This is a genomic window from Mucilaginibacter pocheonensis (assembly GCF_031456535.1).
GTDB lineage: Bacteria > Bacteroidota > Bacteroidia > Sphingobacteriales > Sphingobacteriaceae > Mucilaginibacter > Mucilaginibacter pocheonensis.
This window is the reverse complement of sequence record NZ_JAVDUU010000004.1, coordinates 1-57671: the sequence shown is the minus strand read 5'-3', so window position 1 is coordinate 57671 and position 57671 is coordinate 1. Positions and strand designations below refer to the sequence as shown.

General features: G+C 43.3%; 42 protein-coding genes and 1 pseudogene (1 of these 43 running past the window's edge). 26 read left to right on the top strand and 17 right to left on the bottom strand.

The window, feature by feature from the left end; genetic code table 11:
- The 4 genes in view from J2W55_RS18745 to J2W55_RS18730 are tightly spaced (at most 9 nt apart) and all read left to right on the top strand, a layout consistent with a single transcriptional unit that may run on beyond the window.
- Nucleotides 1-1748, top strand: partial view of an alpha-L-rhamnosidase-related protein gene (locus J2W55_RS18745; RefSeq protein WP_310099225.1) — the 3' portion only. Its footprint begins 451 nt before the window's first position; the window shows 1748 of its 2199 coding nt (coding positions 452-2199); the start codon falls outside the window, past its left edge; it ends in the stop codon at nt 1746-1748.
- Between the two features lie 3 nt (nt 1749-1751).
- The gene (locus tag J2W55_RS18740; protein WP_310099222.1) at nt 1752-5051 is read left to right on the top strand and encodes a glycoside hydrolase family 2 TIM barrel-domain containing protein; all 3300 of its coding nucleotides are present in this window, start codon (nt 1752-1754) and stop codon (nt 5049-5051) included.
- 4 nt (nt 5052-5055) lie between these two features.
- Entirely contained in the window at nt 5056-8451 is a 3396-nt protein-coding gene (locus J2W55_RS18735) for a glycosyl hydrolase (protein WP_310099219.1), read from the top strand.
- A gap of 9 nt (nt 8452-8460) precedes the next feature.
- Complete coding sequence (locus J2W55_RS18730; RefSeq protein ID WP_310099215.1) at nt 8461-10494, top strand: aceric acid hydrolase; 2034 nt, start codon at nt 8461-8463, stop codon at nt 10492-10494.
- A gap of 261 nt (nt 10495-10755) precedes the next feature.
- Here the strand turns inward: J2W55_RS18730 and J2W55_RS18725 are convergent, their stop codons facing one another.
- Nucleotides 10756-12108: a sensor histidine kinase gene (locus tag J2W55_RS18725; protein ID WP_310099212.1), complete on the bottom strand. Its 1353-nt coding sequence runs from the start codon at nt 12106-12108 to the stop codon at nt 10756-10758.
- A gap of 156 nt (nt 12109-12264) precedes the next feature.
- On the opposite strand from J2W55_RS18725, the gene clpB reads away from it, so the two are divergent.
- Nucleotides 12265-14886, top strand: coding sequence for an ATP-dependent chaperone ClpB (clpB, locus tag J2W55_RS18720; RefSeq protein ID WP_310099209.1), 2622 nt, complete (start codon nt 12265-12267; stop codon nt 14884-14886).
- A gap of 67 nt (nt 14887-14953) precedes the next feature.
- On the opposite strand, the gene J2W55_RS18715 is transcribed toward clpB, so the two are convergent.
- Nucleotides 14954-15133, bottom strand: coding sequence for a hypothetical protein (locus tag J2W55_RS18715; protein ID WP_310099207.1), 180 nt, complete (start codon nt 15131-15133; stop codon nt 14954-14956).
- A 668-nt stretch (nt 15134-15801) separates the two neighbouring features.
- Here J2W55_RS18715 and J2W55_RS18710 point away from each other — a divergent pair.
- Nucleotides 15802-17409: a hypothetical protein gene (locus J2W55_RS18710; protein ID WP_310099204.1), complete on the top strand. Its 1608-nt coding sequence runs from the start codon at nt 15802-15804 to the stop codon at nt 17407-17409.
- Nucleotides 17410-17547: 138 nt separating this feature from the next.
- Complete coding sequence (locus J2W55_RS18705; protein ID WP_310099202.1) at nt 17548-17895, top strand: phosphoribosylpyrophosphate synthetase; 348 nt, start codon at nt 17548-17550, stop codon at nt 17893-17895.
- A 150-nt stretch (nt 17896-18045) separates the two neighbouring features.
- Here the strand turns inward: J2W55_RS18705 and J2W55_RS18700 are convergent, their stop codons facing one another.
- Nucleotides 18046-18675, bottom strand: coding sequence for a HEAT-like fold family protein (locus J2W55_RS18700; RefSeq protein ID WP_310099199.1), 630 nt, complete (start codon nt 18673-18675; stop codon nt 18046-18048).
- 121 nt (nt 18676-18796) lie between these two features.
- On the opposite strand from J2W55_RS18700, the gene J2W55_RS18695 reads away from it, so the two are divergent.
- The 3 genes from J2W55_RS18695 (at nt 18797) to guaB (ending at nt 23747) form a co-directional block, all read left to right on the top strand.
- A complete protein-coding gene (locus J2W55_RS18695) occupies nt 18797-20053 on the top strand; it encodes a M16 family metallopeptidase (RefSeq protein WP_310099197.1) in 1257 nt (418 codons plus the stop codon).
- Nucleotides 20054-20078: 25 nt separating this feature from the next.
- Entirely contained in the window at nt 20079-21356 is a 1278-nt protein-coding gene (locus J2W55_RS18690; protein ID WP_310099195.1) for a M16 family metallopeptidase, read from the top strand.
- Nucleotides 21357-22274: 918 nt separating this feature from the next.
- Nucleotides 22275-23747 (top strand): IMP dehydrogenase, encoded by a 1473-nt coding sequence (guaB, locus tag J2W55_RS18685; RefSeq protein ID WP_310099192.1) that lies wholly within the window; start codon nt 22275-22277, stop codon nt 23745-23747.
- Nucleotides 23748-23834: 87 nt separating this feature from the next.
- On the opposite strand, the gene J2W55_RS18680 is transcribed toward guaB, so the two are convergent.
- Nucleotides 23835-24584, bottom strand: coding sequence for a hypothetical protein (locus J2W55_RS18680; RefSeq protein ID WP_310099189.1), 750 nt, complete (start codon nt 24582-24584; stop codon nt 23835-23837).
- A gap of 117 nt (nt 24585-24701) precedes the next feature.
- Here J2W55_RS18680 and J2W55_RS18675 point away from each other — a divergent pair, with 117 nt between their 5' ends.
- Nucleotides 24702-25286, top strand: a complete 585-nt coding sequence (locus J2W55_RS18675; protein WP_310099186.1) for an LOG family protein — start codon at nt 24702-24704, stop codon at nt 25284-25286.
- Nucleotides 25287-25321: 35 nt separating this feature from the next.
- Here the strand turns inward: J2W55_RS18675 and J2W55_RS18670 are convergent, their stop codons facing one another.
- Together J2W55_RS18670 and J2W55_RS18665 are read right to left on the bottom strand one after the other, a co-directional pair.
- A complete protein-coding gene (locus J2W55_RS18670; RefSeq protein WP_310099183.1) occupies nt 25322-25639 on the bottom strand; it encodes a cupin domain-containing protein in 318 nt (105 codons plus the stop codon).
- A gap of 108 nt (nt 25640-25747) precedes the next feature.
- A complete protein-coding gene (locus tag J2W55_RS18665; protein WP_310099178.1) occupies nt 25748-26482 on the bottom strand; it encodes a C1 family peptidase in 735 nt (244 codons plus the stop codon).
- A 215-nt stretch (nt 26483-26697) separates the two neighbouring features.
- Here J2W55_RS18665 and J2W55_RS18660 point away from each other — a divergent pair, with 215 nt between their 5' ends.
- The 6 genes and pseudogenes from J2W55_RS18660 to J2W55_RS18635 all read left to right on the top strand — a co-directional run bounded on the left by J2W55_RS18660 (nt 26698) and on the right by J2W55_RS18635 (nt 34969).
- Nucleotides 26698-28326, top strand: coding sequence for an acyl-CoA carboxylase subunit beta (locus J2W55_RS18660; RefSeq protein ID WP_310099175.1), 1629 nt, complete (start codon nt 26698-26700; stop codon nt 28324-28326).
- Between the two features lie 72 nt (nt 28327-28398).
- Entirely contained in the window at nt 28399-28812 is a 414-nt protein-coding gene (locus J2W55_RS18655; RefSeq protein ID WP_310099173.1) for a DUF3592 domain-containing protein, read from the top strand.
- Nucleotides 28809-29980: pseudogene (locus J2W55_RS18650) on the top strand (dipeptidase). The gene J2W55_RS18655 and the pseudogene J2W55_RS18650 overlap by 4 nt, the downstream one beginning before the upstream one ends.
- A 75-nt stretch (nt 29981-30055) precedes the next feature.
- Nucleotides 30056-31012, top strand: coding sequence for a thioredoxin-disulfide reductase (trxB, locus tag J2W55_RS18645; RefSeq protein ID WP_310099167.1), 957 nt, complete (start codon nt 30056-30058; stop codon nt 31010-31012).
- Nucleotides 31013-31908: 896 nt separating this feature from the next.
- Nucleotides 31909-34212 carry a family 20 glycosylhydrolase gene (locus J2W55_RS18640; RefSeq protein WP_310099165.1) on the top strand — a complete coding sequence of 768 codons (2304 nt, stop codon included), beginning with the start codon at nt 31909-31911 and terminating at the stop codon, nt 34210-34212.
- Between the two features lie 16 nt (nt 34213-34228).
- Nucleotides 34229-34969, top strand: coding sequence for a hypothetical protein (locus J2W55_RS18635; RefSeq protein WP_310099162.1), 741 nt, complete (start codon nt 34229-34231; stop codon nt 34967-34969).
- A gap of 97 nt (nt 34970-35066) precedes the next feature.
- Here J2W55_RS18635 and J2W55_RS18630 read toward each other — a convergent pair whose 3' ends face one another.
- The gene (locus J2W55_RS18630) at nt 35067-35447 is read right to left on the bottom strand and encodes a winged helix-turn-helix transcriptional regulator (protein WP_310099159.1); all 381 of its coding nucleotides are present in this window, start codon (nt 35445-35447) and stop codon (nt 35067-35069) included.
- Here J2W55_RS18630 and J2W55_RS18625 point away from each other — a divergent pair, their 5' ends adjacent.
- Together J2W55_RS18625 and J2W55_RS18620 are read left to right on the top strand one after the other, a co-directional pair.
- Nucleotides 35448-36413 carry an NAD(P)H-binding protein gene (locus J2W55_RS18625; protein WP_310101831.1) on the top strand — a complete coding sequence of 322 codons (966 nt, stop codon included), beginning with the start codon at nt 35448-35450 and terminating at the stop codon, nt 36411-36413.
- Nucleotides 36414-36694: 281 nt separating this feature from the next.
- Nucleotides 36695-37249, top strand: coding sequence for a hypothetical protein (locus tag J2W55_RS18620; protein ID WP_310099155.1), 555 nt, complete (start codon nt 36695-36697; stop codon nt 37247-37249).
- Between the two features lie 232 nt (nt 37250-37481).
- Here the strand turns inward: J2W55_RS18620 and J2W55_RS18615 are convergent, their stop codons facing one another.
- Together J2W55_RS18615 and J2W55_RS18610 are read right to left on the bottom strand one after the other, a co-directional pair.
- On the bottom strand, nt 37482-38477 hold the full coding sequence (locus tag J2W55_RS18615; RefSeq protein WP_310099152.1) for an aldo/keto reductase: 996 nt from the start codon (nt 38475-38477) through the stop codon (nt 37482-37484).
- Nucleotides 38478-38536: 59 nt separating this feature from the next.
- Nucleotides 38537-39256, bottom strand: a complete 720-nt coding sequence (locus tag J2W55_RS18610; RefSeq protein WP_310099149.1) for a DUF72 domain-containing protein — start codon at nt 39254-39256, stop codon at nt 38537-38539.
- Between the two features lie 299 nt (nt 39257-39555).
- Between J2W55_RS18610 and J2W55_RS18605 the strand changes: the two genes are divergently transcribed.
- From J2W55_RS18605 to J2W55_RS18585, 5 genes are all read left to right on the top strand, one after another.
- A complete protein-coding gene (locus J2W55_RS18605) occupies nt 39556-41622 on the top strand; it encodes a BatA domain-containing protein (RefSeq protein WP_310099146.1) in 2067 nt (688 codons plus the stop codon).
- Between the two features lie 10 nt (nt 41623-41632).
- Nucleotides 41633-42883: a dihydroorotase gene (locus tag J2W55_RS18600; protein WP_310099143.1), complete on the top strand. Its 1251-nt coding sequence runs from the start codon at nt 41633-41635 to the stop codon at nt 42881-42883.
- 6 nt (nt 42884-42889) lie between these two features.
- A complete protein-coding gene (locus J2W55_RS18595; protein ID WP_310099139.1) occupies nt 42890-43558 on the top strand; it encodes a hypothetical protein in 669 nt (222 codons plus the stop codon).
- Between the two features lie 10 nt (nt 43559-43568).
- Nucleotides 43569-44150, top strand: a complete 582-nt coding sequence (locus J2W55_RS18590) for a DUF4199 domain-containing protein (RefSeq protein ID WP_310099136.1) — start codon at nt 43569-43571, stop codon at nt 44148-44150.
- 154 nt (nt 44151-44304) lie between these two features.
- Nucleotides 44305-44862, top strand: a complete 558-nt coding sequence (locus tag J2W55_RS18585; RefSeq protein WP_310099133.1) for a DUF4199 domain-containing protein — start codon at nt 44305-44307, stop codon at nt 44860-44862.
- 14 nt (nt 44863-44876) lie between these two features.
- Here the strand turns inward: J2W55_RS18585 and J2W55_RS18580 are convergent, their stop codons facing one another.
- The 7 genes from J2W55_RS18580 to J2W55_RS18550 all read right to left on the bottom strand — a co-directional run bounded on the left by J2W55_RS18580 (nt 44877) and on the right by J2W55_RS18550 (nt 52299).
- Nucleotides 44877-45326 (bottom strand): KTSC domain-containing protein, encoded by a 450-nt coding sequence (locus J2W55_RS18580; RefSeq protein WP_310099130.1) that lies wholly within the window; start codon nt 45324-45326, stop codon nt 44877-44879.
- Between the two features lie 159 nt (nt 45327-45485).
- Entirely contained in the window at nt 45486-46820 is a 1335-nt protein-coding gene (rseP, locus tag J2W55_RS18575) for an RIP metalloprotease RseP (RefSeq protein WP_310099128.1), read from the bottom strand.
- A 17-nt stretch (nt 46821-46837) separates the two neighbouring features.
- The gene (locus J2W55_RS18570) at nt 46838-48025 is read right to left on the bottom strand and encodes a 1-deoxy-D-xylulose-5-phosphate reductoisomerase (RefSeq protein WP_310099125.1); all 1188 of its coding nucleotides are present in this window, start codon (nt 48023-48025) and stop codon (nt 46838-46840) included.
- A gap of 54 nt (nt 48026-48079) precedes the next feature.
- Entirely contained in the window at nt 48080-49579 is a 1500-nt protein-coding gene (locus tag J2W55_RS18565; protein ID WP_310099122.1) for a GH3 auxin-responsive promoter family protein, read from the bottom strand.
- 3 nt (nt 49580-49582) lie between these two features.
- On the bottom strand, nt 49583-50284 hold the full coding sequence (locus tag J2W55_RS18560) for a hypothetical protein (protein ID WP_310099120.1): 702 nt from the start codon (nt 50282-50284) through the stop codon (nt 49583-49585).
- A 6-nt stretch (nt 50285-50290) separates the two neighbouring features.
- Nucleotides 50291-51259: a glycosyltransferase family 2 protein gene (locus J2W55_RS18555; RefSeq protein WP_310099117.1), complete on the bottom strand. Its 969-nt coding sequence runs from the start codon at nt 51257-51259 to the stop codon at nt 50291-50293.
- Between the two features lie 89 nt (nt 51260-51348).
- Nucleotides 51349-52299 carry a glycosyltransferase family 2 protein gene (locus J2W55_RS18550; protein ID WP_310099114.1) on the bottom strand — a complete coding sequence of 317 codons (951 nt, stop codon included), beginning with the start codon at nt 52297-52299 and terminating at the stop codon, nt 51349-51351.
- Nucleotides 52300-52586: 287 nt separating this feature from the next.
- Between J2W55_RS18550 and J2W55_RS18545 the strand changes: the two genes are divergently transcribed.
- Entirely contained in the window at nt 52587-55190 is a 2604-nt protein-coding gene (locus tag J2W55_RS18545) for a M1 family metallopeptidase (RefSeq protein ID WP_310099109.1), read from the top strand.
- A gap of 49 nt (nt 55191-55239) precedes the next feature.
- Here the strand turns inward: J2W55_RS18545 and J2W55_RS18540 are convergent, their stop codons facing one another.
- A complete protein-coding gene (locus J2W55_RS18540; RefSeq protein ID WP_310099106.1) occupies nt 55240-56739 on the bottom strand; it encodes a malate:quinone oxidoreductase in 1500 nt (499 codons plus the stop codon).
- Nucleotides 56740-57046: 307 nt separating this feature from the next.
- Between J2W55_RS18540 and J2W55_RS18535 the strand changes: the two genes are divergently transcribed.
- Nucleotides 57047-57580: a hypothetical protein gene (locus J2W55_RS18535; protein ID WP_310099104.1), complete on the top strand. Its 534-nt coding sequence runs from the start codon at nt 57047-57049 to the stop codon at nt 57578-57580.
- The last annotated feature ends 91 nt before the right edge of the window (nt 57581-57671 follow it).

Below are 57671 nucleotides of genomic sequence, written 5' to 3'. Positions count from 1 at the left end.
TAACTTATGAAGACAAGGAATGGATTGACGCGTCGGGTAAAACATCCGATGTGTCGGCAACGCAGTATGTGCCCGCTGGTGCCTGGAACTTTGATTCGGCCGACAAAACACCGTCCACATTCCGTTTACCTACGGAGGAACATCGTCCTGAAAAAACCGAAAGGAAGGAGCATTCCATATTAGTTGATTTTGGTAAGGAAACTTTTGGCTATGCTAAGCTGAACGGCTTAAAAGGGAAAGGTAATGTTAAACTCTGCTATGGCGAGTCAAAAGAAGAGGCCCTGGCCACTGCCACTTGTGAACTGCTGGACAGTATACACATTGACCGGCCGCAAAAAGCTGACCTTACGATGGAAGGCTCGAGGGCATTCCGATACATTAATGTATTGTTTGATGACAACGTAAATGCCGATGATATATCCATGCTGTACGAATACTCGCCGGTGGAGCAGCGGGGTAGTTTCCATTGCTCTGATCAGGAAATCAATAAAATATGGGACATATCGGCTTATACACTGCACCTGAACACACGTGAATTTTTTATTGACGGTATAAAACGTGACCGCTGGGTATGGTCAGGCGATGCTTATCAAAGCTATTTGATGAACTATTACCTGTATTTTGACTTGCCGACCGTTACCCGCACGCTGTATGCATTACGGGGTAAAGATCCGGTAACCAGCCATATTAATACCATTATGGATTATACATTTTACTGGTTCATGGGTATTTATGATTATTACCAGTACACAGGCGACAAAAGCTTTATTAAACAGATGTACCCCCGCATGCAGAGCCTGATGAGCTATTGCCTGTCGCGAAGGGACAAGGATGGCCTGATGGAAGGCCTGCCCGGCGACTGGGTGTTTATTGACTGGGCCGACAAATTAAGCAAACAGGGTGAGGTAAGTTTTGAACAGTTGCTATTATGCCGCAGCCTTGAAACCATGGCCCTGTGTGCCAATATCATGCAGGACAAACCCGGTTCAGCCCGATACAACCAGCTTTCAACAGGCTTAAGGTCAAAAATATTCACTTATTACTGGAACAATCAAAAACATGCTTTGGTACATAGCCGCATTAATGGCAAACAAACAAACAATGTAACCCGCTATGCCAATATGTTCTCCATCTTCTTTAACTATTTTACCGAAGCACAAAAGCAGGAAGTTAAAAAATATGTACTGCTGAATGATAAGGTTCAAAAGATCACCACGCCCTATATGCGCTTTTATGAGTTGGAAGCCCTTTGCGCCATGGGCGAACAAAGCTATGTGCTTAAAGAAATGAAGGATTACTGGGGCGGTATGCTTAACCTGGGCGCTACCACTTTTTGGGAGGAGTATGATCCCAATAAAAGCGGCGCGGCGCATTATGCCATGTATGGGCGCCAATTTGGCAAAAGTCTTTGCCATGCCTGGGGTGCAAGCCCTATTTACCTGTTAGGTAAATACTATTTAGGTGTTAAGCCCACAGCGCCTGCATACAAGCAATATATGATAGAACCAAAGCTGGGCGGTTTGCAATGGATGGAAGGTAGTGTGCCTACTCCTAAAGGCGATATTAAAGTATATTGCAGTGCCAAACAAATAAAAGTAAGCGGTGATACAGGCATTGGAACTTTACTGTTTACCAGCAGCACCATGCCGGTTTGCAAGGAGGGAGCTATAAAAACAAAAGGTAAAAACACCTATGAATTAAGCATAACTAAAGGGACGAAATATACGGTTGATTATAGCGCGCTGTAAGTAATGATAAAGAAGAGATTAGTCTGCATTTTATTTGCTTTTGGGTTACCGGTAAGCGGGCTGTATGCGCAATTGGTTGATAAAACGCCGGCGCCCATACCCAATGTACCCGCTGTTTATGATACCGAACCCTGGGAAAACCCATTGGTTGATGGTATTAATCGCGATGCTGCACGGGCAACGGCTTATTCCTATGCCAGTGTGCAGGACGCATTGAACGGCGACCGCGAAAAATCAGACCGTATACTGTCATTAAATGGTTACTGGGATTTTAGTTATGCAAGCAAGCCTGCCGATGCGCCAAAGGATTTTTATAAAAGCAAGGTAAGCGGCTGGAAAAAGATCATCGTACCATCAAGCATCGAAATGCAGGGCTATGATAAGCCGATATATAAAAGCGCTGTATATCCTTTCAGGCCGGTTAACCCGCCGCATGTACCGCAGGATTATAATGGTGTAGGTAGTTATCAGCGAACTTTTACTTTGCCTGCACACTGGAAAGATATGAACATTACCCTGCATTTTGGAGGGGTGAGCTCAGGTTTTGAAGTTTGGCTGAACGGTAAGTTTTTAGGCTATGGTGAGGACAGCTTTTTATCGTCGGAATTTAACATTACCCCGTATTTACAGGCTGGCGAAAATGTAGTATCCGTACAGGTGATCCGCTGGAGCGATGGTTATTTTTTGGAAGACCAGGACCAGTGGCGGATGAGTGGCATCCACCGCGAGGTAATGCTGCTTGCCGAGCCTAAGCTCCGGATAGCTGACTTCCAGTGGCAAGCCAAACTGGATAAACAATATAAGGATGCGATATTCAGCATTCGGCCGCGTATAGAGAACCTGACAGGTAAAGCTGTTCCGGGTTACAGGATTGAAGCCCGGCTTTTTGACAAGAATAACAAAGAAGTGTTGCAAAAACCACTGGAGCGTAGTGTGGAAAGCATTATCAATGAAATATATCCCCGGCTTGACAATGTTAAATTCGGGTTGCTGGAAACCAAATTGAAAAATCCGGATAAGTGGAGCGACGAAGAACCAAATTTATATACACTCACTTTGTCTTTAGTTGACAGTACCGGGCATGTGCTTGAAGTGAAAAGTTGCAAAGCCGGTATCAGGAGTATTGAATTTGATAAAGATAACGGCAAGTTGCTCATCAATGGCAAGGTAACTTACCTGTATGGTGTGAACCGACCCGATCATGACCCGGTTAAGGGTAAAGCTTTATCCCGCGCTGATATTTTAAATGATGTGCGCACCATTAAGCGGTTCAACTTTAACTGTATCCGTACCAGCCATTACCCGATGGATCCATGTTTGTATGATCTGTGCGATCAGTATGGTATCCTGGTAATTGACGAAGCTAATTTGGAGACGCACGGACTTGGTTCAAAATTGAGTAATGACCCTATGTGGACGGGGGCCTATCTTGACCGTGCCACGCGCATGGTAATGCGCGATAAAAACCACCCAAGCATTATTATCTGGAGCTTAGGTAACGAGGCCGGACGCGGACCCAACCACGCCGCCATGGCAGGTTGGATCCATGATTTTGATATTACCCGTCCTGTACATTATGAACCCGCCCAGGGAACGCCTCAGGCCGAAGGTTACATCGATCCGACCGATCCGCGTTATCCAAAAACAAATGATCACTCGCATCGCTTGCAAAACCCGATCGACCAGCCTTATGTGGACATTGTAAGCCGTATGTACCCTGGTTTATACACGGCGCCGTTGCTGGCTAATCAGCAAAATGGCGACAACCGGCCCATATTTTTTGTGGAGTATTCACATGCTATGGGTAATTCTAACGGTAACCTTAAGGAGTTTTGGGATCAGTGGAGATCAACCAAACGTATTATCGGTGGGGCTATATGGGAATTTAAAGATCAGGGCTTGTTAAAAAAAGACTCGGCAGGAACGCCTTATTACGCTTACGGCGGCGATTATGGCGAACGTTATTTTGACAATTTTACCATCAAAGGGATCGTGGCCTCAGATGGGCGGCCAAAGCCCGCCATATATGAATGCAAGCATGTTTTTCAGCCCGCGGTTTGTGAACTGGCTGATGCTGCAAAGGCGCTTGTCAAAATTAAAAACTGGCACAGTGTGACTAATCTTAATGAGTATGACGTATACCTGCAAGTACGCGAAGATGGCAGGATCATTCTCAAAAAACAATTGCCGCGCATTAACCTTGCGGCCGGCAAGGATACGGTTATTAGTATAAAATCTTATCTGCCTGCAATAAAATCGGGCCATGAATATCTGGCTGATATTCATTTTACTTTGGCACAGGATAAACCCTGGGCGGCAAAAGGTTATGAAATTGCAGAAGATCAGTTCGCGTTAACAGGTTTGCAGGCTATAAAGTCAGGACCTTCCGACTATCCGGACGTAGCCATGGCAGACGACGCGATGGCATATAACATCACCGGCAATAACTTTAAAATTAAGATCAGTAAAGCTACAGGTGCGCTGAGTTCTTATTTATTGAACGGGCAGCAGCAGATATTTGCACCTTTACTGCCACACTTTACCCGTCCGGTTACAGATAATGACCATCGCGGTTGGAAAGCCGAAAAGAAATTAAAACCGTGGTTTAAGAACGAACCCAAATTAAAAGATATTACTACAGACCGATCTCAAAAAGGAATCGTAAGGATCAACAGTAATTATACATTGATTGGCGACAGTGCATTGGTTAAAGTAATTTATACGATAAACGGTAAAGGTTTTATCAAAGTTGATTACAACCTGCAAGCTGATAAAAGCCTGCCCGACCTACCCAAGGTAGGTATGCAAGCCGGCATTTTACAGGCTGACAGCAACATTACCTATTACGGCCGCGGTCCGTATGAAAATTATATCGACCGGCGTATGGGATCGGAAGCCGGAATTTACTCGAAATCCATTCAACAGTTTATGGAGCCGTATGTAGTGCCGCAGGAAAACGGCAACCGCACCGATGTGCGTTGGATGCTGCTGTCTGACAATAAAACACGGGGGCTGCTGGTGGTAGCCGATAGTCTGCTCAGTATGAGTGCCTGGCCTTACACGGAAGATAATATAGTTCATGCCAAACATACCAACAAGCTGAAGAATGCCGGCTACATCACGCTGAATATTGATCTGCTGCAGATGGGAGTGGGAGGCAATGACAGCTGGTCGGAAGTGGCCGAACCATTGGAGCTATACCGGATACCATCAAAAAATTATCATTATAGTTTTTATATCGCTCCTTACAATGGGCCTGCTGATAAAGCAGGTGAAATGGCCCGTAAAGTGAAATTTAAATAACAACATGAAGAAATTCATCTGTATACTTTTTGTTTGTATAAGCTGTTGGGTGTTGCAGACGGCGGCCCAGGTACGGAGCGGCCTATCAAAGGATGAACTTAAGCAAGCCTTTCTTCATCCGTCAGAGTCGGCCAGGCCCTGGGTGTTTTGGTACTGGATGCAGGCGGCTGTTACACGCGAGGGTATCACTGCCGATCTGCAGGCCATGAAACAGGCGGGTATAGGCGGCGCTTATCTTATGCCCATAAAAGGAGTAGCCAACCCGCTGTATTTAACTCCGGCGGTTGAACAGCTCACGCCACAATGGTGGGCCATGATCAAATTTGCCATGCAGGAGGCCGATAGGATAGGTGTTAAACTGGCTATGCATAATTGTGATGGTTTTGCACTGGCGGGCGGCCCCTGGATTACGCCTGAACTTTCTATGCAAAAAGTGGTATGGTCAAAAACGCGGGTTACCGGCGGTAAAAGCTTTCGGGATACATTGCTTAAACCGGCACATTACAAAAATTATTATAAAGATATTCAGGTGCTGGCCTATCCGTCATTGCCGGGCGAGGGTATAAACAGTTATGATGCAGCGCCTAAAGTAACCACGAGCATTTCAGGTACAGATCTGCAATATCTTGCCGAAAAAGGTAATAAGAAAAGTTTTGCTGCAAACGAGCCCTGCTGGATACAGCTTGAATTTAAAGAACCTTTTACTTGCCGTTCGCTGGTGATCCATACGTCGGCCAGTAATTACCAGTCGGAGCGCTTGTTGGTTGAAGTAAGCGACGATGGCAAAAACTTCCGCTCATTAGGCAGATTGCAACCACCCAGGCACGGCTGGCAGGACGGGGATGCGGAAATAACCAACGATATTACGCCAACTACAGCGAGCTATTTTAGGTTTGTTTATGATAAAACGGGTTCAGAACCCGGTGCCGAAGACCTGGATTTTGCCAAATGGAAGCCGTCGCTTAAACTTTCAGGTATCGAACTCTCTGCCGAACCTCGTATCCATCAGTACGAAAGTAAAAACGGTGAAGTTTGGCGCGTAAGTAAACGTACAACAACTACACAACTACCCAACGAGCTTTGCGTACCCAAAGATAAGATCATTGATTTAACTGCTAAGCTTGATGTTAATGGCCAGTTAAACTGGAATATCCCGCCCGGACACTGGACCATTTTACGCATAGGTCACACCTCTACAGGCCACACTAACGCCACTGGTGGTGCGGGCAGTGGTTTGGAATGTGATAAGTTTAATCCTGAGGCAGCCAAAACACAGTTTGACCATTGGTTTGCTGAGGCCATAAGGCAGGGCGGCCCTGAACTGGCAAAAAAAGTATTAAAGATATTTCATATTGACAGTTGGGAGTGCGGCAGCCAGAACTGGTCGCCGGTATTTGCGGCGGAGTTTAAGAAACGCAGGGGATATGACCTATTGCCGTACCTGCCTGTAATGGCGGGCGTTCCGGTACAAAGCGCTAATGAGTCTGAAAAAGTGTTGAGTGATATACGCGAAACCATAGCCGAACTGCTGGTTGATAATTTTTATGGCACCATGGCTAAGCTGGCACATGAAAAAGGCTGCACTTTTACTGCCGAAAGCGTGGCGCCAACAATGGTAAGCGATGGCATGCTGCATTATCAACTGGCCGATGTGCCAATGGGCGAATTCTGGTTTCGGAGCCCTACGCATGATAAGCCCAATGATATGCTTGATGCTATCTCGGGCGGGCACATCTATGGCAAAAAAATTATCCAGGCTGAGGCTTTTACCGAGTTACGGCTATTGTGGGACGAACATCCGGCTATGCTTAAAACCATGGCCGACAGAAATTTTGCGTTAGGTATAAACCGTTTGGTGTTCCATGTAAATGTGCATAATCCCTGGCTTAACCGTAAACCAGGCATGACACTGGACGGCATTGGCCTGTTTTTTCAGCGAGATCAAACCTGGTGGAAATCGGGTAGGGCATGGTTTGACTATATACAGCGATGCCAGGGTTTGTTGCAGCAGGGGCACCCGGTAACTGATATTGCCGTATTTACCGGCGAGGAAACACCACGCCGGGCTATATTACCCGACCGGCTTGTTAACACCCTCCCAGGCATATTTAGCTCCGAAAGGATGAAGCAAGAAGCTGAAAGACTGACCAATAAAGGCGAGCCCATAGTAAACAGCATTTCCGATGCAAGTCATTCTGCCAATATGGCTTTGCCCGAAAACTGGATAGATCCGCTGCGTGGATATACATATGATTCTTTTAACCGGGATGCCCTGTTGCGTTTGGCAACCGTAAAAAATGGCAGAATAACTTTGCCAGGCGGTGCCAGTTATGCCCTGTTGGTAATACCCGGCGCACACCCCATGTCACCAGATTCAGGGCTGATGTCGCCGGAGGTGGTGAAACGATTACAGTATTTGGCTCACGGTGGAGCTACCATACTGATAGGCAATGAGCCAATGCGGGCAGTAGGGATGACTAATGACGCAGCTGTTGCCAAAGCGGGCAAACAGTTATTTACAAGTACTGATAAAAAAGTTAAAGTAATTAGCGGGCCCTATCAAAAAGACACTTTTGATGAACTGGGTATACCACGTGATTTTATAGCGCTTGAAAATGGCCAGATGGCTAAAGACATAGCCTGGACACACAGGCGTTCGGTAGCTGGTGAACTGTACTTTATATCCAATCAGCAGGAAAAAGAACGTACCATCAGCTTATCGCTTAGATCGGCAGGGTATGCGCCTGAGCTTTGGGATCCGCTTACTGGCGAAATACGTAACGTAAATAATTGGAAAGTTGAGGCCGGGCGAACAGTATTGCCCGTAAGCCTTGCGCCCGATGGTTCCATGTTTGTTATTCTCCGAAAAAAAGCAACTGTTACCCAAGTTAAAGATAAAAACCAGCCTGTTCAAACGCAGGTGCAAACGCTTGCCCAAACCTGGAAAGTGCAATTTAATGCTCAATATGGCGGTCCTGAAAAACCGGTAACCTTCAATCATCTCGATGATTGGAGCAAGCGCGAAGAAGCCGGTATCAAATATTACTCAGGTACGGCCACGTATAGTCAATCATTTAACTGCAACACCGTTTTGGGTGAGGTATGGCTTGACCTGGGCAAAGTAGAAAACCTGGCCGAAGTATATGTAAATGGCGTTGATTGCGGCGTAGCCTGGACCTGGCCTTACAGGGTAAATATTTCCAAAGCGTTAAAAAAAGGAGTTAATCAACTAAAAATAGAGGTAAGCAACACCTGGGCCAACCGTTTGATGGGCGATCACGCCCTGCCTGAAAAAGAACGCTTTACCTGGACCAATGCGCCATACCGGTTGGATCGTAAATCCCTGTTACCTGCGGGCTTATTAGGTCCGGTAAAAATGATCAGATTAAATTATAAATAAGAAAAAGATATGTGGAGTAAAACGAAACTACTTATTGTTTGCTTGTCTTGGGTAACAGTTGGAGCCTATGCGCAAAACAAAGCGTTGGTTAATACGGATAAAAGTAAATATGCAAAATTAAGCAGCGTGGATATGGGCAACGTAACCTGGACCAATGGCTTTTGGGCCGACAGGTTTAAGGTTTGCCGCGATACGATGATCCCAAACTTGTGGCGAATTTATACCGATCCTAAAATAAGTCATGCCTATCGTAATTTTGAGATTGCCGCCGGGCTGGATACCGGATCGCATGAAGGGCCGCCTTTTCATGATGGTGATTTTTACAAACTGATAGAGGCCGTTGCCAGCATGTATGCTTCAACGCATGACCCCAAACTGGATGCGCTGATGGATAAAACCATTGCAGTAATAGCAAAAGTTCAAAGGCCCGATGGTTACATCCATACGCCTACCATTATTGAGGAGCGTAAAAATAGCGGAAAAGAGAAAGCGTTTAATGACCGCCTTAATTTTGAAACGTATAATCTGGGGCATTTAATGACGGCCGCCTGCGTACATTACCGGGCCACGGGTAAAACCAGCATGTTGAAACTGGCTGTTAAAGCAACAGATTACCTGTACAATTTTTATAAAAAAGCCTCGCCCGAACTGGCGCGAAACGCTATTTGTCCCTCGCACTATATGGGTGTGGTAGAAATGTACCGCACTACACATGACCCAAAATATCTTGAACTGGCTAAGAACCTGATCAACATACGCGGGCTGATGGAAAATGGAACGGACGATAATCAGGATCGAATACCTTTCAGGCAGCAAACCCAGGCTATGGGCCATGCGGTGCGGGCCAACTATCTTTTTGCCGGGACCGCCGATGTTTATGCTGAGACCGGCGATACTACCCTGATGCACACCCTTAACCTGATGTGGAACGATGTAGTAAACCGCAAGATGTACATAACCGGGGGCTGCGGCTCGCTTTATGACGGCGTTTCGCCCGACGGTACATCTTACAATCCCGTTGATGTACAAAAGGTACACCAGGCTTATGGCCGCGATTATCAGCTGCCTAATTTTACAGCACATAATGAAACCTGCGCCAATATTGGTAATGTACTGTGGAACTGGCGCATGCTGCAAGTTTCGGGCGATGCCAAATATGCCGATGTAATGGAGCTGGCTTTGTATAATAGTGTACTCTCCGGTATCAGTTTAAGCGGCCGCGATTTTCTGTACACCAATCCCCTGAGCTATTCAGACAGTTTGCCTTTTAAACAACGGTGGTCAAAGGACAGGGTAGGGTATATCAAACTGTCAAATTGCTGTCCGCCTAATGTGGTGCGCACCATAGCTGAGGTCAGTGATTATGCCTATAGCATATCAGATAAAGGTTTGTGGTTTAACCTGTATGGCGGCAATGTATTGGCTACCAAGCTGAAAGACGGTTCATCCATTAAGCTTACTCAAACAACCCAATATCCCTGGGATGGTAAGATCACTATACAAATAAACCAGGCGCCGGGAAAAGCTGCTTCTATGTTTTTCCGGATACCGGGATGGTGTAAAAATGCAACTTTAACAGTGAACAGTAAAGTAATTGATACCATGCTGTCGCCAGGCGAGTATGCGGAAGTTAAGCGCGATTGGAAAACCGGCGACGGGATAGAGCTAAACCTGCCTATGCCGGTAACCATGATGGAGGCGAATCCCCTTGTGGAAGAAACCCGTAACCAGGTAGCGGTAAAACGCGGCCCGGTGGTATATTGCCTGGAATCAGCTGATCTGGCCAAGGGGCAAAAGGTGTTTAATATTGCTTTATCGTCAAAAAATGAGTTAAAGCCCGAAATGATCAGCATAGATAACAGCAGTATCATGAGCCTTACCGGCAAAGCTGACCTGCGTGACGAGGCCGGGTGGAAAAATAAATTATACAAAGAAATATCCGCTCCCAAACAAAACGCGGTTGATGTTCGGCTAATCCCTTATTACGCCTGGGGGAACCGTGGGCATGTTGATATGGAAACCTGGATACCGCTCGATCTTTGATGTAAGATGTTAATTAGGACTTGGACTATTAACGTGGAGAAATGTATAGGGAGAAATGTATAGTTTGTCCGGCTTTTTCCCAACCTGATGATTCACTAAGTGAACTACCCGCAACATCTTTGCTTTTAAATCAGAAATCAGACTTACGAAGTAAAAAAAGCTTCGTAAGTCTTTAAATGAGCATGTCATTTTTACCTCAAAAGCCGCAATTTTTAAAAATCAGAATGAGAAATTTTTAACTCACTACTCACTACCCGCCATTCACTCACTTACCCCCATCAGCGATACAGCAGGCAATTTTATGGTAAAAACAGACCCGCGGCCAACAGTACTTTCAACCTCAACTATGCCATCGTGTTTTTCAATTATCTGGCGTACAATGGTAAGTCCCAGTCCGGTTGATTGTTCACCCCTTAATCCCGTTCTCCGCGCTTTTGAAAAACGTGTAAATATGTCAGGAAGTATATCGGCGGGTATGCCCAGGCCGTAATCCTGAACTTCAATGATCAACTGCTCGTCTTTTTTATGGAGCCTTACATCCACACGGCTGTTGTCTTTTGAAAACTTTATGGCATTGCTTATTAAATTATCGAGAGCTCTATGCAATTTTTCTTTATTTACGGTAGCATAAACCGGGTTAATGCTGCTGGTAAACAATACATCCGTTTTTAAGTCGGGTTGTATTTTCCAATCACTAACAATGCTTTTCAGCAGCTGGTTAAGCTCTGTTCTTTCCATTTCAAAGAAATCGCTGGTGTCATTGTGTGCGGCTTCCAGTAAGTCGTCAATAATGGTACGGGCTTTAATACATGAGGCCTTCATCATATTCAGGTTTTCCTGGACGTCATCACTTACATTATCGAGCTCCATCATCGTGGCAATTGACTCTACAGCGGCAATTGGATTGCGCAGGTCATGAGCCACCATCCCTAATACCTGGTTTTTAAACTCGCCCGCTTTTTCAATCTCTACATTTTTTTCCCTGATCTCAATCACTTGCTGATAATAGCTAACTTTATAGGAAAAAAAGTATCTGGAGATCAGATAAAAGGTTGAAAGTAAAATAGCCGAAATTAGCTGATTATATACCATTTGGGTGGCATTGGTTTGGCTGTAAAACAAAAGAGCGGTAAAAAGTATTTCAACTGTAATTATTAATATTATTGTTTCATAATACTCAAACACACAAACAACACTTATGAGGCCTAACGCTATGAGATATAAGGTTAAAGCGTTGCTTGGATCAGATGTGGCAATAAAACTTGAATACATGCCACATGAAATAATATATACCGAAAAGGAAAATACAAGCAAGGCCATTGATGCGGTGCCTTTTTTGTGATTTTTAAAGTTGGCAATAAGTAAATTGCTTACAATTAGAAAAATAGGGGTGACAATTATAAATACCCAGTTACTAAAATTAAACTCCGGAAAGTTTTGCGCCTTGGTAAGGCTTGCCGGAAATACAAAATATAAAATCCTTATAATAACATTTAATAACAGGAATATGATGCTCCCTGCCCTTACAGCAACCAGGTTTTGATAAGTATAATAATCGCGATATGACGCTCTGTATTTTACAGGTAGGCTATTAAAATAAAAGTTAGTATTCAATATTTATTAGTTATAGGTTGTACAGCAAAAATATCAAAATTTAATAAGAGTTTTTTCCTAAATAATAATAAGTCAAAATGTCGTACAGGTTTATATTTACCTGACTTTTTTTCATTATAAGCTAAATGGCAAGTGTTTTGATTAATACCCATTGATATGAATTTTAACAACTTTACAATAAAAGCCCAGGAAGCCGTACAAAAGGCTTCGGAAATTGCCACTGGTAATCAGCAACAGGCAATAGAACCCGCACACCTGTTAAAAGGCTTGTTGCTGGTTGATGAAAACGTTATAACCTATTTATTAAAAAAATTAAACGTTAACCTTAACAGGCTTAATGAAACGCTTGATGCGCAGATAAGCTCTTACCCAAAGGTGAGCGGCAGTAATATTTATTTGTCGTCAGATACCAACTCATCCCTTCAAAAAGCGCAGGGATATTTAAAAGAATTTAAAGATGAGTTTGTATCGGTTGAACATATATTATTAGGCATACTTGCAGCCGGCGGTACCGTAAGCTCCATTTTAAAAGATTTTGGAGTAAACGAAAAAGACCTTAAAAAAGCCATTGTGAGTTTGCGTGGCGATAGTAAGGTTACCGATCAAAACGCCGAGGCTACATACAACGCTTTAAATAAATACGCCCGTAACCTTAATGAGTATGCTGAGTCGGGCAAGTTAGATCCCGTTATCGGGCGTGATGACGAGATCCGCCGGGTAATTCAGATCTTATCGCGCCGTACCAAAAACAATCCCATTTTGGTAGGTGAGCCGGGCGTTGGTAAAACAGCCATTGCCGAGGGTATTGCCTTTAGAATAATTAAAGGCGACGTGCCCGAAAGCTTAAAAACCAAGGTAGTTTACTCGTTGGATATGGGAGCTTTGATTGCCGGTGCTAAATACAAAGGCGAATTTGAAGAACGCCTTAAAGCGGTGGTGAAAGAAGTAACTCAAAGCGATGGTGAGATCATCCTGTTTATTGATGAGATCCATACATTGGTTGGAGCTGGCGGTGGCGAGGGAGCAATGGATGCTGCCAATATATTAAAGCCCGCGTTGGCCCGTGGTGAGCTGCGGTCAATTGGTGCAACTACGCTCAATGAGTACCAAAAATATCTTGAAAAAGATAAAGCGCTTGAACGCCGTTTCCAAAAAGTAATGGTTGAAGAGCCGGATGCAGCGGATGCCATATCAATTTTGCGCGGACTGAAGGAACGCTATGAAACACACCACAAGGTGCGTATAAAAGATGAAGCCATTATTGCCGCGGTAGAAATGTCGCAACGTTATATATCTGACAGGTTTTTGCCCGATAAGGCTATTGACCTGATGGACGAAGCAGCTTCAAAACTACGGTTGGAAATGGATTCGGTACCCGAAGTGGTTGACGAACTGGAACGCCGCATTATGCAGCTGGAGATTGAGCGCGAGGCTATAAAACGTGAGAAAGACGAGCGCAAGGTGTCAGAACTGAGCGAAGAGATAGCAAACCTGTCGGCCCAGCGCGATTCATTGCGTGCCAAATGGAAAGGCGAAAAGGACCTGGTTGACGGTATTAACCAAAAGGTTGAGCTTATTGAAAACTATAAACTGGAAGCTGAACAGGCTGAACGTGCCGGCGATTATGGAAAGGTGGCGGAGTTGCGCTATGGTACCATAGTACAGGCACAAACCGAGGTTGAAAAACTGAAAGCCGCCCTGCTGGAGAACCAGAGCGACAGCCGGATGCTGAAAGAGGAAGTTACTGCCGATGACATTGCAGGCGTGGTTTCCCGCTGGACAGGTATCCCGGTTTCAAAAATGATACAAAGCGAGCGTGAAAAGTTGCTGCACCTGGAAGAGGAGTTGCACAAACGTGTAGCCGGACAGGAAGAAGCCATTGAAGCTATAAGTGATGCCATACGCCGTAGCCGGGCCGGTTTGCAGGATAAACGCAGGCCTATCGGATCGTTCATATTTTTGGGTACAACCGGCGTGGGTAAAACCGAATTGGCTAAGGCTTTGGCCGAGTACCTGTTTAATGACGAAGGCGCCCTGGTACGTATTGATATGAGCGAATACCAGGAACGCCATGCCGTATCAAGGCTTATTGGCGCGCCTCCGGGTTATGTGGGTTATGATGAAGGTGGGCAGCTGACTGAAGCCGTACGCCGTAAGCCTTATAGTGTGATACTGCTTGACGAAATTGAAAAAGCGCATCCCGATGTATTCAATATATTGCTGCAGGTGCTTGATGATGGCCGCTTAACCGATAACAAGGGCCGTGTGGTGAACTTTAAGAATACCATCATCATCATGACCTCTAACATCGGATCAAACATTATACAGGAAAATTTCCAGGATCTGCAGGATGCCAACCGTGACGAGCTGATAGCTAAGACAAAGAATGAGCTGTTCATACTGCTGAGGGCAACCATACGGCCGGAGTTCCTGAACCGTATTGATGAGATCATTATGTTTACCCCATTAAACCGCGAAGAGATACACAGCATTGTGAAACTGCAGTTTAACCAGGTAAAACAAACCCTTGCTGATATGGGCATCAGTATAGAAGCCTCGGATGAGGCGCTCGATTGGCTGGCCCAGCTCGGGTACGATCCGCAGTTTGGGGCCCGTCCGCTTAAACGTGTTATTCAGAAAAAGATCCTGAACGAATTATCGAAGCAGATATTGGCCGGCACCGTTGATAAGGACAGCACCATAAAAATAGATATGTTTGATAACAACTTTGTTTTCCTGAACACCCCCAAAGTGGTTGGTGAAGAAACAATAAAATAATATATTTAACTCCATCATATAGAAAAGAGCCGCCTTGTTGGGCGGCTCTTTTCGTTTGTTAAGGTTTTTAGTCGTCTTCTTCGTCTTCCTTTTTTTCAACCAGTTCTGTCAATGTTTGGTTGTCATTAATTCTTTCCCGGTTCTTTGCCTGGGTTGGTGCAGCACCGGTTATTGCAATACCGGTTACTGCCAGTAATAAAAGCACAGCAAGGCAAAATAAGCGTGTTGCTTTTTTTAGTTTTTTCATGCGGATCGCAATAGGGATTTAATATGCTTTAAAGCACAGCAAATCGTTTGATAAAATTTTACCTGGGCCAATAAGGCGACACACCGATCAGCAGAGTGGGGAAGGGGGGATATCCTGATCGGTGTTATCAGAGAGGTTCCACACCTGATAGGTAACGAAACGCTTGGTAAATAAGAAAATACCTTTCAGGTGTTGATATCGTTGAAAGGCAAGCTTGTTATAGACTGAAATACCCCAGTTAAAATTTGTTTTAAGTGCAAAGCGGGAAGGTTTGCCTTTATAAAAAGACAACGTGGCCCTTTTATAACTGATACCGCTTTTTAAGGTGAAATGGCTACTGTTGTATAGTTCGGTGTAAGCGGCTTGAGTATTTGGCCCGCTATTATTTACATAACCGGATAGCACAAAGAAGCTTACCAAAAAGGTAACCGTGAGAAAGCCCTTTTTTACTGCCTCTTTTAAATAAGTTATTGTATTGCTGCTTGCCACATGTAAATATAGCTAAATCTGTTAAATCCTTTAAAATGTCAGGTTGAGCTGTTGTATTAACCTATCAAATAATATTTAATGATAAGTTAATATATGGACAATATGTAGCTATAAACTTTTGCGGAAGTTTACCGTATAATTATAAATATCAACTTATACATAAACTCACCAAAGTCACTATGCTTAAATTTACAAATTCAAGGCTATTATTAGTAGCCACAGTTGCTTTTGGCCTGTTAACAAGCAGTTGCCAAAAAAACAACACTCCGGCAGCTCAAACCAACGGATCACAACTTGAGTCAGCCAAAACCATCAAAACGCTTGCAGTATCGCTTACGCAAGGTTTTGAGGTAGGGTCAACCAGCCCTAAAACAGCTTATGATGTTTCGCCTACAGGTTCAAGCAGTGGCGACAATGTTACGCTTTCAGGCAATTCATGGAACATGTACGATGCCCTGATAGGAAACTTAAGCGCTGACCTTAAAGCGGGCTCATGGAGCGGCCGTATACGCAATACCGGCAAAATTACCATGTTGTTTGACGTAACAACCGGCATTAGCACCGTAACCATAAAGCATGGTACCTATGGCAGCGACACACCAAGCCAGTGGGGTTTGTTTTATTCTGTAAACGGTGGCAGTACATGGACGCAATCCGGCTCAAACATTACAACAGGTTCAACATTGGCTACCCAAACCTTTACCATTAATGTAACCGGCACAGCCCGTTTAGAGATACGTAAACTAAGCGGCGGTACCAACCGCATCAATATTGATGACATTACTATAAATGATAACGGTGGCACCGGCGGTGGTACTGTTATCACCGGTAAAAAATTCCTGTTTGACGCAAGCCACCTGGAAAATGCAGGCAGTGCCGACTGGCAGATAGACGCTGATGGCACCGAAAGCGTACCCTTATATACCGGTGGTACTACAACCGAAACCAAAGCACAGCGCATCCCAACACCATCATACACAGGTATTACAGCAAGCACATCAGAAACTTACTGGAAGGGTGGTATATCATCATGGGCCGTTTCATTGGTTAAACTTGGCGAGTTGGTTGAAACCTTGCCAGTTGGTACAAGTCTTACTTATGGCAATGCTTCAAACCCACAGGATTTGAGCAATTATGATGTATTTGTGGTAGTTGAGCCTAACCGATTATTTACTGCTGCTGAGAAAACCGCCTTGATGAACTTTGTTTCAAATGGTGGCGGTTTAATGATGATTGCTGATCATACTGCTGCTACCACTGCCGGCACTGATGCCAATGGCTACAACCCGTCAGACAGGGATGGCGATGGTTATGACTCACCACGCGTTTGGAACGATCTGATGACCAACAACGGCATCAACAACAGTAATCCTTTTGGTTTTGTGATCAATTATGTTGATATCAGCGAGGGGCCGTCAACCAACGTTTATACCGGTACAAATGCCAATGCGCAAAAAGTACTGAACGGTGCTGCCGGCACGGCTTCAAAACTCGCGTTTTATAACGGATCAACTGCAAACTTGTTCCCTGCAAACAATTCAAGTGTACAAGGCTTGTTCTGGCGCAACTCAGCTACCAATGGCGGTACATCCAACGCAATGGCTTTATTGGCTACTTATGGTACCGGTCGTGTGGTATGGATTGGCGACAGCTCACCTGCTGATGATGGCACCGGCGATACCGGCGACAACCTGTTCAATGGTTGGTCCGGCGATTCGCCTTCAGGCTTCACTTCGCACCCTGCTTTACACCTTAATGCTTCGTTGTGGCTGGCAAAAGCACAATAAGCAGCCTTTAAAAATATGGAACTTACGAAGTTTTTAAAAGCTTCGTAAGTTTTTCTGTTTTATACGGTATCAGGTTCAAACAACAACACTCGTTTTATGGTTATAATGTACAAAGAAATTAACCAAAACATCACCAATATGAAAAATTACGATAGTTTATTGGATGCAACCAATGATCTTTTAAAAAGAGGATATACTGCCAACCTAAGCCTGGACGGCGATACCATAGACGATAATGCGCAAAATATACATATGACTGCTGACGACTTTGAAATTGATGAATTTTATAGGTTTGAGGGCGCAAGCAACCCGGATGATATGTCAATTGTTTATGCCGTGTCATCACCCAGGTACAACCTTAAAGGTGTGCTGATAAATGCTTACGGAACTTATGCCGACGACAGCTCATCGGCCATTGCGGCAAAGCTGCACCATCACCAGGTAAGCCATAACCTGCACGGCGAAGACAGGCCGAGCGCGCAGTAAGATATAACAGGTAGAAAACATTCACGCGTCATTGCTGTAAGTTAATCGCTTCCCAAGCGCTCTCTGAAATAGAGGGCTTAAAGAAAAAGCACCCTCTATCAGGGGAGATTTAGAAGGGGGGCAGTATAGCAGTGACGCGTTTTAACGAACTCATTTCTTTATCTCTTTCAATATCTTTTTTCCTCCGGCTTGCATCCCCGCGCTCCCATCGCGCATTAAAAACTCAAGCTGGCTGGCAAGTTCTTCTTCTATCCACGGAAATTTATCCTTTAAATTAAACAACGCCTTACCGGCAAAGCTTTTAACTGCTACCTTAACCTTAGGATCAATCATCCAATCAAATAATTGTTCAACAACCGGCTCCATGTCAATAGATTGCAGCTTTATCCGTATGGATTCCGGCGCATGGGCATCAGTCATGTGCATTATTATTTTGGTGTAATGCCTCATACAACTGGGGTTGTTAACCTCCTTAAAACGTGATATCAGGTACTCCAGTTCGTCGGGATAGCTTTCGGGGTCTTGTATCAGTATGGTTTCCAGCATCCAGGCCGCTCTAAAGGCAATCACCTTGTCGGTATGAAAAGTAATATCAATAATATCCCGCAAGGAAAAGTGCTGTTCCTTTAATATACGGCACATTTTGAGCACTTTAGTTTTGCCCAGTGTTTGCGAAATTTCTTTAATAAGCTGATCCTTGCTTAACATGGTTGTAGCAAATTTATGAATATGCATTAAATCGTCATTCTGAAAGTTACGGCTGTATAGAATTAAATACAAGTTTTTGATTATGAGTTTGTTACGATGGTGTTTTTAAGCTTTTTGTAATTTATACCCTGCAATTACATACACGCAAACGTAAAAATTATACCTTTACCCGTTTTAAAATTGGAAACTGTACATGGTAAAGTTTAATAAATTCACACTGGATAATGGTCTTCGGGTTATTGTTCACGAAGATAATACCACACCGATGGCGGTGCTTAACATATTATACGATGTTGGCGCGCGCGACGAAGACCCCGATCAAACCGGCTTTGCACACTTATTTGAACACCTGATGTTTGGCGGATCGGTAAATATACCCAGCTATGACGAACCGCTGCAAAGGGTAGGCGGCGAAAATAATGCCTTCACCAGCAACGATATTACCAACTATTATATCACCCTGCCTTCGGCCAACATTGAAACAGCTTTTTGGCTGGAGAGCGATCGCATGCTTAGTCTTGCCTTTAGCGAGAAAAGCCTGGAGGTGCAGCGTAATGTGGTAATTGAGGAATTTAAACAACGCTATTTAAATCAGCCTTATGGTGATGTTTGGCTAAAACTGCGCCCGCTGGTGTATAAGCAGCACGCGTACCGCTGGGCAACCATCGGGAAAACCATAAAACATATTGAAGATGCCCGCATTGAAGATGTAAAGGCATTTTTTAAAAAACACTATACCCCGCAAAACGCCATTATGGTTGTTGGCGGCGATGTGAAGCTGGAGCAGGTTAAACAACTTGCCGAAAAATGGTTCGGGCCAATTCCGGCGGGCCAAAAATATCATCGCAACCTGCCGCAGGAACCTGAGCAGCACGAAGAACGCCGCGAAACGGTTACAGCAAAAGTGCCGCTTAATGATGTGTACATTGCTTTCCAGATGGGAGCCAGGCTTGATGATGATTATTATCCTACCGAACTGTTGTCAGATGTGCTGTCGCGCGGCAATTCGTCGCGGTTATATCGTAGTCTGGTACAGGACAAACAAATATTTAGCGAAGTACATGCCTATATAACCAGCAGCCTTGACAAAGGCATGTTTGTGCTTGAAGGTAAGCCGCTCGAAAACATTAGTATTGAACAGGCAGAAGCCGCCATTTGGGAAGAGTTGGAGAAGGTAAAAGCTGAAGAAATACCGGCCGACGAGCTAACCAAAGTGCAGAACAAAACCGAATCGACCATGGTATTTGCCGAAATGTCATTACTGGATAAAGCCATGAACCTGGCGTCATTTGAGCTTTTAGGCGATGCTGAGATGCTGAACCAGGAAACTGACAGATACCTGGCGGTAACCGCAAGCCAGATAAAAGACGTTGCCAACAAAATATTCAGGAAAGATAATTCATCAACCCTTGTTTACCTGGCCGAGAAAAATGAATTAAGTGCTGTCTGAAAAGACAAACTAAACGAACAAGAACATGATCGACAGAAAATTAGCCCCCGAATTTAAGGCTATTGATAATATAAACCTCATTAAACCTGAACATACAAAGCTGGATAACGGCTGTAATGTTTTTTGCTTTAACTCCGGCGACCAGGAACTGGTGCGTATTGAATGGATATTTAATAATCTGCGCTTTGACCCGGCACGGCCCTTGCTCAATATGGCAGTTAATACCATGCTTACCGAGGGTACCGCCAACTTAACCGCCGCGCAAATTGCCGATAAAATTGATTTTTACGGCGCATTTTTACAGGTAGACTATGCTTATGAAAATTCGCAGGTTACGTTGTACAGCTTAAATAAGCATTTACACCATACGCTGCCGGTTATTATGGATCTCCTTACCAATTCGGTATTCCCTGAAAAGGAACTGGAAACCTTTAAGCGCAACCAACAACAAAAATTGCAGGTGAGCCTGCAAAAAAATGATATACTTGCCCGCCGCGATTTTAATAAAGCGGTATATGGCGATACCATTTATGGCCTGGGTGCAAGTTTTGATAACTATAAAAGCCTGCAGCGCGATGATATGCTTGCGCATTTTAAACAAATGTACCAGCCATCAAACTGCACGCTGATAGTGGCGGGTAAAATTGAGCCCGATACTTTAACGCTTATCAAAGATAGTTTTGATAAAAGCTGGACAAACGGTACAACTCCTGCCGATATAACCCAGCCCGAAATTCAGCCGGCTACTGAACTATTTTATTTTACAGAGAAACCGGATGCCCTGCAATCGGCTATCAGGATAGGTCTGCCGGTAATAAATCGCAACCATCCCGATTTTCAGCCCTTACAGGTATTGAATACGGTTTTGGGCGGATACTTTGGGTCAAGGCTTATGGCAAATATCCGTGAGGATAAAGGTTATACCTATGGCATAGGCTCGGGCCTTAGCTCATTTAAGCAGGGCGGCGCGTTCTTTATCGCTACAGAAGTTGGCGCTGATGTTTGCAGGGCAGCTATGAACGAAATTGAAAAGGAGATAGGTATACTGAAAACCCAACTTGTACCCGATGATGAATTGTCGCTGGTGCGCAATTTTATGCTGGGCTCATTATTAGGTAGCCTGGAGAACGTTTTTTCACACGCCGATAAATTTAAAAGTATATATTTTGCAGGCCTTGATTACGATTATTATGACCGCTACGCGCTAACCGTAAAGAATATTACCTCGGCAAAACTACAGGAACTGGCCAATAAATACCTGAATTTCGATCAGTTTTACAAAGTGATCGTAGGGAAATATTAGGAAATTTCGGATTTGGGAAGTTCGATCTTTTTTTACCATTCCCCGTTGTCATTTCGATAAGCAAGCATTGGGTTGGGCGGGGGTGCGAAGAGAAATCTTGTACGGTTTGACACCTCAGGTATAAGATTTCTCACCCTTGCCTTTCACCGTCCCCCCTTCAAGGGTTCGAAATGACATCGTTTTTTTACCATTCCCCCGTTGTCATTTCGATGAGCAAGCGCTGGGGTTGAGCGGGGTGCGAAGAGAAATCTTGTACGGTTTGACACCTCAGGTATAAGATTTCTTACCCTTGCCTTTCATCGTCCCCCCTTAAAGGGTTCGAAATGGCATCGTTTTTTTACCATTCCCCCGTTGTCATTTCGATGAGCAAGCGCTGGGATTGAATGGGGTGCGAAGAGAAATCTTGTACAGCTTGACTTCCACAGGTATAAGATTTCTCACCCTTGCCCTTCACCACCCTCCTTCAAGGGTTCGAAATGACATCGTTTTTTTACTACCCCCCCCCGTTGTCATTTCGATGAGCAAGCATTGGGTTGGGCGAGGGCGCGAAGAGAAATCTTGTACAGCTTGACTTCCACAGGTATAAGATTTCTCATCCTTGCCTTTCACCGTCCCCCCTTCAAGGGTTCGAAATGACATCGTTTTTTTTTACCATTCCCCCGTTGTCATTTCGATGAACGAGCATTGGGTTGGGCGGGGTGCGAAGAGAAATCTTGTACAGCTTGACTTCCACAGGTATAAGATTTCTCACCGTTGCCTTTCACCGTCCCCTCCTTTAAGGTTCGATGCCAATCAGGAAATATCATACAAAGGCAATTTTCTGCCGGTTGTTAAATAAATCCTAAATCGAGCTTCCGAAATCCGAAATAAAAAATTACCTTTGCCCGGCAAATAATAACTCCAAAATAATTATTTGCTATGCAGTTAGACCCATCAAAATTTGTTGCCGAAGGATTAACTTACGACGACGTTTTACTACTCCCGGCTTATTCAGAAGTTTTACCGCGCGAGGTTAACACCAGTACGTTTTTAACAAAAAACATACGGTTAAACATCCCTATCATATCTGCGGCTATGGATACCGTAACCGAAGCTGGTTTGGCTATTGCCATTGCCCAGGCCGGTGGTATAGGCATGCTGCACAAAAACATGACCATACAGGCCCAGGCCGATGAAGTGCGCAAGGTTAAGCGTTCTGAAAGTGGTATGATACAGGACCCTGTAACATTGCTGGAGGATGCATTGCTTGCAGATGCCCAGCAGATCATGAAGGAGTTTGGCATCGGCGGTATCCCCGTAATTGATGCGGACCATAACCTGAAAGGCATCATTACCAACCGCGACCTGCGTTTTCAAAAAGATATGACTGTACCGGTGAGCGAGGTGATGACTAAAACCGGCCTGGTTACAGCTCCCGAAGGAACTACCCTCACAGAAGCCGCCGCCATATTGCAGGCCAATAAGATTGAAAAACTGCCTGTTGTAAATAAAAATGGCAAACTGGTGGGGCTTATCACTTATAAAGACATACAAAAAGTAAAAAACTTTCCTAACGCCTGTAAAGATGAGTTTGGCCGCCTGCGTGTAGGTGCTGCCGTTGGCGTTGCTGCCGATAATATTGACCGTGTTACTGCATTGGTTAACGCGGGTGTTGACGTGGTTACCGTTGATACTGCCCATGGCCATTCAAAAGGAGTTATTGACATGGTTAAGGCGGTTAAGAAATTATATCCCAGTCTGCAGGTTATAGCCGGTAATATTGCCACCGGCGATGCTGCTATTGCCTTGGCTGATGCAGGTGCCGATGCTGTAAAAGTGGGTATAGGCCCTGGTTCTATCTGTACCACCCGTATTATTGCAGGTGTTGGCGTTCCGCAGCTGTATGCTGTTTATGAATGTGCCAAGGCATTGGAAGGCCGGGGCATCCCGGTAATTGCTGATGGTGGTATTAAACAAACCGGCGATATTGTTAAAGCTATAGCAGCCGGTGCAAGTTCTATCATGGCAGGTTCGTTATTTGCAGGTGTTGAAGAGTCGCCGGGCGAAACCATTATATACGAAGGCCGTAAATTCAAATCATACCGGGGAATGGGCTCGGTTGAGGCCATGGCCAAAGGCTCAAAAGACCGTTATTTCCAGGACGAAACCGATGTGGTAACCAAGCTGGTTCCAGAAGGTATTGTAGGCCGCGTGCCATTTAAAGGCAACATGGCCGAAGTGATATTTCAATATATCGGCGGCTTGCGTGCAGGTATGCACTACTGTGGCGCGGCAAATATTGAGGATCTGCAAAGAGCCAAATTTGTAAGGATAACAGCTGCAGGTATGCGCGAAAGCCATCCCCACGATATTACCATCACTAAGGAAGCTCCTAACTATGCAAGCAGGTAAGCTTTAGCCTGAAAAATAAAACAGAAAGCCTGTAAGCCCAATATAATTTTATTTAAAGGCTTACAGGCTTTCTGTTTTTTATGCTTTTTACTGCCCGTTTATTGATGATAATTTGGAGAGCAAGCTATTGGAAGTTGTTATTTTTAATGCCTGATCACTGGTAAACCCTTCTTTTATCAATGCGTCAAAGTATTGTTTGTTCAGGTTGGCTATTTCAGCTATTTTTCCGGGCTGCTTAAAATAGTCAAATTGCGCATTCATCATTGAACTTACCATAGTTTTGTACATTGGCACCATTGAATTCATCGCATTGTTCATGTTATCCTGTTCTCCGGGTGCAGGTATAGGCGGTGGCGTCAATACCACATCGGTTATTTTAATTTTGGTCCCGGCAGGGTATGGTTCGGTAAGGCTTACATTATAAAAATTAAAGAAAGAAATTCCAGCTTTCCTCTGTCCGGCCCTTTCAATAATATCAATAGATTTAGCGGCAGCAGGTATCTTTTTAAAATACACTTTAAATTCAAGTTTATCGCCTTCATGAGCAAAAGTATGTTTGGCAGGGGCTATGGGTATATTATCAGATTTTACGTAGTTATAATGCTCATTGTTTACATCGGTTTGAATAAAAATTTCTTTATTTAACTGAACCCATGCGTTATTGCCATTGGCTGTATATTCTATAGTTACAATGGTGAATTGCTTATCGGTTTCTATTTTGGTTATTCTGGAGTTCCAGTCGTCCCATGTTTCAACTTTAGGGTTTGCAATGGTTTGTGCAAATGATGATAGGCAGGTTATCAGCAATAAAGCTGACAGGGTTAGGATTTTTTTCATGTGAATAATTTAGGCTATAGTTTTTATAAATATATTAATAAGCTTTTAATGTATGCATGACAATAATCAATAATAATTAAACAAATTTGAGACGCCAATAACTGATATATTTGCCGGATGAAATCTATCTGTGTATTCTGCGGTGCTAATTTTAATGGCGACCCTGCATTGAAACAGGCTGTTGTACAACTGGCCCGGGTGTTTGTGAGCCGGGACATAACCCTGGTATATGGCGGCGGCAAAGTAGGGTTAATGGGCCTGCTGGCCGATGCCGTTTTGCAAAACGGGGGTAAAGCAGTTGGGGTTATCCCGCGGTTTTTGATGGAAAAAGAAGTTGGCCATACAGGTTTAACCGAATTGCATATAGTTGAAAACATGCACCAGCGCAAACAAATGATGAGTGATCTTTGCGATGGCATTATTACCCTGCCGGGTGGTTTGGGCACGCTCGAAGAGTTTTTTGAGGTACTTACATGGCTGCAGCTTGGCCTGCATACGCACCCCGTTGGTTTGCTTAATGTGAATGGCTTTTACGATTTTTTGTTGAAACAGCTGGATGTAATGGTAGAACAAAAAATGCTGAAACCGGTTAACCGGGGCCTTGTTATCACCTCCGGTGATCCTATTGAACTTGTTAGCCTGTTAGCCAATTTCAAAGCAACACCAGACGAGGTTTGGTTCAGAGACAGAAACCTGACCTGAAAGGTTACAGGGTTTAAATGATACTTTACCAATATCTATTCTCCGCCCTCAGGGCCGTAAAAAATAACCCAGGTGGCAAAATCATCAGTAAAGTTTTCAAAACGGTGTTCAACGCCGGCTTTTACAAACAGTACATCGCCTTGCTGAAAAGTGGTGCGTACGCCATCATTTAAGAACTCACCATAGCCGCTGATAATAACATATAGCTCATCCTGCAGGTGAGGGGTTTGCGGGTCTATATTAACGGGCCGGTATATTTCAACCGACATGCTGCCGTGTTGTATAACTTTTACAAATAAATTTCCGGGCTTATCACTCAAATGTTGCAGCGCCTTTATTACTGATGATTTCATTTTATAATATGATACTTTTTTATTTAATATGATGGCTGTGCAGATTTGAAACGCATCACGTAATACTTATAGCAAAAAACCTATTCAACCTGGGTAATGGTCCAGAAATCATCTGCCAGATCTGTGCTGGTAATAGGGCATGAAAAAGTAACCCTTAAGCCCCCAGCCATCGCCCCAACTGTTGCGCACAATAAAAGCTTTCTTTTTGTCATTATATCCAACAGCCATTACAGCATGGCCGCCCAACACGCTTTCGCTTTTCTTAGGCATGGGCAGTATCCCGGTTTTGGCTACTTTATCCCCTTGAAAGCTTTCATATACGGTAAAGCCAAAAACAAAAGGGTTGCCGCTTGCAAGGCATGTTTTCAACTCGTTAACAGCAGTATTATTGAGGCGGGTGTATTGCAGCGCCTGATTTTTTTTGGCTTTGGTATATAATGATTTCTTGGGCTTCTTGCTAAATTTACTGACCTCATAAGGCCAAAGGGTTTCGTCACAAACACCCTGTGTGGCTACGGATTTGATGCCATCACGTAGCTGCGCCCCGCTATCTTCGTCAATATGGCCTTCCATCACGCGTTCGTTGTAATAAATAAACAACCTGGAGGGGTTAAATACCTGTTGTTTTTGCCTCATCAGTTCAAACTGAAAGGCCCCGGCAATGGCATTTGCGGTGCAGGAGCCCAGCGCACCCTGATCATAAACTTCGGGGCATTGCGCCCGCAGATCGATCATCGGCGGAACAGCTTTGGTTAGTATTGCATGACGTACAACGGCATACCTTAAGTCTCTGTGATCTGGCAGGTCGGGCACCCAGCCATAATGTTTGGTTTGTTGTATCATGATGAAGGGAATTTAGTTGTACAATAAAGGTAGGCTGTTTAGTATTGATTTGTAAACGTGTTTTTACGCAACCTCATACGTGCTGATACCTGATATTTAAAAGTATAAGGTATTGATTAGCAACTGTATCGTACATCGGTGCAAAACAAAACAGTAATTCAGTAGCTTTTCATCCTGTAATTTTTCCTATTTTACATTTCCTATCAAAACCAATTATGGATATCGGGTTCAATATAAATGAAGATATAAATAAACAGCTTGTTTATGAGCTGAATGCCAGGCTAAAAAAAGTACAGGAGGGCGGCGGCGAAAAAGCGGCAGCCAAACAAAAGGAAAAAGGAAAAATGCTCGCCCGGGAGCGTATAGCTTACCTGATAGACAATGACAGGCCCTGGCTCGAATTTGGCGCTTTTACCGCCGATGGCATGTATGCCGAACATGGCGGCTGTCCTTCGGGGGGCGTTATATGCGGCATTGGCTATGTATCGGGCAGGCAATGTGTGGTGGTTGCCAACGATGCCACGGTAAAGGCGGGTGCCTGGTTCCCCATAACGGCTAAAAAGAATCTGCGTGCTCAGGAAATAGCCATGGAGAACCGCCTGCCTATTATTTACCTTGTTGACTCGGCGGGGGTATACTTGCCTTTACAGGACGAGATATTCCCGGACAAGGAGCATTTTGGTCGTATTTTCCGTAATAATGCCATCATGAGCAGCATGGGCATCATCCAGATATCGGCCATTATGGGCTCGTGTGTTGCCGGTGGTGCTTACCTGCCCATCATGAGCGATGAAGCGATGATCGTAGAAGGTACGGGCTCGGTTTTTTTAGCGGGTTCATATCTTGTAAAATCGGCCATCGGGGAGGACGTTGATAATGAAACACTCGGCGGGGCAACAACCCATTGCGAAATATCCGGCGTTACCGATTATAAGCAACCCGATGATAAAACCTGCCTTGATTCTATCCGCAACATCATGAGCATGACCGGCGATTACAATAAAGCCGGGTTTGACCGCATCCAGCCATCCCCGCCTAAACTGAACGAAAAAGAAATTTACGGCATATTACCCGATAACCGGGAAAAGGCTTATGATATGCATGAGATCATCCTGCGCCTGCTTGATGATTCGGCATTTGAGGAATATAAGGAAGGTTATGGCAAATCAATCATTTGCGGCCTGGGCCGTATTGACGGCTGGGCCGTGGGTATTGTGGCCAACCAGCGCAAGGTGATCAAATCAAAAAAAGGCGAAATGCAGTTTGGCGGCGTTATTTATTCTGACTCGGCCGATAAGGCCACCCGCTTTATCATGAACTGCAACCAGAAAAAGATACCGCTGGTGTTTTTGCAGGATGTTACCGGGTTTATGGTGGGCAGCCGGTCTGAGCAGGGCGGCATTATTAAGGATGGCGCTAAAATGGTGAATGCCGTGGCTAATTCTGTTGTGCCCAAGTTTACTATTGTGATAGGCAATTCATACGGTGCCGGTAATTACGCCATGTGCGGCAAGGCTTATGATCCCCGACTGATCTATGCTTGGCCATCGGCCAAAATAGCCGTAATGGGTGGCGGGCAAGCCGCAAAAACGCTGCTGCAGATACAGGCTGCCGGACTGAAAGCCCGCGGTGAAGTAGTTGACGAAGTAAAAGAACAGGAATTACTAAAACAAATAACAGACCGCTATAACGCCCAAACTACGCCATATTACGCAGCCGCTAGGCTTTGGGTGGACGGTATTATTGATCCGCTGGAAACCCGTATGGTGATATCTATGGGCATTGAGGCCGCCAATCACGCGCCTATTGAAAAAGCTTTTAATGTTGGTGTGATACAAACGTAAGGCGGATAGACAAAAGAGTAAGGATAATTAAATAAAAGAATCCTATAAAGGTTCAGACAAAAATTAGCGGTCATGAATGTCACGATTGACGAATTAATATCGCTCACAGGAGGAGCTTTCTTTTTAACGCTGGGTATCGGTAAGTTAAATGAGCGCCGTAAACTTTTAAAGACAGGAGTTAAAGCTGAAGGTGTGGTTTTTAGCGTTGAATATGAAAGATCTTCTGATAATAGCAGGGGGATCTATTACCCAGTCGTCAGATATAAAACTACAGAGAACGAGTGGGTAACTAAACAATATGGAATCGGTAGTTCGCCCTCAGCATATACAGAAGGTGACGAGGTTAATATTGTCTATGATATAACAGATAGCAAACATTTTATAATTGATAACTGGCAGACCAAATTATTTGGCCCGTTAATGATGATCATTGGTATATTATTAATTGTTGGCGTGTTTATTTATCACATTTTATATCAATTATGAAAAAACTTCTGCTGCCTTTACTGCTGTTTTCTTTAAAACTTTCTGCGCAAAACGCGCAGCAGGTCCATCAGAAAGCAATTTTAATTGATACCCATAATGATGTGTTTTCAAACCAGCTTATCAACAGATTTGATCTGGCTAAACGGCAAACAGAAGGTAACTTTGATCTTGTAAGAGCCCGGGAAGGCGGATTGGATGCACAGATCTTTTCTATCTGGTGTGGTGAAAAATATGGTAAAGGAACAGCTTTTGCCATGGCCAACCGAGAGATAGATTCGTTATACGCCCTTATTGGCCGCAATCCGAATAAAATAGCTCTGGTACGCAATAGTGCTGAACTAAAAGAAGCTGTTAAGCAAAAAAAGCTGGCAGCCCTGATAGGTGTTGAAGGCGGCCACATGATTGAAGACCGTATGGATTACATTGACAGCCTGGCCAAACGCGGTATGCGTTATTTAACCCTTACCTGGAACAACAGCACCTCCTGGGCCACATCAGCGCGTGACGAGGTAACCAAAAAAGATAGTCTGCCGCATTTGGGTTTAACCGATTATGGCAGGCAGATAGTACATCATTTAAATGAGCTGGGCGTAATGGTTGATGTATCGCACGTTGGCGAACGTACTTTTTATGATGTGCTGGCCGCCACCAGCAAACCGGTTATCGCGTCGCACAGTTGTGCTTACACACTTGATCCGTTCCGGCGTAATTTAAAGGACGATCAGCTCAAAGCCCTGGCAAAAAACGGGGGAGTAGTGTGCGTGAATTTTTATAGCGGTTTTGTCGACAGTACTTATACGGCAAAAGTGCTGGCGTTTTTGCAGCAGCATAAAACCGAGGTGGATTCGCTTGTAAAAATATATCATGACAACGACCTGGCCAATATCAGGTTGAACGCTATCTACAAAACGGAATCGGATAAACTAAGGCCGCCTTTAAGTATGCTCATACACCATATTGATTATATAGTCAAATTGATTGGCGTTGATCATGTAGGCATTGGCTCTGATTTTGACGGTTCCGAATCGTTCCCTTTAGGAATGGATAGCGTGTCTGACTACCTAAAATAACCGAAGAGCTATTAAAATTGCATTACAGCGAAAAGGATATCGATAAAATTTTAGGCGGGAATGTGATGAGGGTGCTTAAAGCAAACACGGGTAAATGATGGCATATAACTGACTGTTACCCCTTGCCTGATACACAGATAAACCTTAAATTCGCATACATTTTTTTATAATCAATGTCTCAAGAAACTGAACACATAAAATGCCTTATCATAGGCTCCGGGCCTGCCGGTTATACCGCGGCTATATATGCTTCAAGGGCTGATCTTAAGCCCGTTATGTACACCGGTTTATTAGCCGGCGGACAGCTAACACAAACCACCGAAGTAGAGAATTTTCCAGGATACCCTGAAGGGATCATGGGTCCCGAAATGATGGAAGATCTGCGTAAACAGGCCGAGCGCCTGGGTACCGAGATCCGTTTTGGCTATGCAAGTTCGGTTGATTTTTCAAGCCTGCCACATAAAGTGGTTATTGATGATATCAAAACCATTACCGCCGATACCGTGATCATCGCGACAGGGGCATCAGCCAAATGGCTTGGGTTGGAATCTGAACAAAAATATAGTGGCTTTGGTGTTTCGGCCTGCGCCGTGTGCGACGGTTTCTTTTTCAAAGGACAGGATGTTGCTATAGTAGGTGCCGGTGATACCGCTGCCGAAGAAGCTACATATCTGGCTAAATTGGCCCGTAAGGTATATATGATCGTTCGTCGTGATGAGTTTCGTGCCTCCAAAGCCATGGTACACCGCGTGTTGAACACCCCTAATATCGAGATACTTTATAATACTGAAACCAAAGAAATTTTGGGCGACGGACAAAGTGTAACCGGGGTTAAGGTAGTGAACAATGTAACCAATACCGATACTGACCTTGATGTTACCGGTTTTTTTGTCGCCATAGGCCATCACCCCAATACCGATATTTTTAAAGGCTGGTTAAACATGGACGAAACGGGCTATATCATCACCCGTCCCGGCTCAACCGAAACCAATGTTGAAGGCGTATTTTGCTGCGGCGATGCCCAGGATCACATTTACCGCCAGGCTGTTACCGCCGCCGGTACAGGCTGTATGGCAGCTATTGATGCCGAACGTTACCTTGCAGCAAAAGAGCACGTTGTAACGGCCTAAGCTCAAGAGTTTTATATAAATCTTCTCTAAAGAAGATCTTAATAAATAATTGAAAGCCAACTATGTATAGTTGGCTTTTTCTTTTGATCATCGGTTTACCTGACAAATGTTCGAACGCGGGGTAGACTCACCCCGGCACCGCTGCGCTGGCCGACCCTCTCTATGGCTTCGCCATAAAGAGGGTTACGAATAATTGTTGTTGCATTTGATTTTTAGTTCCCTCATTGCGCCGCAGGCGGAGAGAGGGATGTCGGGCGGAGCGACGACAGGGTGAGTCTAAAACGCGGGGCAGACTCACTCCGGCTACGCTGCGCTGGCCGAGCCTCTCTATGGCTTCGCCATAAAGGGGGTTGCAAATAATTGTTTTCTGCATTTGATTTTTTCCCGTTCCCTCTTTGCGCCGGAGGCGGAGAGAGGGATGTCGAGCGGAGCGACGACAGGGTGAGTCAAAACGCGGTGGACTCACCCCGGCACCGCTACGCTGGCCGACCCTCTCTATAGCTTCGCCATAAAGAGGGTTGCGAATAATCGTTGTTGCATTTGATTTTTCCGTTCCCTCTTTGCGCCGCAGGCGAAGAGAGGGATGTCGAGCGGAGCGATGACAGGGTGAGTCAAAACGCGGGTAGACTCACCCGATCTGCGCTGCGCTGGCCGACCCTCTCTATGGCTTCGCCATAAAGAGGGTCGCGAATAATTATTTTTTGCATTGATTTTTTCCTGTTCCCTCTTTGCGCCGCAGGCGGAGAGAGGGTGATCCAGCGAAGCGCAGATCGGGTGAGTCTCCCGCGTTCCCCCCCCCGCTTCCAGCTGTTAACATATTTTTTACATACCAAACTTCTTATATTTTTTTAAAAAGTTCTATATTCACGGCTTACCACCAACCTGATTAAATAATTATGTATAGAAAATTATCCTTAATGCTGTTTGCCCTGCTTACAGTATCTGCCACTATGGTGAACGCGCAGGACAATGATCCTAACCTTGGCATCATCCCGGTTCCTGTATCTTTAAAAAAGGCTCCCGGACAGTTTGTATTGAGCCAGGAAACTACCGTTCAGGCCGATTCACCATCAAACAAAGCCGTATTATTTTTTAAAGATTATTTAGCGGGTAATTTAGCTTATCACAAAGCAATAACGGCTAAAGGCGGCAACGCATCAAACGTGATCACGCTTACATCTGCAGGTACAGATAATTTACCGGCCGAAGGGTACCGTTTAAACATCACGCCGCAACAGATCATTGTTGCCGGTAAAGGTGCAGGCCTTTTTTATGGTATACAAACATTGTTACAGTTAATGCCATTAGACAGGGCTGCCACAACCAGGATCCCCTGCGTGCAGATTGAGGATTATCCCCGTTTTGGCTATCGTGGCGCCATGCTTGACGTTGGCCGTCACTTTTTCTCGGTAGAAATGGTTAAAAAATATATCGACCTTTTGGCTGCTTATAAGCTAAATACCTTTCACTGGCACCTCACCGAAGATCAGGGCTGGCGTATCGAAATAAAGAAATATCCAAAACTTACACAAATAAGCAGCATGAGGGCGCAAACCCTTATTGGCGGCTATCGCGACCGTACACCTCAGCAATTTGATAACACCCCGTATGGTGGTTTTTATACGCAGGACCAGATACGCGATGTGGTAAAATATGCGTCGGACAGATATGTAACCATTGTGCCTGAAATTGAAATGCCCGGTCACTCGTCGGCAGCGCTGGCCGCTTATCCCGAATTAGGCTGCGAGCCTGGCAAACCTTATAAAGTGGCCGAAACATGGGGGGTATTTAACGATATTTATTGCCCGTCCGAAAAAACATTCAGCTTTTTGCAGGATGTTTTAACCGAAGTGATGGAATTGTTCCCAAGCAAATATATTCACATTGGTGGTGATGAAGCACCTAAGGATGCCTGGAAAAATTCGGCATTTTGCCAGCAACTGATCAAAAAGCTAAAGCTGAAAGACGAGCATGGTTTGCAAAGCTACTTTATACAGCGCATGGAGAAATTTTTAAACTCCAAAGGCCGCAGTATTATTGGCTGGGACGAGATATTGGAAGGCGGCCTTGCCCCAAATGCCACGGTAATGAGCTGGCGCGGCGAAGAAGGTGGTATTGCCGCAGCGCAGCAAATGCATAATGTGATCATGACCCCCGGCAGCGCTGGTTTATATATTGATCACGGACAGGGCAAACCATCGCAGGAGCCGTTAAGTATTGGCGGTAACGAACCGTTGTCAAAAATATATAGCTACAACCCAACCCCTGCTGTTTTAACACCCGAGCAACAAAAGTATATTGAGGGCGTACAGGCAAACTTATGGACGGAGTACGTGGCTACTGATGCCAAAGTTGAATATATGTTGCTGCCGCGATTAATGGCACTGTCAGAAGTAGCGTGGTCGCCATTGGCTAACAAAAACTTTAAAGATTTTTCAGAAACGCGCCTGCCTGGTCATTTAGCCTGGTTGGATAAAAACAATATCAACTACCGCGTGCCCGTTGCCATTGGCGCTAAAGATACCGTAATGATAGGTTCACAGTTAAACGTTACCCTAAAGCCGTCGGTTGAAGGAGCAAAAATTTACTATACCATTGATGGCTATACCCCGCGCGAAACCGACCTGGTTTATAACATACCATTGAGCTTTCAGGTCCCGTTGAATCAATACCGCGAACTGCAAACTATAGTAATAACCCCATCAGGAAAAAGGAGCGCCGTAACACGCACGGTTGTGTATAATAAAGCACCTTTAGCACCCGTTAGTTATACAGGATCAACCCCGGGATTAAAATACCAGTTATTTACAGGGACATATACAACCACCAGTCAGCTCGATAATTTGACAGTAGCTGATAGTGGCGTAGTTAAAACCTTTAGTACCCTTGATTTCAGGAAAAATAAAGGTAAATTCGGTGTTGTTTATTCGGGATACATTAACATTGATGCCGACGGAAATTATGGGTTTTCAACGCTTTCGGGCAATGGCTCTGTTTTATTGATAGATGACCAGCCGGTGGTTGATAATGACGGTAAACATGCAGTGACCGAGCAGGAGGGCGCGGTGCCTTTGTTAAAGGGCTATCACCGGTTTACATTAAAATATGTAGATGCCGGCGGCCCTAATACGCTTAAAGTATTTATAAATGCACCCGGCAGGCAAAAAGCCGAGCTAACGGCCGATTCGTTATATAACTAATACAATACAACATATAATGACTTACAGATCTTATCTTTTCGTGTTATTAATAGGTACTGTAATTGCCGGTTGCGGTAGTAATGAAACAAAAACGGCTGCAGTAGCACCGGTAGCTAAAAAGCCTGCGCTGATGGCCCCCTTTAGGTTTCATAAACTAATAGAGGTATCGCCGGGGCAAAGTTATGATGTATTGAGCTGGGGGCGCGGATCGGTTGATGCAGGGGCTTTCATGATATTGCACTCCGATTCATCTGCCATAAAATATACCACAACCACCGGTGACCTGGACGGTTCAATTGTTGATGTGTATAATGCCGACATGGATGTGGATGGCAACCCGGAGATACTGATACAGGCAAAATCAACCGATACTACCAGTTACACCCGTTTGTATGCATTTGAGTTTAATAACAGTCAGGCCAATAAGCTCGATTTTCCACGGTTAAACAGTTCACAGCGCAAAGGCTATCGCGGTAATGATAACTTTTACATACGCGATGGCAAATTGATACGGGAGTTCCCGGTTTATGAGGGAAGCGGTAAGGATGCCAAACCAACCGGGGCAAAACGCCAGCTGGAATATGGTTTACGGGGTAACGAATTTACTGTAAAGCAACTGAGTAAAGATTCCACCGACGTAGCCAGTAAACAACAGGCTACACAAAACGAAGAAAAGAAAAGTACGGTTCAAAAATCAGAAAAGAAAAGCAGTTCTTCCGGTTCAGGAAAAAAGAAACGCAGAAAACACAGAGGATAAAAAAAAGGCCGTCTCATAAGTCAGTTATGAGGCGGCTTTTTTATCTAGCCAGTCTTTTTAATGCTACTTAATTGTGATGATTATTAGGTCAATGATATTAACCCATTGTATTTTCTTTGTCATTTTGCCGTTTGCTTTCTCTACGGCCCCAAGCAGCCATTACATCCAACACTTCAGTCAATTCTTTACCCGAATCACTGAGTTCATAACTCACCTCAGGGGGTATTACCTCCACAGCACGCCTGATCACAATTTCATCCGTCTGTAATTGTTTTAATTGCTGTATTAACACCTTCTCGCTAATGTCAGGTATGCTTTTCCTTAACTCATAGTAACGTAGCGGGCCGCCTCTTAACTCTTTAATAATGATTAATTTCCAATGGCCTGCAATCTTATTAACGGCATAGGTAAGTGGACAGGTAATCTTTCTTTTCGCCTTGTTATGGTGACGTGTCGAGGTTTCTTTTACTTGGGTCATATGGGCATACCTTGGGGTAAGTTCTTGTGCAACATTAGCTACAAATATAGATTTGCTGCCAATAAAAATCATATCATCATGAAAATCGTAATTACAGGATCATTAGGGAATATCGGCCGGTCACTAACTGAGCGGCTTGTAAAAGCTGGGCATAACATAACGGTTATAAGCAGCAGTGAAAATAAAAAAGAAGCAATCCAAACTATCGGCGCAAATGCCGCTATAGGTTCAATAATGGATGAAGCATTTTTAGCAGAAACTTTTAAAGGAGCTGATGTGGTATATACCATGATACCCGATAACCTTCAGGTATCAGATTATACAAATTACATAACACAAATTGCCCAAACATATGCAAATGCACTTACTATTGCAGGCGTATCACAACTTGTTAATCTAAGTAGTAACGGTGCTCACCTGAAAGAAGGTGCCGGCCCGATTTCATCAATGTTCCATGACGAGGCTATTTTTAATAACATTGACGGTTTAGTAGTAAAGCATCTTCGTCCTGCCTCATTTTACATCAACTATTATAACAGTATACCCCTGATCAGGAATACAGGAATGATGGGCTCTAATTATCCAGGCACAACAAAGTTGTTATTAACACATCCGCTGGATATTGCTGATGCGGCATTTGAAGAAATTACAGGCCCTTTTTCCAGTAACAAAATTCGTTTCATTGCCAGCGACGAAAAAACCGGAACAGAAGTTGCCCACATTTTAGGAAATGCTATTGGCAAACCAGATTTGAAATGGGTTGAATTTACCAATGAGCAATTTATTGGAGGCTTGCTACAGAGCGGGCATCTTTCGAAGCATGCGGCGGAAGGTTTAGCAGAAATGGGAATAGCCTTAGGAAACGGGAGGATTACAGAAGAGTTTTATAAGAATAAACCAGTTTTAAGCAAAAGAAAATTTGAAGAGTTTGCCATAGAATTTGCAAAAGTATATAATCAAGCGTAACCTAAATTAGGTTTATACTTGTGATAATTACTTACTTATGCGGTATAAATTAGTACACAAAAAACAGCTCAAACTAAACGAGGCTGTCTCAAAATACACTGCACCAAAAAGTTAGACACTATTTGGGACAGTGTAAAAAGGACAGCCGCTTTTTTGCCAAAAATTGAATTAAGCTGAACGAAAGCTTATTTAACATTTATTAACAGGACCCCATTATACAATCGGTGTTTTTTAGTCGTTAAACTACATTCAATTAATCTATATCACAAAATCTAAACATTATGAAAATTAAAACACCAAAACTGTTTTTTACCATTTTAACCGCCCTGATTTTATTTGTGGGTAGGAATGCCAATGCGCAATCTGTAACGCCAAATAATCTTCGATTCGGAATCGGCGTAGACGGCCTGTTGCCTGTCGGAAATTCTACCGAAACCTTAAATTTTGGATTGGGCATTACTCCAAGGCTACAATATAGCTTGTCTGATAAAGTGGCCTTAACTTTTACAAGCGGTATTTATCATTTTTTTCCAAAAACGGTGACTTATCCGGCTACGGGAGTTTATCCCGGTTTTACAATTAAATACAAATCGGATATAATCCCCGTGAAAGCGGGTGCCAAGTTTTTTATAAACTCGAATTTCTACGTGGCAGGAGAAGTTGGTGCAGCGTTTGAAGTGGCTGATGGTGGCGGACCTGTTCACTTTTTAGTTTCGCCAGGCATCGGGTACGCCACAAAAAAATGGGATATTGCGGCCCGCTATGAAAACTTTAGCGGCAATGGTTATAGCGACGGCATAATAGGCATGCGTATAGCGTATGGTTTTGGATTATAAAGATGCTGCTTTTCTAATACGAGGTTCTCAAAATAAAAATACAAACGAAGCTCAAATATTTTAATTTGGTCGTCTGCTAACAGCACAGACCTCAAACAAGAAAAAGGGCAATTTTCCTATGGTGATTGCCCTTTTTTACTCAGATTAAATCTCTAAGGCGACTTTATGGCTGTTTCAAAATCGACCTTTGAGATGCTCTTTTGCTTTAAAAATCGCACAAACAAGTCCGGATTTACCCAACTATCTCCAGATCGCTCAGTTGATTGTTTATAAATTCCATTTCTTCGCCGTTAATGTGTATCTCAATGGCTTTGGCATTTTGTTTGGCCTGTTCAGCGTTGCGGGCGCCAACCAGCGCAACGGTTATACCCGGATGGTTAATTGTCCAGCGGATAACCAATTGACCCAATGTGGCATTTTTTTCATCAGCCAATGGCTTTATTTTGGCCAGGAATTCATTGGTGCGTTTTATATTTTCTTCCTTAAAATACTTGTTGCCGGCACGGTGGTCGCCCTCGCCAAATTGATGACCGGGTTTTATTTTTCCGGTAAGCAAGCCGCGCTCAAGCGGACTATAAGCCAGTATAGATTTTTTATTTTCAATACAATAAGGGATCAGCTCATCCTCAATATCTCGGTTCACCATACTAAATGGTACCTGATTTGAGGCCAGTTTGATGGTTTTTTCGGCAATGGCCATTTTTTTTACATCATAGTTGCTCACCCCGGCTTCGCGTATCTTCCCCTGTTCTTTAAGCCTGATTATGGCTTCCATGGTCTCTTCAATAGGAGTGGTAGCATCGGGCCAGTGTATCTGGTACAGATCAATATAATCAGTCCCCAGGCGTTTAAGGCTGTTTTCGCATTCCAGGATGATGCTTTCCTTAGCCGCGTATTTATAAATATCAATATCCTTGCCGTCGTTATCCTGGCTTTTAAAAAAGAATTCGCCTTTGGCCAAATCCCAGCGCAAGCCATATTTGGTTAATATCTGCACCTTGTCGCGCGGTAAGCCTTTAATAGCGGCGCCAACCAGTTCTTCGCTTTTGCCCTGGCCGTAAATAGGCGCGGTATCAATTGACGTGATACCAAGATCATATGATGCGCGCATCGCTTTAATAGCATCGTTATCATCATTGCCGCCCCACATCCAGCCGCCGGCTGCCCAGGCCCCGAAAGTTATAGCCGAAACGGCCAGCTTCGTTTCTCCTAATCGTCTAAATTCCATAGTTAAATAAGTGGTTTAAAATCGGAAGCAAAATGTAGTTAATTGTTGGAATTATGAAATTATTTGATGAGCAATATCATATCTTTTGCATTAGCAACGCCAACAGCATCAAAGTCGTTATTAAAATAAAACCAGCCTTCGCGGGTATTGGGGTTTTGTTTTACCGCATTGATCACTTTTTGAAGAAAGTCTTTTGAGTAAGGCGACCGGTACAACACCGGCACACCATGAAAGCGGTAATAAACAACAGGGGTATTCTGTATCACCTCATCGGGCAGGGTAGGATGGCTCATGCCGCAAAAAGTGATGTTATGTTGAGCCAGTTTTTCATAAACGGCAGTGTTCCACCAGCTTACATGCCTTAGTTCAAGTACGTTTTTAAAGGATGGGTTCAGGCTGTTAATAATACGGTCAAGTTTTTCATCATCATAGATATAGCTGGGCGGCAACTGGAATAATACCGGCCCCAGTTTTTCCTGCAGGCCATTGTTAATGGTATCATAAAAACTGGTGATCAGCTCGGTAGTATCATTAAACTTTTTATAGTGGGTTATAGCTCTCGGCGCCTTCACCGCGAAACGAAAATCTGCCGGACTTTTATTATACCAGGTCTGTAAAAATGAAAGCTGCGGAAAACGGTAAAAAGTAACATTTAGTTCCAGCGTTTTAAAATGTTCGCAGTAGTAATCAAACCATTTGCGCTGTGGCAAATTATCAGGGTAAAAACGCCCTTTCCAATCCTTATAATGAAAGCCCGAGCAGCCGATATTCCAATTCATTGATGTGTATTTATAGATGAAGGCGGCGGTGCTGGTTTTTGTTTTGAAAACCCGCTGATTTATGTTAAAACTGTAGCGAATACTTCACATAAACTAACAAATAATAAAAAAGACGTGTCAAAAACAGATACTTTTACCCCTCAAAAGGCTCTGACATCATCATGTCAGTGATCGTGCTTGTTCATGGTGTTCGTAGTGCTCAGCCTCCGCTAAACCGAACACCCTAACATTGAATGTGCGCATCTGAAATCTGCACATTTATTCGCACATTTGTATATCTGCCAATTGCCATGTAAAATATGCACTTTATATATCCCGTATTTTTATTTGCATTACTCACTTTAGCTATTCCGGTTATTATCCACTTGTTCAACTTTCGCAAATTTCAGAAAGTGAACTTCAGTAACGTGCAGTTTTTAAAGGAGATACAGGAACAGCAGGCATCCCGACGAAATTTAAAAGAGCGGCTTATCCTTACATCGCGCTTGCTGGCTTTATTTTTCCTGGTGTTAGCATTTGCCCGCCCTTATCTGGCAACTCAGGATACAAGCAATACGGGCAGGCAAAACGCGGTGAGTATTTTTGTAGATAATTCATACAGCATGCAAACCCTTAACCGCGAGGGGTCCTTATTGGATGATGCCAGGCAAAAAGCAAAGGAAATTGCATCGGCCTATAATATAAACGATCGGTTTCAGCTGCTTACACAGGATTTTGAGGGGAAACACCAGCGCCTGCTGAACCGCGATGAATTTAATGACGCTGTTGACCAAGTAAAGATCAGTCCTCAAAGCCGTAGCCTGCAGCAAATCATCAATAGACAGCAAAATTTGTTATTATCACAGCCAGGAGCCATACGGTCGGCATATATCATTTCTGATTTCCAGAGGAGTATGGCCGCTAAGTCATTAAAAACCGATAGCAGCGTTGCCATTAGCTTAATTCAACTCAAAGCAGGCAATCTGCCCAATGTTGCAGTTGATTCGGTATGGTTGTTAAGCGCGGTACACCGCCCCGGCGAAAGCGAAAAACTGGTAGTACGCCTGCACAACTATGCCGGTGAAAAAGCTGATAAAATACCGCTTAAAGTAATTATAAATGGCGCTCAAAAAGCCCTGGGGAGCTACACAATCCCCGCGCGCGCGGTACAGATCGACACGCTGGCCTTTATGGGGCTGCAAGCGGGCTGGCAACAGGGGCAAATAGAACTGCAGGACAATCCCGTTACGTTTGATAATAAATTTTATTTCAGCTTTAACGTAAGCAAGCAAATACCTGTATTGCTTATTGATGGCGGTTTACCCAATCAGTATTTGAAGGCAGCTTTTGCCGCTGATCCGTTCTTTGCGGTCAGGCATGTGTCTGACGGTAACGTGGATTATGCTGGCCTGGGTAGTTTGCCCTTAGTGATAATGAGCGATGTGAAAGTAATATCCTCAGGCCTGGCACAGCAATTAAAAGCCTATGTTGACAAGGGAGGCACGCTGGTTGTATTTCCGGCAGTTGATGCTGATATGGCAAGTTATCGCACGTTTCTGCAACCAATGAACGCTGCCTGGCCCGTAAAATTGATAACCGAAAGTGCTAAAGTATCGGTATTGAACAAACAAAGCCCTATATTTAAAAACGTGTTTGAAAGCTTTCCGGATAACCCGGATCTACCGGTGGTTAAAAAGTATTATCAATTAGGGCCATCCCGGGGAGGACAGGATAACCTGATGACTTTGAACGATGGACAACCATTTTGGGCGGGGTACACCAGTGTCCTGGGCAGGGTTTATGTAGCTGCTGTCCCGCTTGATGAGGAATATAGTAATTTGCCCCGGCATGCGCTTTTTGTGCCTACTCTGTTTAGAATAACCCTGTTAAGCGGACACGACCTGCCGCTGTTTTATACACTCGGCGCGGACGAAACTTTAGAGATACCACCTGTGCAGTTTGCCGAAAAGCAATTGCTTAAGCTGGTTAAAGGCGGGCAAAGCACTATCCCTGACGTACGGCAGCAGGAGGGAAGCACACTTTTATACCTGTATGACCAATTGCATGAAACAGGTATTTACGCCCTGAAAAAGCAGGACAGTACGCTGGCGATGCTGGCCTTTAACGATAACAGGAACGAATCGGACATGAGTTATTTAAAACGTGACGAGCTAAAAGCGTTAGTGCCAAAGTCAACGTCTTTATTAACAGGCAGTAATGCTTCATTAAAGAGTATTATCACTGAAACAAATTTTGGCACACAATTATGGAAACTTTGTATAATTTTGACATTGATTTTTCTGGCGGTCGAAGTTTTGTTGATCAGGTATTTTAAACCCAGCAAACGAACCATAAAACAGCCGGTTCAATCAATACAAAATCCTTAAAGCAGTGCTAATGAATTTGCTTATCAAATCTGCCACCATCCTTGATCCCGGATCAGCCTTCCATCAACAGATTGCCGATATTTTTATCGAAAACGGGGTTATTTCCCGCATTGCTGAGAATATTGAAGCCGATGCCGAACTGATAGACGGCGAAGGCAAATATGTGTCTCCGGGTTTTTTTGATCTGAACTGTAATATAGGTGAATTAGGATTGGAGACCAAGGAAAACATGCACTCAGGCACGAGGGCCGCTGCAGCCGGAGGTTTTACCGGAGTAGCGCTTATGCCAAATACCATCCCGCCGGTGCATTCTAAGGCCGAAATTGAATATCTGCTTAACAGGGCTAAAAATAACCTGGTCGACGTGTATCCTTTAGGAACCATATCGCACAAACGCGAAGGTAAGGACCTGGCCGAAATGTATGACATGTACCTGAGCGGCGCCAAAGCGTTTACTGATGGCAACCGGCCTGTGCAGGATGCCGGTTTAATGGAACGCGCCTTACTGTATGCCCAGGGCTTTGACGCGATGGTGTTTTCATACCCGGAAGATACCGCTATTGCAGGCAAAGCTAAAGTGAATGAAGGCGAGATGAGCACGCTGCTTGGGATGAAGGGTATTCCTTCGCTGGCCGAGGAACTCATGATCGCGCGCGACTTGTACCTGGCCGAATACACGGTTTCAAAAATACATTTCAGTACCATATCAACCGCGCGCTCTGTAGAGTTGATCCGCGAGGCCAAACGCAAGGGGCTTGAGGTCACCTGCGATGTGGCCGCCCATCACCTGGTGCTAACCGATGAAGCCCTTTTAGGCTTTGACAGCATGTATAAAGTAAAACCTCCGCTGCGTACCAAAGATGATGTCGCCGCCTTGATAAAAGGCCTTAAAGACGGCACTATCGATGCAATAGTAACGCAACATACGCCACACGAGGTGGAGTTTAAAGATGTGGAATTTGAAGTGGCCGAGTACGGGATAACAGGCTTTCAGACGGCCCTGCCGCTGGCGCTCAGATCAGGCTTACCGGTAGAACTGCTGGTTGATAAACTGGCTATTAACCCACGCGAGATACTGGGGGTTAACGTGCCGGTTATTGCCGAAGAAGAGATGGCCAACCTGGTGCTTTTTGATACTGACGCGGAATGGGAGTATAACGGGAAAAATAATCAATCCAAATCAATCAATTCACCGTTTATTGGACAGAGTTTAAAAGGAAAAGTACTTTTAACATATAATAATCAACAAATTTTTAAATAGATAATCATGATCGATCCAAAAATAGAAACCGCCTTTGAAGCCGCTTTGGAGGCTTTTTCTAAATATAATAGTTTTGACGCCGTGAGGCTTACCAATGATTTTGGTGAAGTTTTCGCCTCAGACCAGGACTTTTTAACCAAGGTAGATGCATTGGACGAAGTTTTTGACAACAACCCTGCGGTAGAATCATTACGCGAAGTTTTTTTTGATCTGCTGATGATCAACTTTTTTAGCGCTGATGTTAAAAAACTGGAAGAGGATTACCTGGACACGCCGGAATGGGAAGATATTGAAGAGCAAACCCTTGATCGCGGCACTGAGCTACTAAACTTATTATTATATCTTAATGAGTGCGAAGACGAAAGTATTGAACCCGAACTGGAAGATTATTTGAAAGAATTTTTACTGGTTGATGAAGACGAGTTTCAGGATGAGTACCGTATTTATGAACCTATAATTGCCAACCAGATACTGATTGACAGTTCTGTAGCCGAGATTAGTAAAGCAGCTAAAAACCTGCCCGAAGATTCTGAATTGAAAGAATTGTTTTATCCGATGATGTGCTTTTTTCAAAATATTGATCCATCTGTTGAAGCAAAAAATGAGATCGCTGCCAACGCCGTTGACAAAGAGTTTGATATGGCAGTATTAGATATTTTGATAAATTTTAAATAATAGCTCATTGATGGCAATTGAAATTGATAAAAAGCGGTTAAGAACCCTGGGCATAACTTTTGGATTATTGTTGGGGGTAGCATTGGCCTTGTTGAACATTGCATCATTTTACATCATGTTATCTGCAACGTCAGTTGTATTAATATCTGCTGTGCCATTCATATTTTCGGTACTGCTTCCAATTTTACTGGTTGTAGTGCTGTGTTTTAACTTTAGGAAAAAGATAGGCGGCTTTTGGACTTTAAGAGAAGCTGCGACCGGTATATTCATTATGTTTTTTACAGCTTTTGTAGTGTTGTTTATACTGCGCGACCAGTTATTTGCAAAGGTTATAGAACCGCACATGATTGAAAAAACACAGTTGGCTATGACAAATTCAGTAAGTAAGTTCCTGAAGGAAAGTAAAACGAGCCAGGATGTGATCAACAAAAAACTAAATGAGATCCAACAGGAGTTTGAAGCTCAAAAAGATGTTACTATAGGCAAACAAATACAGGGAGTAGGTATCTCTATTATATTTATGTTTGTTTTGGCCATTATTTTTGCCGCGTTCTTTAAAAAAGAGATACAGGTTTATAACCCGCAGACCTGATAAGTTTGCCGGTTTGCTATAAAGTTCATCATATTATGCAACGGGCCCTTCAATGAAGGGCCCGTTTTTTTATATACGGCATGTATAAATAGAATTAGTATATAGTATAGGAAATATTACTTAAATTTAAAATAATATTACTAAACCAATAATTATGAAGAACCAAACACCTAATCAAAATAATTTAGCAATCAAATGGGCTCTTATTAATTTAGCTGCTACTATTATTTTAACTTACGCTATCCAGTTTCTTGACCTTGATCCAAACTCATCAGTAAAATATATAGGTTATTTACCTTTTATAGCCTTTTTAATACTCGTTCAAAAGGAGTATAAAGATGCCCTTGGCGGGTATATAACCTTTGGTGAGGCTTTTTCTGCTGGATTTAGGTATGCCCTTTATACGGGCTTAGCACTGGCCGTTTTTGTTTACTTATATCTTGCTATACTAAGTCCGGAAGTGCTTGAAAAATCATTAGTTGCTTCTCAGGCCCAGATGTCAGAAAAAGGCATGTCAGCCGGGCAAATTGATAAGGCGATGGAAATTGGCAAAAAATACGGGCCAATTTTCACAGCTGTTGGCACCCTGATAATTGATATTATTTTTGGTGTTATTATCAGCTTAATAGGCGCTGCTATACTTAAAAAGGAACGCTCGATATTTGATACGCCTGATACAGATGATCAGGTACCTACAGAACCTACCGCTTAAAACGGAATAATGATCTATGCAGTAGCGGCCAGCTTATTAATACTCCGGTAAACATAGTTGTTATAGATGTGCCGGCGTGCAAACCTGCCTGGCGAATCGGCGTTGATCAGTTTAATATAAACGGCTTTAGGAACGTCAAAATACTCGTAGGTATTACCATCTGCAAAAGCTATTTTCAACACTTGCGATTGGTATTCAAAATCAGCAATGCTTGATGTTGTTGTGGTTATGGTATACTCAGCAAATGATTGATCGCGGGTTTCGGGAGCTATGCTTACCAAAAAATGATAGGCTTCAATAATGGTTTTGCTTTTTTCTTCGGCCTCCAGTTTACTTTCTGCACTGTCCTGAAACTTATCAGGGTGCCAGGTTTTCATTAAACTGCGGTAAACTGTTTTTAATTCCTGTAATTCGGCTGCCTCATTTACCCCTAAAAGCTTTCTATAATCGACAATTTTTTTCATTGTGTAATTTGTTTATTTATTGTCGTTGAAGATTTAAGCAGGCAAAAGAGCCATATGCGTTTTCAAGAAAATAATTTCGCGAAGGTACACTTTTCCCCGCAAACAAAACAGCCCCGGAAAACTAATCCCGGGGCTGTGCATAACTTAACTAAAAGGGTTTTATTTTTTCATTACCTGCTTTACAATATCGTTGCCAAAAACAAATACCATCAGCGTAACTAATATAACAAAGCCAACTATCTGGGCACGCTCCAAAAATTTATCACTTAATGGCTTACCTTTTATCATTTCTATAATTAAAAATACCGCGTGGCCACCGTCAAGCGCCGGGATGGGCAGCAGGTTCATCAGGGCCAGCACCATTGATAAAAAGCCTACCAGGCTCCAGAAATGTACCCAATCAACATGGCTGCCAAACAGGTTGGCAATAGCAACGGGACCGCTTACGGCCTTGCTGAATTTAACATCGCCCTTAAATATTTTACCCAGGCCTTTGGCATTATCAGTAAAAGTTCCCCAAGCTCTTGCGGCACCCACAGGCAGCGAGCCAAAAAAACCATAATATATGGTTTTTACTTCGGGCAAGTCATCTTTAGTAGGCGCAAAACCAATAGTACCATCATTGCTCACCTGAGTTTTTAATATCATGGCATTGCTGTTGCGTTTTATGCTAAGGTCAACTAACTTACCTTTTTCCTTTAGTAGTTCTGGTTTTATCTGATCATAAAAATTGATAGGCTGACCGTTAACTGCAACAATGCTATCGCCTTTGGCCAGTCCTGCTTTTTGGGCATTGCTTTTTGGAACAACAGAATCAACAGCGAATTTCATGCGGGGAATTCTGCTGATAAATTCTTCAATGCCGTGGTCAGACAAATCATTTAATATAGTACGCGGTATAGTAACGCTTACATTTTGCGCACCGCGCTGAATACTGAAAACGGTGTTTTCAAGTAACACTTTTGGGCTGGTAAGGTCGTCAAAACGTTCAACGGCTTTACCATTAATAGCAACAATTTTATCGCCTGGCAGCAGGCCTATTTTTTTACCTACTTCGCCGGGTACAATTCCATACTTGGCGCTTGAATTAGGGATATAACTATCACCAAAACGCATGGTAAGCACCCAAAATATCAATATGCCTAATACAATGTTTACGGTAACACCGCCAAGCATTACAATCAGGCGCTGCCAGGCCGGTTTTGAACGAAACTCCCAGGGCTGCGGCGGACCGGCAAGCTGATCAGTATCCATTGATTCATCTATCATACCGGCAATTTTAACGTAGCCGCCCAAAGGGAGCCAGCCAATGCCATATTCAACGCCTTTATATGTAAATTTAAACAGGCTGATATTCCAGGCATCAAAAAACAGGTAAAACTTCTCTACCTTGATACCAAAAGCCCGCGCCGCCAGAAAGTGTCCCAGCTCATGCAGAATTATTAAAATTGAAAGGCCCAGTAAAAGCTGGCCAACCATTATCACTATACTCATTATTTATGTTTTGTATATTAAAATTGTATTGCCTTTAATGGCAATTGTTGTATTAAATTTTGCGCAAAGATGCGTGTTTCTTTATCAGTATTCAAATAGTCGGTTAAGGTTGGCTGCGCTACGTAATTTATTTGCTGCATGCACTCTTCTATAACGTTGCTCATGGCTAAAAAGCTTATTGACCGGTTTAAAAAACCTGCAACAGCAATTTCATTAGCAGCATTTATGATACATGGCATATTACCGCCTTGTTTTAACGCAGCAAATGCTAAACTTAGATTACGAAAAGTATCCAAGTCTGGTTTTTCAAACGTTAAGTTAGGATAATCGGTAAAGGTGAAGCGCTTATAATTGTTTTGTATGCGGTTAGGATAAGCCAGCGCATATTGTATAGGCAGCTTCATATCGGGTAATCCCATTTGCGCTTTGATAGATCCATCACTGAACTGTACCATGGAGTGAATGATAGATTGCGGGTGAACGATCACCTCGATCTGGTCGGGGTTTATATCAAACAACCATTTAGCCTCTATTACTTCAAGCCCTTTGTTCATGAGCGATGCCGAGTCAATAGTGATCTTTGCACCCATTATCCAGTTTGGATGTTTCAAAGCATCTTCGCGGGTTACGTCGGCTAAAAAATCAAGATCCCTGCCACGGAACGGCCCGCCGGATGCGGTTAATATGATCTTTTCAATCCTATTTGTTTCTTCGCCCGCAAGGCATTGAAATATAGCCGAGTGTTCCGAGTCGACAGGCAATATTTTAATATCATGCTGTTTAGCCAGGCCAGTTATCAGCTCGCCTGCAACTACCAGGGTTTCTTTGTTTGCCAGCGCTATATCCTTGCCCGCTTTTATAGCTGCAACCGTTGGTTCAAGGCCGGCAAAGCCAACCATGGCGGTAAGTACTATGGCAATATCAGGATGGGTTACTGTGTCAACAATAGCCTGATGGCCGGCAAGTACCTTTACCGGCAAGTGAGCCAGTGCGGCCTTAACCTCAGGGTATTTGCTTTCGTCGCATATTATTGCATACTCAGGTTTAAATTCAAGGGCCTGATTAATAAGCAGATCGGCATTGGAATGTGCGGTAATTAAAAATGCCCTGAACAAATTTGCGTTGTTCCTGATCACTTCCAGTGTTTGTGTGCCTATACTACCTGTTGAGCCAAGAATGGCAATGTTTTTTATATAATTAGTCAATGATGTTCTAAATAAGATATAATTCGTTCTTTCGCAATGACGTAATATTTTATGCTAATTTACATATTCCTTTAATACGTCGGCAATCTTCCTGTCGTTGGCCAATCGCGGCACTTTATTTTGTCCTCCAAGTTTACCCTGCGAACGCATGTAATTTATAAACGCGTCCTTTTGCAAGCTATTGACTACCAAAGGTTGCAAAATGTTACCTTCAATGAGGTCAAAATAGTAAATATTTTTCTTTTGCAACGCTTTATCTACTTTAAGTGAAAAAGCTTTCAGATCGGCAGGCGCTGTTCCAAATTCAATAAACCATTCATGATAGGGGAGTTGCCCTGCCGGTGGATTAACCTGTGGCGCTACGGTGAACTCTACTACATCAACACCTTCTTCCTTTGCAACACTCATCAAAGCCTGCTCTACTTCTTCGCCGATCACATGCTCGCCAAAAGCCGAAATATAATGCTTGATACGACCTGTCACTATGATCCTATACGGATCCTTTGAAACAAATTTAATGGTATCGCCCAAGCTATAACCCCATAAACCCGCACTGGTGTTCATGATAAGGGCGTAATTCTTATCCAGTTCTACATCTTTTAAATTGATGCGGGTTGGATTTTCATTAAAATATTCTTCGGATGGGATGAATTCGTAAAATATCCCTGAATCAACCAACAATAATAAGCCCTTTTCTTTTTGCGAATCCTGAAAGGCAATAAAACCTTCAGATGCGGGGTACGTTTCAATAGCATCTATCTTTGCGCCAATGATTTCTTCCATACGTGCGCGGTAGGGTTCATAATTTACCCCGCCATGTACATAAAGCTTAAAATTAGGAAATATGTCTTTTATCTTTTTGCCGCCCGCTTTTGCTGATAGCCTGTCAAAGTACATCTGGCACCACGGCGGGATACCCGATATAAGCCGCATATCCTGATTGAAAGTTTCCTCTACTATAGCATCAACCTTTTGTTCCCAATCCTCAATGCAATTGGTTTCGTAGCTGGGCAGGCGATTTTTTTGCAGATAAGCCGGTATATGATGAGCCACTATACCCGACAGGCGGCCAACTGATATCCCGGCTTTGATAGACAGTGTGGGACTGCCTTGCAGAAATATCATTTTACCATCTGCAAAATCGGCCTTGCCGGTTTCATGAATATAGCTAAGCAGCGCATTACGCGCGGCTTTTATATGCTGGGGCATGCTTTCCTTAGAAATGGGAATGTACTTTACACCCGAGGTTGTTCCGGATGTTTTGGCCAGATAAGCCGGTTTGCCGGGCCACAGCACGTTTTCTTCACCTTTTACAACCCGGTCAATATAAGGGCGAAGGTCCTCATAATCATGTACGGGGACATTCTTTTTAAAATCTTCGTAATTATTAATAAGATCAAAGTTATGCTCTTTGCCAAAAGTGGTATACCTGGCAGCATCAACCAGATCGGTAAAAGTTTTTTGCTGCAAGCTTATTGCGTTTTTGCGTACCTTATTAAGCTGACGGTTCACTACGGCTGCAAATACTTTGCTTAATGCAGATTTTAATCCCATAGGCTAATTTGTTTCGGCAATGTCGTCATCTACGTCTAAATGGCTGTAAACCAATTTACGATAGGCAACTAACAGTATAATATTTACAAAGGGAATTACCAATATTAACCCGATAACGGTTAAGGCCCCCAATAGCATAAATCCTTCGATCAACAGAAATATTAAAAAGTACTTGAAGAAGTTCCCTCTGATTAAATGAAAACTTTGTATTACAGATTCAACCGGCCCCGAAGCGTCATCAACAATGAAGCAGGTACATATAGGGAAATAAAACAGGAAAAAAAACTGTACCGTTAAGCCAACTATAAAGTTTAAAATCCCTTTTATATTTTCATTGTTAACGTTTTCAATTAAGTGAGTTACAAGAACAGCAAGTGTGCTTACAAATACCAATAAAGTTAGATAGCTTATAAGCATTCTAACTTTGGGAATGATCTCGCCAAAGTCAAAATCATAGTATTCCCTGTCCATAAGCCTGAACCCCAGTTTAATAAATGCCAGGAATATAAACGTTATCTCAACTAATAAAACAATAAAACCAATACCGCTAATTACGGCGTTGTCATCAAAATAGAATACAATAAAACCAGAAACAAAAACAATGACGAATGCAATTATAGAGTACACCGAAATTGTTGCAAAATTCTTCTTTAGTACATTCCATGCAGTTTTAATAGTTTCTGCAACAGAAAATGGGTGGTACATATATTCTTATGATCTGTTAAAAATTACCCGCTTCCAAAAATCCTGCATAAATCCTAATCCGTAGGCAATAAGTTGGGTGAAGGCGGCAATAATACTCAAAAATGCAATTTTTACCGATTGGTTTTTCCACCAGGCATGAAAAAAAATCAACAAAATAACGGCGGCAATTACACTGTTTCCTAACCAGGCAATTTGCCAGCCAAATATATTGAAAACAATGGTCAGAATAACGCCTATTGTAAATATTGCCGGGAAAAAATGAACAGGCTTTAGCTCGTTAGGGAAGAATTTATAAATATTGATACGCGCCCTGCCAAAAAAATGAAGTTGTTTGTAAAACTGCCAAAAGTTGGTGCGCCTTTTATGATAAACTATAGCATCGGGTATTAATCCAATTTTAAAACCCAGGGAGTGGATACGGATGCTGTATTCTATATCTTCACCAAGACGGGTAATAATAAAACCACCGGCTTTTTCCCATACCTGCCTTGATATGCCCATGTTAAAGCTGCGCGGATGAAATACCCCTATAGACTTTTTGTTGCCGCGGATGCCCCCGGTTGTAAAAGGGGAGGTCATGGAGTAGCTTATGGCTTTTTGTGTTGGCGTAAATGACGCGTGGGCGCCATCAGGGCCGCCATAAGCATCAAGATAATTAACTGCTAAAGAGTTGTTTACAATTTCAAGATAATTGGCAGGTATAAGACAATCAGAATCAAAAACAATAAAATAATCGCCTTTAGCACGTTCAAAACCGAAGTTGCGGGTAAAGCCCTGGCCTTCATTGGACTTTTTAAAATAACGGATATCCAGTTTGCCTGCAAAGGTGTTTACAATGGCTTCGGCATCATCAACCGAGCCATCTTCAATTACCAGCACTTCAAACTGAGTATAAGTTTGCAGTGTAAGGGTTTCCAGCAGTTCTTTAATTTCCTGCGGGCGGTTGTATAATGGAATGATGATGGAAAAAAACATGTTTTTAGATGTGAGATAAGAGATAAGAGATATGAGATGGAAGACCGTGTTTCAGGACTTGGATCTCAAGTTTCAAATCACTTATCTGTTTACAAAATCTCCTCTACCTGGTAATTGTTGCGCTCATTTGCGCTTCTTGCTACCAGTTCGGCCACAAAACCGGTTAAAAACAGCTGGGAGCCTAAAATTATAGCCACCAGTGCGATATAAAATAGCGGATTGGCGGTTATATCCCTGTATTTTTCATTATGTGCTATCAGGTAAAGCTTTTCGCTGATGATCCATATCGCTATAACCAAACCAGTAAAAAAGCTCAATGTGCCCATAGTGCCAAAGAAGTGCATAGGGCGTTTTCCAAACTTACCCACGAAAAATATAGAGAGCAGATCTAAAAAACCATTAACAAAACGGCTCATGCCAAATTTGGTTTTGCCATATTTACGTGCACGGTGCTCTACTACCTGTTCGCCAATTTTGGTAAAGCCCGCCCACTTGGCCAATACGGGTATATAACGGTGCATTTCGCCATAAACTTCAATGTTTTTTATCACCACTTTGCGGTAAGCTTTTAACCCGCAGTTAAAGTCATGCAGGTTATTAATGCCGCTCATTTTGCGTGTAGCCGCGTTAAACAGTTTGGTGGGTATAGTTTTACTCGGCGGATCATATCTTTTTGCTTTCCAGCCCGATATCAGGTCGTAATTTTCTTCAACAATACGACGATAAAGCTCCGGGATTTCATCGGGACTGTCTTGCAGGTCGGCATCCATCGTAATAATTACATTACCGTTGGCAGCCGCAAAGCCGGTATTCAAAGCAGCGGATTTGCCATAATTACGCCTGAATTTGATGCCCTTTATAAAAGGGTTGTTCAGATGTAGTTTTTTGATCATCTCCCATGAACCATCCTTGCTGCCATCATCAATAAGTATGATCTCGTAGGTAAAACGATGCTCATCCATTACCCGGCTTATCCATGAGGTTAACTCGGGTAATGATTCTATTTCATCATAAAGCGGTACTACTACTGATATATCCATTTATTAGGAATGTGATACGGAGCAGCGGTTTTACATGCTCCTAATCATCCGCAAAAATATAAAAAATAGGTAATGGTTTGTATAATGTTTTTAAAGCGCCAGCCTGGCTTGTAGATTTTGAACGGTGCCGTACATGACATTTTTTGACCTCTCAATGATATCGCTGTTAAATAAAATAATATGTAAATGTTAAATTATGTTATAATGTGTAATTGAACGTTTATAGCTTGTCTGTATAGCTATTATTTTTAATATCTTGGGCGTTCATAATAATCAACAATGATTCCATGAGGTTTTATAACATCATATTTGGTGCACTGTTATGTGCTTTTACCTTTCAGGGTTATGCGCAAAATGATAATCAGACTGGTGTGAAATATGACCAGCATAAGGTGTTCAACCCGGTTTTTTATCCTGAAAAAGGAAATGAATTCCGAACTGCCGGAGGCGCCCCTGGTTCAAAGTATTGGCAAAACCGCGCTGATTATAAGCTGGAAATTACATTAGATACCGCAAAACACCGGGTTGACGGTACAGCGTTAATTACTTATACCAATAACAGTCCCGACGCGCTGGGCTTTTTATGGCTGCAGGTGGAGCAGAATATTTACCGGGAAGATTCAAGGGCCGAAGCTACCAGCCCTATAACAGGCGGCCGGTTCAGCAACAGGACATTTACCAAAGGCGATGAAATAAAAGCCATTTACGTGACAAAAAATGGTAAAACAGAGAAGGCCAACTATATAGTGACCGATACCCGCCTGCAAATAAAATTAAAAGACTCGCTGAAAGCCGGCGGCAGCAAGCTGCAAATAAAAATTGAATATGGATTTGATGTGCCACAATATGGTACAGACAGGATGGGCCGTTTGCTCACAAAAAACGGCTGGATATACGAAATGGCCCAATGGTATCCGCGGATGGAGGTTTACGACGACGTAAGCGGATGGAATACCATGCCATATCTTGGCGCGGGCGAATTTTACCTGGAATATGGCAACTTTGATTATACAGTTACCGCCCCTGCAAGCCTGCTTGTAGTTGGATCGGGCGAATTGCTTAATCCCAACGAGGTGTATCCGGCAACTACCCTGAGCCGCCTGGCCGAGGCCCGCAAAAGCGATAAAACGGTAATGATCAAAGATTCAACCGATGTTTTACGCGGTAACGATCATCAAAATAAACCAATGCTTAGCTGGCATTTTTTATGTAAAAATGCCCGTGACGTGGCCTGGGCGGCCTCAAAAGCATTTATGTGGGATGCTGCGCGCATTAACTTGCCAGGGGGCAAAACGGCCCTGGCACAATCTGTTTACCCGGTTGAAGTAAAAAGTAATACAGCCTGGGGGCGTTCAACAGAATATGTGAAAAATGCTATTGAACTGTATTCAAGCCAATGGTTTGAGTACACTTACCCGGTAGCAACCAATGTAGCGGGTACAGTTGGGGGAATGGAATATCCAGGTATTGTTTTTTGCGGATCTGAAAATAAGGCAGCCGAATTGTGGGATGTAACCAACCATGAATTTGGGCATAATTGGTTTCCGATGATCGTGGGGTCAAACGAACGCAAATATGCCTGGATGGACGAAGGCTTCAACACATTTTTAAATAATGTGGATACCAAAGTTTTTAATAAGGGCGAGTACTACATAAAACAAGACCAGCAAAAGGCCGCGCTGGGTTTATTTGATCAAAACGCCGAACCTATTATGACCATTCCCGACGTTTTGCAGCCGGAGTTTTTGGGTGCGGCCGCTTATGAAAAACCTGCTTTGGGTCTTACTGTTTTACGCGAGCAAATACTTGGTGAACAACGTTTTGATTACGCTTTTAAAACCTATATTAAACGGTGGGCTTTTAAACATCCTACTCCCTGGGATTTCTTTCATACTATGGATAACGCTGCCGGCGAAGACCTGAGCTGGTTTTGGAACGAATGGTTTTTTACTACCTGGAAACTTGACCAGGGTATAAGAGATATTACTTATCCTGACGGTGATGCTTCAAAAGGCTCACTTATTACCGTAGAGAATCTGGAAGAAATGGCGTTGCCGGTTACCTTGCTTATTAAAGAAGAAAATGGTAAAACCGCTACGATACAGTTGCCCGTTGAAATATGGCAGCGTGGCGGTTTTTGGACATTTCATTATAAATCTACTTCAAAAATTATTTCGGCCACTGTTGATCCCGACCATCTTTTGCCTGATATAAATCCGGAGAATAATTCATTCAGCGGTTTGCCTGTGCCCGCCGGCGCCACAGCTGCAAGCGTAATAAAAACATATATTGATGCCATTGGAGGAGTTGAAAAATTGAAAAACATCCGCGACCTGCAAGTGTCATCAACGGGTACAATACAGGGCTCGGAAGTGCAAATGGTTACCCGTTACAGAACGCCTGACATGTTTTATCAGCAGGTAACCGTGCCTTCATATAACAATTTGGTAGTTAACCATATTGTAGTGAATGGCGATAACATAAGCGCGCAACAGCTTAACCGGGCCATACCTTTAGATGAAGTGGGCAAGAAAATAATAAAATTTAAAGGTAAAGCGTTCCCCGAACTCGACTATGAAAAAAGCGGATACCTGATGAAACTTGACTCTACACTTAAAATTGTGAACGGCGATATTGCGTATGAGGTTGACATCAACATTGCCGACGGCGCCCGGATAAAGAACTTTTATAACCAAAAGACCGGCTTAAAAATAAAACAGGTAATAGAAGGGCCGCTAACCTCGGTTACCGAATGGGGTAATTACGAAGGCATAACCGGGGGGATCAAAATACCATTTTTGATCAAAACAACGCTATTAGGTCAGCCCGCCGAATTTAAAGTGAAAGAAACAGCTGTTAATAATAATATATCAGTTGGTATGTTTCAGTAGGAGCACGAGCAGATCAATTGGTTCAACCAGCCAGCTATTATAGCTGCTTTTAAATTAACCCCAACGCCTTGCTTGTTCTTGCCCTGGTGGCTTCACTTAAAGCTTCATTATTGGCCAGTGACTCGCCGTATGAGGGTATCATCAACTTTAGTTTTTGCTGCCAGTCGTTAGTTTTTATCCGGCTTTTAAAGCAACGCTCAATTAAATGGATCATGATGGGTACTGATGTAGATGCCCCCGGAGAAGCGCCCAGCAATGCCGAGATACTGCCGTCGGCCGATGTTACTACTTCGGTACCAAATTCCAGCACCCCGCCATGTTTGGCGTCTTTTTTTATCACCTGTACCCGTTGTCCGGCTATATCCAGATCCCAGTCATTTGCTTTTGCAGTAGGCATATACTCCTGCAGGGCTTTTAAACGGTCTGCCGGCGATTGCATTACCTGGCTGATAAGATATTTGGTTAGCGGCCAGTTATCGCGCCCTACGGCGAGCAGTGGTAATATATTATTAAATTTAATAGAGTTAAATAAGTCGAGCAGCGAACCTTTCTTTAAAAAACGAGTGGAAAAGCCAGCATAGGGGCCAAAAAGCAGCTCTCTTTTGCCATTGATCATGCGGGTATCCAAATGCGGTACCGACATTGGCGGCGAGCCTACCGATGCCTTGCCATATACTTTAGCCTCGTGACGTTTTACCACATCGGGGTTATTACACACCAGCCACTGACCACTTACCGGGAAACCGCCAAAACCTTTACTTTCGGGTATGCCTGATTTTTGCAGAAGGTGTAATGCCCCGCCACCTGCACCAACAAAAACAAACCTGGCGTTCAGTGTTCTTTTTTGGCCTGTTGTTTTATCTTTTACGGTTACCAACCAGCTTCCGTCGTTGTTCCGTTTAAGGTTTTTTACGTCATGGTTAAGGTGCAGGTTAACACCTTGTTTTTGTTTCAGCTGCTCAATCAAACTATCGGTTAAGCTGCCAAAGTTCACGTCGGTACCAATATCCATGAATGTGGCCGAAACCTTTTCGTTCTTATCACGCCCTTCCATAACCAGCGGGATCCATTTCTGAAGCTGAGCTGGATCTTCAGAATATTCCATCCCTTTAAAAAAGTGATGTTTAACAAGTGCTTGCTGACGTTTTTTTAAATAGTTTACATTTTCGGGACCCCAAACAAAGCTCATGTGAGGCACCTTGCGTATAAAGCTTTGTGGCGACTCTATATATTTTTGCTCAATAAGATAGGTCCAAAACTCTTTTGAAATTTCAAACTGTTCGGCAATTTTTATAGCCTTTTTTATTTCGATACTGCCATCAGGCAGTTCAGGAGTATAATTTAGTTCGCAAAAAGCAGAATGACCGGTACCGGCATTGTTCATCGGGGCCGAACTTTCGGCAGCTATAACATCAAGGCGTTCAAAAATTTCGATACTTAGATCGGGTTGCAGTTCTTTAAGCATTGCCCCAAGTGTGGCACTCATGATACCCGCGCCAATTAAAACCACATCAACCGTTGTTCCTGAAACTCTATCGCTTTTAGTCATTTTAGTAGGATACCCGTAAAGGGATGTTCAAATTAAATTATACCAGGTTATAACCTGATTTTTTATAAAATTATTATGATGATTATGTTTTGCCGCCGTGTTTAATAACAAGGGAAAATTAAATCAGACAATTTTAAGAAAATTTATAGAAAAAGCCGTCTTTTCCTGTCCTGTAATTGCAATAAAACGGTGTTTTAATAAAAATAGCTGTTAATTAACTTTTGCCGGCAAAAAGTGCTCAATTTATGATCAGGGTAACACAAAAGGCATTAAATGCTGTATATAAGAGATATAAGTATAACCTAATATGAGTGTATTAAAGCTAAATGCCTGTCTGGGCGTGCTAATCATCGCATTATTGGCTTGCGGTCATTCCAAACCAAAACCGGTATCAAATGATATTTCAAAAACCGCTTTGCAGGTAGCCGGAAAAAAGGATAGCGTGATCAATAATCCGCAAAAAAATTATGGTACGGCCACGGTTGCCGACCCCTGTGTAAAATGCCTGCTGCAGGTGATAGAAGCCAGTAAAAGTTACAAAGAAAATACGGCATCGGTATCGCCGGTTGATATAAGCTATACCGTTAATTGGGTTAAAGCTTCTGCTCCTGCTGAACCAGCCGACAGTTCAAATGCGACCAATGGCTTAAGGGTTGATGTGAGGAAAAATGAAAACGGCGAAGAAAAAAAGATGTTTTCTTATGTGTATGATAATCAGAATGGTATCATGTATTTATTAAACAATCAGAACAAGTACCAGCAACAGGTATCAAGCGTAACACCTGCTATACTTAAAAAAATAAGAAATAGCTGCTATTGGGGCGTTGCCTCCGGTAAGTGAGTGGTGAGTGGTGAGTGGTGAGTGGTGAGTGGTGAGTGGTGAGTGGTGAGTGGTGAGTGGTGAGTGGTGAGTGGTGAGTGGTGAGTGGTGA

Coding starts and splice junctions, on each gene's coding strand:
- J2W55_RS18740 (WP_310099222.1), top strand. CDS start 1,752: ATGATAAAGAAGAGATTAGTCTGCATTTTATTTGCTTTTGGGTTACCG.
- J2W55_RS18735 (WP_310099219.1), top strand. CDS start 5,056: ATGAAGAAATTCATCTGTATACTTTTTGTTTGTATAAGCTGTTGGGTG.
- J2W55_RS18730 (WP_310099215.1), top strand. CDS start 8,461: ATGTGGAGTAAAACGAAACTACTTATTGTTTGCTTGTCTTGGGTAACA.
- clpB (WP_310099209.1), top strand. CDS start 12,265: ATGAATTTTAACAACTTTACAATAAAAGCCCAGGAAGCCGTACAAAAG.
- J2W55_RS18715 (WP_310099207.1), bottom strand. CDS start 15,133: ATGAAAAAACTAAAAAAAGCAACACGCTTATTTTGCCTTGCTGTGCTT.
- J2W55_RS18710 (WP_310099204.1), top strand. CDS start 15,802: ATGCTTAAATTTACAAATTCAAGGCTATTATTAGTAGCCACAGTTGCT.
- J2W55_RS18705 (WP_310099202.1), top strand. CDS start 17,548: ATGAAAAATTACGATAGTTTATTGGATGCAACCAATGATCTTTTAAAA.
- J2W55_RS18695 (WP_310099197.1), top strand. CDS start 18,797: ATGGTAAAGTTTAATAAATTCACACTGGATAATGGTCTTCGGGTTATT.
- J2W55_RS18690 (WP_310099195.1), top strand. CDS start 20,079: ATGATCGACAGAAAATTAGCCCCCGAATTTAAGGCTATTGATAATATA.
- guaB (WP_310099192.1), top strand. CDS start 22,275: ATGCAGTTAGACCCATCAAAATTTGTTGCCGAAGGATTAACTTACGAC.
- J2W55_RS18680 (WP_310099189.1), bottom strand. CDS start 24,584: ATGAAAAAAATCCTAACCCTGTCAGCTTTATTGCTGATAACCTGCCTA.
- J2W55_RS18675 (WP_310099186.1), top strand. CDS start 24,702: ATGAAATCTATCTGTGTATTCTGCGGTGCTAATTTTAATGGCGACCCT.
- J2W55_RS18670 (WP_310099183.1), bottom strand. CDS start 25,639: ATGAAATCATCAGTAATAAAGGCGCTGCAACATTTGAGTGATAAGCCC.
- J2W55_RS18665 (WP_310099178.1), bottom strand. CDS start 26,482: ATGATACAACAAACCAAACATTATGGCTGGGTGCCCGACCTGCCAGAT.
- J2W55_RS18660 (WP_310099175.1), top strand. CDS start 26,698: ATGGATATCGGGTTCAATATAAATGAAGATATAAATAAACAGCTTGTT.
- J2W55_RS18655 (WP_310099173.1), top strand. CDS start 28,399: ATGAATGTCACGATTGACGAATTAATATCGCTCACAGGAGGAGCTTTC.
- trxB (WP_310099167.1), top strand. CDS start 30,056: ATGTCTCAAGAAACTGAACACATAAAATGCCTTATCATAGGCTCCGGG.
- J2W55_RS18640 (WP_310099165.1), top strand. CDS start 31,909: ATGTATAGAAAATTATCCTTAATGCTGTTTGCCCTGCTTACAGTATCT.
- J2W55_RS18635 (WP_310099162.1), top strand. CDS start 34,229: ATGACTTACAGATCTTATCTTTTCGTGTTATTAATAGGTACTGTAATT.
- J2W55_RS18630 (WP_310099159.1), bottom strand. CDS start 35,447: ATGACCCAAGTAAAAGAAACCTCGACACGTCACCATAACAAGGCGAAA.
- J2W55_RS18625 (WP_310101831.1), top strand. CDS start 35,448: ATGGGCATACCTTGGGGTAAGTTCTTGTGCAACATTAGCTACAAATAT.
- J2W55_RS18620 (WP_310099155.1), top strand. CDS start 36,695: ATGAAAATTAAAACACCAAAACTGTTTTTTACCATTTTAACCGCCCTG.
- J2W55_RS18615 (WP_310099152.1), bottom strand. CDS start 38,477: ATGGAATTTAGACGATTAGGAGAAACGAAGCTGGCCGTTTCGGCTATA.
- J2W55_RS18610 (WP_310099149.1), bottom strand. CDS start 39,256: ATGAATTGGAATATCGGCTGCTCGGGCTTTCATTATAAGGATTGGAAA.
- J2W55_RS18605 (WP_310099146.1), top strand. CDS start 39,556: ATGCACTTTATATATCCCGTATTTTTATTTGCATTACTCACTTTAGCT.
- J2W55_RS18600 (WP_310099143.1), top strand. CDS start 41,633: ATGAATTTGCTTATCAAATCTGCCACCATCCTTGATCCCGGATCAGCC.
- J2W55_RS18595 (WP_310099139.1), top strand. CDS start 42,890: ATGATCGATCCAAAAATAGAAACCGCCTTTGAAGCCGCTTTGGAGGCT.
- J2W55_RS18590 (WP_310099136.1), top strand. CDS start 43,569: ATGGCAATTGAAATTGATAAAAAGCGGTTAAGAACCCTGGGCATAACT.
- J2W55_RS18585 (WP_310099133.1), top strand. CDS start 44,305: ATGAAGAACCAAACACCTAATCAAAATAATTTAGCAATCAAATGGGCT.
- J2W55_RS18580 (WP_310099130.1), bottom strand. CDS start 45,326: ATGAAAAAAATTGTCGATTATAGAAAGCTTTTAGGGGTAAATGAGGCA.
- rseP (WP_310099128.1), bottom strand. CDS start 46,820: ATGAGTATAGTGATAATGGTTGGCCAGCTTTTACTGGGCCTTTCAATT.
- J2W55_RS18565 (WP_310099122.1), bottom strand. CDS start 49,579: ATGGGATTAAAATCTGCATTAAGCAAAGTATTTGCAGCCGTAGTGAAC.
- J2W55_RS18560 (WP_310099120.1), bottom strand. CDS start 50,284: ATGTACCACCCATTTTCTGTTGCAGAAACTATTAAAACTGCATGGAAT.
- J2W55_RS18555 (WP_310099117.1), bottom strand. CDS start 51,259: ATGTTTTTTTCCATCATCATTCCATTATACAACCGCCCGCAGGAAATT.
- J2W55_RS18550 (WP_310099114.1), bottom strand. CDS start 52,299: ATGGATATATCAGTAGTAGTACCGCTTTATGATGAAATAGAATCATTA.
- J2W55_RS18545 (WP_310099109.1), top strand. CDS start 52,587: ATGAGGTTTTATAACATCATATTTGGTGCACTGTTATGTGCTTTTACC.
- J2W55_RS18540 (WP_310099106.1), bottom strand. CDS start 56,739: ATGACTAAAAGCGATAGAGTTTCAGGAACAACGGTTGATGTGGTTTTA.
- J2W55_RS18535 (WP_310099104.1), top strand. CDS start 57,047: ATGAGTGTATTAAAGCTAAATGCCTGTCTGGGCGTGCTAATCATCGCA.